Origin of the sequence: Paenibacillus radicis (ex Gao et al. 2016) (genome assembly GCF_014641555.1) — a bacterium.
GTDB classification, from domain to species: Bacteria; Bacillota; Bacilli; order Paenibacillales; family Paenibacillaceae; genus Pristimantibacillus; species Pristimantibacillus radicis.
On the sequence record NZ_BMHY01000022.1, the window covers coordinates 616 to 58286 of the forward strand.

The 57671-nt window shown below is 51.2% G+C and carries 52 protein-coding genes (1 of these 52 running past the window's edge); 11 read left to right on the forward strand and 41 right to left on the reverse strand.

What is annotated here, in order from left to right:
- Positions 1-515: 515 nt before the first annotated feature.
- The 13 genes from IEX98_RS27550 to IEX98_RS27605 form a co-directional block, all read right to left on the reverse strand.
- Positions 516-1229 carry a FadR/GntR family transcriptional regulator gene (locus IEX98_RS27550; RefSeq protein WP_188892906.1) on the reverse strand — a complete coding sequence of 238 codons (714 nt, stop codon included), beginning with the start codon at positions 1227-1229 and terminating at the stop codon, positions 516-518.
- Positions 1230-1278: 49 nt separating this feature from the next.
- Positions 1279-2007, reverse strand: a complete 729-nt coding sequence (locus IEX98_RS27555) for a LutC/YkgG family protein (protein WP_188892907.1) — start codon at positions 2005-2007, stop codon at positions 1279-1281.
- Entirely contained in the window at positions 2000-3529 is a 1530-nt protein-coding gene (locus IEX98_RS27560) for a LutB/LldF family L-lactate oxidation iron-sulfur protein (RefSeq protein ID WP_188892908.1), read from the reverse strand. The genes IEX98_RS27555 and IEX98_RS27560 overlap by 8 nt, the downstream gene beginning before the upstream one ends.
- Entirely contained in the window at positions 3526-4254 is a 729-nt protein-coding gene (locus IEX98_RS27565) for a (Fe-S)-binding protein (protein ID WP_188892909.1), read from the reverse strand. Before IEX98_RS27565 ends, IEX98_RS27560 begins: the two co-directional genes overlap by 4 nt.
- A gap of 157 nt (positions 4255-4411) precedes the next feature.
- The gene (locus IEX98_RS27570; RefSeq protein WP_188892910.1) at positions 4412-5170 is read right to left on the reverse strand and encodes a DeoR/GlpR family DNA-binding transcription regulator; all 759 of its coding nucleotides are present in this window, start codon (positions 5168-5170) and stop codon (positions 4412-4414) included.
- Between the two features lie 222 nt (positions 5171-5392).
- Positions 5393-7462 (reverse strand): bifunctional aldolase/short-chain dehydrogenase, encoded by a 2070-nt coding sequence (locus tag IEX98_RS27575; RefSeq protein WP_188892911.1) that lies wholly within the window; start codon positions 7460-7462, stop codon positions 5393-5395.
- Positions 7463-7809: 347 nt separating this feature from the next.
- Positions 7810-7893, reverse strand: coding sequence for a putative holin-like toxin (locus IEX98_RS29590; protein ID WP_374705391.1), 84 nt, complete (start codon positions 7891-7893; stop codon positions 7810-7812).
- A 765-nt stretch (positions 7894-8658) separates the two neighbouring features.
- Entirely contained in the window at positions 8659-8859 is a 201-nt protein-coding gene (gene rpoZ / locus IEX98_RS27580) for a DNA-directed RNA polymerase subunit omega (RefSeq protein ID WP_188892912.1), read from the reverse strand.
- Positions 8860-8875: 16 nt separating this feature from the next.
- Positions 8876-9493 carry a guanylate kinase gene (gmk, locus tag IEX98_RS27585; RefSeq protein WP_188892913.1) on the reverse strand — a complete coding sequence of 206 codons (618 nt, stop codon included), beginning with the start codon at positions 9491-9493 and terminating at the stop codon, positions 8876-8878.
- A 13-nt stretch (positions 9494-9506) separates the two neighbouring features.
- A complete protein-coding gene (gene remA / locus IEX98_RS27590; protein ID WP_005548256.1) occupies positions 9507-9767 on the reverse strand; it encodes an extracellular matrix/biofilm regulator RemA in 261 nt (86 codons plus the stop codon).
- Positions 9768-10089: 322 nt separating this feature from the next.
- Positions 10090-12012 carry a bifunctional homocysteine S-methyltransferase/methylenetetrahydrofolate reductase gene (locus IEX98_RS27595; protein WP_188892914.1) on the reverse strand — a complete coding sequence of 641 codons (1923 nt, stop codon included), beginning with the start codon at positions 12010-12012 and terminating at the stop codon, positions 10090-10092.
- Positions 12013-12024: 12 nt separating this feature from the next.
- Positions 12025-12855: a diaminopimelate epimerase gene (gene dapF / locus IEX98_RS27600; RefSeq protein ID WP_188892915.1), complete on the reverse strand. Its 831-nt coding sequence runs from the start codon at positions 12853-12855 to the stop codon at positions 12025-12027.
- Between the two features lie 129 nt (positions 12856-12984).
- Positions 12985-15780, reverse strand: coding sequence for a calcium-translocating P-type ATPase, SERCA-type (locus IEX98_RS27605; protein ID WP_188892916.1), 2796 nt, complete (start codon positions 15778-15780; stop codon positions 12985-12987).
- A gap of 154 nt (positions 15781-15934) precedes the next feature.
- Between IEX98_RS27605 and IEX98_RS27610 the strand changes: the two genes are divergently transcribed.
- Entirely contained in the window at positions 15935-17743 is a 1809-nt protein-coding gene (locus IEX98_RS27610) for an Rqc2 family fibronectin-binding protein (RefSeq protein ID WP_188892917.1), read from the forward strand.
- 330 nt (positions 17744-18073) lie between these two features.
- Here the strand turns inward: IEX98_RS27610 and IEX98_RS27615 are convergent, their stop codons facing one another.
- The 9 genes from IEX98_RS27615 to IEX98_RS27655 form a co-directional block, all read right to left on the reverse strand.
- Positions 18074-18964 carry a PHP domain-containing protein gene (locus IEX98_RS27615; protein WP_188892918.1) on the reverse strand — a complete coding sequence of 297 codons (891 nt, stop codon included), beginning with the start codon at positions 18962-18964 and terminating at the stop codon, positions 18074-18076.
- Complete coding sequence (locus IEX98_RS27620; RefSeq protein ID WP_188892919.1) at positions 18955-19866, reverse strand: selenium metabolism-associated LysR family transcriptional regulator; 912 nt, start codon at positions 19864-19866, stop codon at positions 18955-18957. The genes IEX98_RS27615 and IEX98_RS27620 overlap by 10 nt, the downstream gene beginning before the upstream one ends.
- A 122-nt stretch (positions 19867-19988) precedes the next feature.
- Complete coding sequence (locus tag IEX98_RS27625) at positions 19989-20426, reverse strand: hypothetical protein (RefSeq protein ID WP_188892920.1); 438 nt, start codon at positions 20424-20426, stop codon at positions 19989-19991.
- 198 nt (positions 20427-20624) lie between these two features.
- Positions 20625-20888 (reverse strand): YlbG family protein, encoded by a 264-nt coding sequence (locus tag IEX98_RS27630; RefSeq protein ID WP_188892960.1) that lies wholly within the window; start codon positions 20886-20888, stop codon positions 20625-20627.
- Between the two features lie 56 nt (positions 20889-20944).
- Entirely contained in the window at positions 20945-21433 is a 489-nt protein-coding gene (locus IEX98_RS27635) for a YlbF family regulator (RefSeq protein ID WP_188892961.1), read from the reverse strand.
- Positions 21434-21516: 83 nt separating this feature from the next.
- Positions 21517-23370: a helicase-associated domain-containing protein gene (locus IEX98_RS27640; protein ID WP_188892921.1), complete on the reverse strand. Its 1854-nt coding sequence runs from the start codon at positions 23368-23370 to the stop codon at positions 21517-21519.
- A gap of 24 nt (positions 23371-23394) precedes the next feature.
- Positions 23395-25059, reverse strand: a complete 1665-nt coding sequence (locus IEX98_RS27645) for a DNA repair helicase XPB (RefSeq protein WP_188892922.1) — start codon at positions 25057-25059, stop codon at positions 23395-23397.
- A 180-nt stretch (positions 25060-25239) separates the two neighbouring features.
- Complete coding sequence (locus IEX98_RS27650) at positions 25240-25662, reverse strand: CBS domain-containing protein (RefSeq protein ID WP_188892962.1); 423 nt, start codon at positions 25660-25662, stop codon at positions 25240-25242.
- An 80-nt stretch (positions 25663-25742) separates the two neighbouring features.
- Positions 25743-26939 (reverse strand): amidohydrolase, encoded by a 1197-nt coding sequence (locus IEX98_RS27655; protein WP_188892923.1) that lies wholly within the window; start codon positions 26937-26939, stop codon positions 25743-25745.
- Positions 26940-27169: 230 nt separating this feature from the next.
- On the opposite strand from IEX98_RS27655, the gene IEX98_RS27660 reads away from it, so the two are divergent.
- Positions 27170-27514 carry a YugN family protein gene (locus IEX98_RS27660; protein ID WP_188892924.1) on the forward strand — a complete coding sequence of 115 codons (345 nt, stop codon included), beginning with the start codon at positions 27170-27172 and terminating at the stop codon, positions 27512-27514.
- A gap of 1 nt (position 27515) precedes the next feature.
- On the forward strand, positions 27516-28703 hold the full coding sequence (gene ftsW / locus IEX98_RS27665) for a putative lipid II flippase FtsW (protein WP_188892925.1): 1188 nt from the start codon (positions 27516-27518) through the stop codon (positions 28701-28703).
- Positions 28704-28816: 113 nt separating this feature from the next.
- On the opposite strand, the gene IEX98_RS27670 is transcribed toward ftsW, so the two are convergent.
- The gene (locus IEX98_RS27670) at positions 28817-29197 is read right to left on the reverse strand and encodes an Asp23/Gls24 family envelope stress response protein (RefSeq protein ID WP_188892926.1); all 381 of its coding nucleotides are present in this window, start codon (positions 29195-29197) and stop codon (positions 28817-28819) included.
- Between the two features lie 171 nt (positions 29198-29368).
- Here IEX98_RS27670 and cax point away from each other — a divergent pair, with 171 nt between their 5' ends.
- Entirely contained in the window at positions 29369-30427 is a 1059-nt protein-coding gene (cax, locus tag IEX98_RS27675) for a calcium/proton exchanger (RefSeq protein ID WP_188892927.1), read from the forward strand.
- 40 nt (positions 30428-30467) lie between these two features.
- On the opposite strand, the gene IEX98_RS27680 is transcribed toward cax, so the two are convergent.
- The 5 genes from IEX98_RS27680 to IEX98_RS27700 form a co-directional block, all read right to left on the reverse strand.
- Positions 30468-30755 carry a YlaN family protein gene (locus IEX98_RS27680; RefSeq protein WP_042160078.1) on the reverse strand — a complete coding sequence of 96 codons (288 nt, stop codon included), beginning with the start codon at positions 30753-30755 and terminating at the stop codon, positions 30468-30470.
- A gap of 179 nt (positions 30756-30934) precedes the next feature.
- Complete coding sequence (locus IEX98_RS27685; RefSeq protein ID WP_188892928.1) at positions 30935-31177, reverse strand: HPr family phosphocarrier protein; 243 nt, start codon at positions 31175-31177, stop codon at positions 30935-30937.
- Positions 31178-31280: 103 nt separating this feature from the next.
- Positions 31281-32396 (reverse strand): aminopeptidase, encoded by a 1116-nt coding sequence (locus IEX98_RS27690; RefSeq protein ID WP_188892929.1) that lies wholly within the window; start codon positions 32394-32396, stop codon positions 31281-31283.
- Positions 32397-32492: 96 nt separating this feature from the next.
- On the reverse strand, positions 32493-33239 hold the full coding sequence (locus IEX98_RS27695; protein ID WP_188892930.1) for a hypothetical protein: 747 nt from the start codon (positions 33237-33239) through the stop codon (positions 32493-32495).
- A 160-nt stretch (positions 33240-33399) separates the two neighbouring features.
- Positions 33400-35376, reverse strand: coding sequence for a sensor domain-containing diguanylate cyclase (locus IEX98_RS27700; RefSeq protein WP_229692427.1), 1977 nt, complete (start codon positions 35374-35376; stop codon positions 33400-33402).
- 341 nt (positions 35377-35717) lie between these two features.
- Between IEX98_RS27700 and rpsD the strand changes: the two genes are divergently transcribed.
- Both rpsD and IEX98_RS27710 read left to right on the forward strand, forming a co-directional pair.
- Positions 35718-36317 (forward strand): 30S ribosomal protein S4, encoded by a 600-nt coding sequence (rpsD, locus tag IEX98_RS27705; RefSeq protein WP_188892931.1) that lies wholly within the window; start codon positions 35718-35720, stop codon positions 36315-36317.
- Positions 36318-36481: 164 nt separating this feature from the next.
- Positions 36482-37258 (forward strand): class I SAM-dependent methyltransferase, encoded by a 777-nt coding sequence (locus IEX98_RS27710; RefSeq protein ID WP_188892932.1) that lies wholly within the window; start codon positions 36482-36484, stop codon positions 37256-37258.
- Positions 37259-37327: 69 nt separating this feature from the next.
- On the opposite strand, the gene IEX98_RS27715 is transcribed toward IEX98_RS27710, so the two are convergent.
- Complete coding sequence (locus tag IEX98_RS27715) at positions 37328-38875, reverse strand: flotillin family protein (RefSeq protein WP_188892933.1); 1548 nt, start codon at positions 38873-38875, stop codon at positions 37328-37330.
- Positions 38876-38932: 57 nt separating this feature from the next.
- Entirely contained in the window at positions 38933-39466 is a 534-nt protein-coding gene (locus IEX98_RS27720; protein ID WP_188892934.1) for an NfeD family protein, read from the reverse strand.
- A 301-nt stretch (positions 39467-39767) separates the two neighbouring features.
- Between IEX98_RS27720 and IEX98_RS27725 the strand changes: the two genes are divergently transcribed.
- Positions 39768-42908 carry a penicillin-binding protein 1A gene (locus IEX98_RS27725; protein WP_188892935.1) on the forward strand — a complete coding sequence of 1047 codons (3141 nt, stop codon included), beginning with the start codon at positions 39768-39770 and terminating at the stop codon, positions 42906-42908.
- A gap of 52 nt (positions 42909-42960) precedes the next feature.
- Here IEX98_RS27725 and acsA read toward each other — a convergent pair whose 3' ends face one another.
- A complete protein-coding gene (gene acsA / locus IEX98_RS27730; RefSeq protein WP_188892936.1) occupies positions 42961-44685 on the reverse strand; it encodes an acetate--CoA ligase in 1725 nt (574 codons plus the stop codon).
- 249 nt (positions 44686-44934) lie between these two features.
- On the opposite strand from acsA, the gene IEX98_RS27735 reads away from it, so the two are divergent.
- Positions 44935-45570, forward strand: coding sequence for a GNAT family N-acetyltransferase (locus IEX98_RS27735; protein WP_188892937.1), 636 nt, complete (start codon positions 44935-44937; stop codon positions 45568-45570).
- 87 nt (positions 45571-45657) lie between these two features.
- Positions 45658-46842 carry an acetoin utilization protein AcuC gene (locus IEX98_RS27740; RefSeq protein WP_188892938.1) on the forward strand — a complete coding sequence of 395 codons (1185 nt, stop codon included), beginning with the start codon at positions 45658-45660 and terminating at the stop codon, positions 46840-46842.
- 61 nt (positions 46843-46903) lie between these two features.
- Here the strand turns inward: IEX98_RS27740 and IEX98_RS27745 are convergent, their stop codons facing one another.
- The 4 genes from IEX98_RS27745 to IEX98_RS27760 form a co-directional block, all read right to left on the reverse strand.
- Positions 46904-47602, reverse strand: coding sequence for a 5'-methylthioadenosine/adenosylhomocysteine nucleosidase (locus IEX98_RS27745; protein WP_188892939.1), 699 nt, complete (start codon positions 47600-47602; stop codon positions 46904-46906).
- Positions 47602-48612: a catabolite control protein A gene (gene ccpA, locus IEX98_RS27750; protein WP_188892940.1), complete on the reverse strand. Its 1011-nt coding sequence runs from the start codon at positions 48610-48612 to the stop codon at positions 47602-47604. The genes IEX98_RS27745 and ccpA overlap by 1 nt, the downstream gene beginning before the upstream one ends.
- A 163-nt stretch (positions 48613-48775) precedes the next feature.
- Entirely contained in the window at positions 48776-49189 is a 414-nt protein-coding gene (locus IEX98_RS27755) for a hypothetical protein (RefSeq protein WP_188892941.1), read from the reverse strand.
- A gap of 126 nt (positions 49190-49315) precedes the next feature.
- Entirely contained in the window at positions 49316-49735 is a 420-nt protein-coding gene (locus IEX98_RS27760) for a VanZ family protein (protein ID WP_188892942.1), read from the reverse strand.
- A 65-nt stretch (positions 49736-49800) separates the two neighbouring features.
- Between IEX98_RS27760 and IEX98_RS27765 the strand changes: the two genes are divergently transcribed.
- Positions 49801-50328 carry a type 1 glutamine amidotransferase domain-containing protein gene (locus IEX98_RS27765; protein ID WP_188892943.1) on the forward strand — a complete coding sequence of 176 codons (528 nt, stop codon included), beginning with the start codon at positions 49801-49803 and terminating at the stop codon, positions 50326-50328.
- Between the two features lie 18 nt (positions 50329-50346).
- On the opposite strand, the gene ptsP is transcribed toward IEX98_RS27765, so the two are convergent.
- The 5 genes from ptsP to IEX98_RS27790 all read right to left on the reverse strand — a co-directional run bounded on the left by ptsP (position 50347) and on the right by IEX98_RS27790 (position 56535).
- Positions 50347-52101 carry a phosphoenolpyruvate--protein phosphotransferase gene (gene ptsP, locus IEX98_RS27770; RefSeq protein ID WP_188892944.1) on the reverse strand — a complete coding sequence of 585 codons (1755 nt, stop codon included), beginning with the start codon at positions 52099-52101 and terminating at the stop codon, positions 50347-50349.
- Complete coding sequence (locus tag IEX98_RS27775) at positions 52098-53984, reverse strand: glucose PTS transporter subunit IIA (protein WP_188892945.1); 1887 nt, start codon at positions 53982-53984, stop codon at positions 52098-52100. Before IEX98_RS27775 ends, ptsP begins: the two co-directional genes overlap by 4 nt.
- A 183-nt stretch (positions 53985-54167) precedes the next feature.
- Positions 54168-54602, reverse strand: coding sequence for a CoA-binding protein (locus IEX98_RS27780; protein WP_188892946.1), 435 nt, complete (start codon positions 54600-54602; stop codon positions 54168-54170).
- Positions 54603-54645: 43 nt separating this feature from the next.
- The gene (aroA, locus tag IEX98_RS27785; RefSeq protein ID WP_188892947.1) at positions 54646-55938 is read right to left on the reverse strand and encodes a 3-phosphoshikimate 1-carboxyvinyltransferase; all 1293 of its coding nucleotides are present in this window, start codon (positions 55936-55938) and stop codon (positions 54646-54648) included.
- Between the two features lie 63 nt (positions 55939-56001).
- Complete coding sequence (locus tag IEX98_RS27790; protein WP_268237847.1) at positions 56002-56535, reverse strand: shikimate kinase; 534 nt, start codon at positions 56533-56535, stop codon at positions 56002-56004.
- 167 nt (positions 56536-56702) lie between these two features.
- On the opposite strand from IEX98_RS27790, the gene IEX98_RS27795 reads away from it, so the two are divergent.
- A complete protein-coding gene (locus IEX98_RS27795; protein WP_188892949.1) occupies positions 56703-57047 on the forward strand; it encodes a hypothetical protein in 345 nt (114 codons plus the stop codon).
- Here IEX98_RS27795 and gndA read toward each other — a convergent pair.
- Positions 57044-57671 carry the final stretch of an NADP-dependent phosphogluconate dehydrogenase gene (gene gndA / locus IEX98_RS27800; RefSeq protein ID WP_188892950.1) on the reverse strand. It continues 785 nt past the right edge of the window, so 628 of the gene's 1413 nt are visible here — the last part of the coding sequence; its start codon lies off the right edge, out of view — the gene reads right to left on this strand; its stop codon occupies positions 57044-57046. The genes IEX98_RS27795 and gndA overlap by 4 nt on opposite strands.

The window sequence follows — 57671 nt, forward strand, 5'->3', positions numbered from 1 at the left end:
GATTTCGCTACTCGTGAACCTAAGTTCACCAATTGCGAAGCTAACTTCGCTATTTCTCAGCAGCAAGCAACTTCTCCCCGAAAACGGTCGTTTACAGCGAATGAAGGTTCTCTATTTTGCGAATCTGCTTCGCTACTCGGCTCAGCGACGTCCGCCAAATTACCTGTTCGCATACAGCCAGAGAAGCTGATTTGCTGCTGTGCACAACGACAATGAATTCCCTGTTTACTCGCCACCCTGTCTCCCTCTGCCATCAGATGTCCGTTTGCTCAATTGTAACCTTACGACAAAGTAACTACCGCTATCAGTTAGTACAACCAATTAATTCTGGCTGCTCATAATTCTGGCGCCTTCCCATAATTTCAGTGCCAATACAGATCTAACCGATGGCTTACTAAGGTTCATCCTCCTGCTCCCCACCAAGATGCTTCATTTGCTACTCCCCCACTCAAAAAAACCGCCTCATGACCAGGCGCAGTAAACTAGCGCCCGCCCATGAGGCGGTCTCCCATCCATTACACGTATTTCGTCAGCATCCGCTCAACATGATCCAGATGCTGCTTCATGCAGCGTGCGGCAGTGTCCGCATCCTGCGCAGCTACCGCTTCAAAGATCGCCAAATGCTCTTCATAGAGCCTTTCGGCTACAGAGCGGTTGGCGTAAAGCTCGACGCGCCGAATCTCGTGAATGGCCGTCTCCATCTGGCTCGTAATGGACTCGAATAGCCGTACCATAATGGAATTGCCTGTTGCTCTAGCCAATGCCGCATGAAAGAGCAGATCAGTTCGCTCGCCCTCTACATCATCGCCCACCGACAGCTTCATGTCGTTCACAATGACGCGAAGAGTGGACAAATCGTCCTCGGAACGCTTAACCGCAGCGATCGAGGCGTTGGAAACCTCAAGCGATTGCCGCGCTTCCAGCAGCTCCAGCAGCGTCTCGCGGTTCATCCTCAGCGAACGAAGCTCCGGCAGCTCGATCTCCGACAGCACAGGCAAGCTGCCGATAACGGTGCAGCCTCCGCCCTGCTTAATTTCGATCAGCCCCATCGCCTTCAGAGCGCTGAGCGCTTCCCGTGTCGTCGAACGGCCGACGCCGAAACGCTCCGACATTTCTTTTGTCGAAGGCAGCTTGTCTCCAACCCTTAAATTTCCGTCTATAATAAGCTGTTTAATTTGCTCGGTTATTTCTTCATAGTGATTTCTCTTCGTCAGCCTCGTTACCTGCATAGCGTCCCTCCCTCCTTACTCTAACATGCAGCATAGCAGCTTTACTATATTACGAACCGACGATCAGTGCGTAGACGACACCCGGGCCGTGAACGCCGATAGTCAGGTCATTCTCAATATCAGCGGAACGGCTTGGCCCGGAGATGAAGTGAATGCCCGCCGGCAGCTGCTCGCGCCCCGCCTCGTCGAAGCCGACCAGCACTTCACCCAGCCGCGTCTTCAGCCGCTCTAGCGGGATTATTACAAACAGCACGGTTGGCAGCAGGCTGACCGAACGGCCCTTGTCCTTGGAGGACAGCACCGTAACCGAACCTGTATAAGCCACAGCGTAGTCTGCCACAACGATGCCAAAATCCGCTTCCGCCGCACGAGCCTTCCAATATTGCTCGAAATCGCTGTTCCATACCGAAACTTCAGCATTCGGCAGCGCCGCTTCCAATCCAAGCTCATTCAGCTCCGGCTGATTTTGCCGGATGACATAATGCGCTCCCAGTTCCTCTGCCTTCGCTGCAATGAACCGTTTAGCCGATTCCATATCAGCCAAACGCTCCACATGCCCGCCTGCGCTCTTGAAATTGCTGGAGAACCGCTCTACGCGCTCCTCCAACGGCCATTCATACGCTTTCCAAAAATCAGGTGCGCCGCGAAAAGGATGTGCGGGCTTTTCCATCACCCGTGGCCTTCTCAATTTGCTTGCAATATCATTCATGAAAGCTTCCTGCTTCGCGCGGGATTCCGCCGCACGCTGCTCCAGCCATTGTTGATGTGTATCAGCCATGATGTCCGTGACCTCCCCCGGTTCCGTTCTTTCTTTCCCTCGCAATTGCTTCCATCCGGTTTTGCATAGCCGGATCCATCTCCCGCAGCCCATGTCGAAGCTCTTCCTCCAGCGTCCCCCACTGCTCGCGGAAAGACCGCTTCGGCAAGCTAGGCGTCACACGATAGCTGTTCCAGCCTTTCAGCGGGCCGAATTTCGTCCGGATTTCTCCGTTCCGTACGACTAGCTTCTGTCCCAACTTCCCGAGCCGCAATATGCCGCGGAACCGTTTCGCATCTCCAAGAACAGCTGCAAAGCCTTTCATACCGGCAGATTCGACCGCATCGCCATGCCCGCCCTCCTGCTTCCTCCGGCGCAAATAGATGAGCATCTCATGGAGCGGAATTTTGACCGGACAGGCCTCGTAACAGGCGCCGCAAAGGCTCGACGCGTTGGCAATATCATCCCATTCTGCGATGTTTTTCTGCAATGCTGGCGTCAATACCGCACCAATAGGACCGCTATACGTACCCCCGTATGCATGTCCGCCGATATGCCGGTACACGGGACAAGCATTCAGACAAGCGCCGCAGCGGATGCAGTTCAGCAGCTCCTGAAACTCCGAATCGCCAAGCTGCAGCGAACGGCCGTTATCGACAATAATGATATGCATCTCATCAGGTCCGTCAGCATCAACCTCCCGCCGCGGGCCAGTAATGCCAGACATATAAACGGTCAGCTTCTGTCCCGTCGCCGAGCGCGGCAGCAGCGTCGCCATCACTTCCAAGTCGGACCATGAAGGGATAATCCGCTCCATGCCCATAAGCGTAATTTGCGTCTTCGGCACCGTCGTTACCATACGAGCGTTGCCTTCGTTCTCGAACAGCACCATGGACCCTGTCTCCGCAATGGCAAAATTGCAGCCGGTCATGCCGATGTCCGCCTCCAAAAACTTCTCCCGCAGCTTTTTACGTACGAAGCCCGCCAGAATGGAGGTATCCGGCTCCAGCGTCTCTCCAGCTTCTTTGGACAGCAAATCAGCAATCTGATACCGGTTTTTGTGAATAGCCGGGATAATGATATGGGAAGGCGTCTCGCCCGCAAGCTGAATAATATACTCACCCAGGTCAGTCTCAATCGCTTCCACGCCGATCCCTTCCAGCTCATGGTTCAAGTGGAGTTCTTCCGTTACCATCGACTTCGACTTCACGACTGATTTCGCTTGCTTGCGCTGCGCGATTTCAAGCGACAGCTTGACCGCTTCTGCCGAGGTAGAGGCAAAATGGACATGAACGCCATTGGCTCTCGCATTATCGGCGAATAAATTCAAATAGTAATCGAGATGGGCAATCGTATGCAATCGGATCTGACGTCCCCGCTCCCGCCATTCCTCCCAGTTGCCGTGCTCCTCCGCAGCGTTGATTTTACCGTTGCGAAGCCGCTCCGTCGTAAATTTAACCGCTTTGCGCAAAAACTCGTCGTTAAGCGCCAGATCGGCACGTTTCTTAACCGTGGACGGTACTCCCGTTGATGTCGTGCTCATGCCTGCTTCACCCCTTCGTATAAAAGCTCCGCCAAATGCATGACCTTCACCGGCTCGTTCCGGAACCGCAAGTTGCCCGCGATGTTCATCATGCACGCCATATCCAGTCCGACAAGCACTTCTGCCTCAGTCTCTAGTACATGGTCGACTTTCTCCGTCACCATCGCACCGGAAATATCGGCCATCTTCACTGCAAATGTACCGCCAAAGCCGCAGCAATCCTCAGCAAATGGCAGCGGTACAAGCTCAAGTCCCTGTACATTGCGCATCAGCTCCAGCGGTTCTTCTTTCACGCCAAGCAAACGGCTGCCGTGGCAGGATGGATGATACGTTACCTTATGCGGGAAAATTGCACCGACATCCTTCACACCTAGCACTTGAACGAGAAACTGTGTAAATTCGTAGGACTTGCTTTGCAGTTTGCGCGCTCTCTCCAGCATGACAGGATCATCCTCAAAAAGCTTCGGGTAATGATGGATCATTCCCGTGCAGGAGCCCGAAGGAGAAATGACGAAATCGCTGTCTTCGAAAGCATCGAGTATCGTAGCTGCTGTAGCTCTGGCTTCCTTCCAGTATCCGCTGTTGAAGGCCGGCTGGCCGCAGCAGGTTTGTACAGTCGGAAAATCAAGCTTAACGCCGTAACGGGCGAGCAGCCGAACCATCGCTTCCCCAACCCGCGGATAAATCGCATCGCTTAAACAAGTTATAAATAAAGACACTTTCATTACAAACACCCCCGCTTATTATCAGGTTATCAGACAAGTTGAGCAAGTATGATCAAACGCTTACAAATTTATAAAACAGCGTGCGGTCAGACCATCGTCCATCCCCAAGGAAGAACTGCGCGGTTTACCGACCGCCGCACTTTTATTATTTTACCTATTAAACAGCCGTTACTGCAATTTCACGTTCCTTCAATTGCGCCGCAATCGCATCCGGTATTCGCCGGTCGGTAACGATTGCATTCACCTCGCTTAAATCCGCAACGTGAGTAAAAGCCTGAACACCGAACTTGCTTGCATCAGCCAGCAAAATCACTTGATCGGCAATACCGATCATTTTATGCTTGATCCGCGCTTGCAGCTCATTCGATTCGCTGATGCCTTTTTCCAAATGTACGCCTTTGCAGGAGAGAAACAGCTTATTCACGTAATAAGCGTCAAGCGAGCGCTCGGCAAGCGGCCCAACGTAGGACAACGAGCGTGAAGCAAGCAGTCCGCCCGTCGAGATAACCTCGATCTTCTCCTTGCCGCTTAGCTCCACCGCCACTTTAATCGAGTTGGTCAGCACGGTAAGCGGAATGTCAGGCAAATTCGAGGCCATATACCAAGCGGTAGAGCTGGCATCCAGCAAAATGCGGTCATTAGGCTGAATGAACGACAGCGCCTCGCGGGCAATCCGTTTTTTCTCTTCCGCATGAGTGATTTCACGTTCCGCATAAGGCGTCTCCGGCTGCTGCTCCCTGATGCTTACCGCCCCGCCATGCGACCTCCGCAGCCTTCCCGCCTGCTCCAGACGGTCAAGATCGCGCCGGATCGTCTCCTCCGTTACACCGCACAGCTCGCTAAGCTCAGATACCCGGATGCTGCTCCTCTCGTTGACCAACTGAACTATTTTTTCATAACGTTCCGCTACCAGCATCGCAACCTCTTCCTAAACTCATAATGTGAAGGCAGCCGGCACACTGCCAGCCGCACATTAACTTTTCCAATACATACCGATATTTTAATGCCTATCCCTCTTATATACAACGCAAATTGCGCTGAAAGAACAAATTGGCTGTTACACGCCACAATAGCATAAGGAATGCCGATCGGAATCGGCACTCCTTATATAAAGCTATGAATCGGTTTCCTCTATTTCTTAACGCGTAAATGCAGCCGGTACGCCGCCGTCGATCGTCAGCATGCAGCCGGTCGTTTTATCCGACTTGGAGGAAGCAAAGAACGCGATGCCCTCGGCGATGTCCTTCGGATAAATGTTAACGAGCAGCGTCGTACGCTTACGGTAGTATTCTTCTAATTGATCCGGTTCGATGCCGTAAGCGGCAGCCCGCTCATTACGCCAGCTTCCGTTCCAGATCGCAGAGCCTTGCAAAATTGCATCCGGCAAAATCGTGTTGACACGAATGCCGAATTCGCCGCCCTCGGCCGCAATGCAGCGGGCCAGATGCGCTTCCAACGCTTTCACCGAGCTGTAAGCCGATGCATTTTTACCTGCATAAACCGAGTTTTTAGAGCCGATAAACACCATGTTGCCGCCGATTCCCTGCGTTTTCATCAGCTTGAATGCCTCACGGGCAACGAGGAAATAGCCCGTGCCCAGCACGTTCATGTTCAGATTCCATTCTTTCAGTGAGGTTTCGTCGAATGGGCTGGATGTTGCCAGGCCCGCATTGTTGACGATAATGTCTACGCCGCCATAAGCAATTGCCGTTTCCGCATAAGCTGCAGCGACCTGCTCTTCGCTCGTCACATCCATTTTCACTGCAATCGCACGGTTTTCTCCATATTTCTCGTTAATGTCGGCTGCAACTTTTTGCGCACCCTCCAGATTGAGATCCGCCAGCACGACATGCGCGCCTTCGGATACGAGACGGCGTGCCGTTTCGCTGCCGATGCCGCCTGCTCCGCCAGTTATGAACGCTACTTTGCGGGAGAACTCCGCTTCAGCAGGCGCCAGGCTCAGCTTGTAAAGCTCAAGCGGCCAATATTCCACGTTATAGGATTCGTTTTCGGACAAGGAGACGAATTCGCCCAGCGCCGTTGCACCGCGCATAACCGCGATTGCACGGTGGTAGAGCGCGCCGCTTACTTTGGACATTGCCCAGTTTTTGCCCGTATTGATCATGCCGACACCCGGAATAAGAATGACGCGCGGAGCTGCTTCGAACATCACGTCTCCTTCATTCTTATTGCGCTCGAAGTAAGCTTGATACTGCTCTTTATAGGCTTCAACAGCCGATTTCAGCTTCGCTTTCAAGCCTTCGATATCATCTGCGTTTGGCGTCCAGTCGATGAACAATGGCACAACCTTTGTATGAACAAGGTGATCCGGGCAAGCTGCGCCAACTTGGGACAGCTCCAGCGATTTGCTTCCGCCAACGAATTGCAGCACATCCGCCTCGTCGTCGAAAGTCAGAATCATTTTTTTCGCATCGCTTACCGCACCACGAATTGTTGGCATGACTTGAGCAGCAATGCTTCTGCGAACGTCTGCTGGAAGCGATTCATGCTTCACGCCGCCAAACAGCTTCGACTCCTCAACGCGAGCCTCGATATACGCCTCTGCTTCGCTAATGATTTGAATCGTTTTCGCATAGCATTCCTCTTGCGTTTCGCCCCAAGTAACAAGACCGTGCTTCTCCATCAGAACAAGCTCAGCGTTAGGGTTGGCCAGCACGCCCTCTGCAATCATTTTGGAAAGTGTAAAACCTGGACGCACATAAGGAACCCATACGAAACGGTCGCCGAAAATTTCGCGGGCTACCGCTTTACCGTTATCCGCACAACAGAGACTGATAATAGCGTCGGGATGAGTATGATCAACATGCTTGAACGGAAGGAAAGCATGGAGCAGCGTTTCAATCGAAGCGCGCGGATGTTTGGAATCGATCATGCAATTGACCAGGTAAGCAACCATGTCCTCGTCGGACATTTCCGGGCGCTCGAACAAAGGACGGATATCGTCCATGCGCAGACCTGTAAAATTGCCCGCTTTCATCGAAGCCAGATCGGAGCCGCTGCCTTTCACGTACATCACTTCTACATCACGGCCGCGGAAATCTTTCACGACAACTTTGCTGGACGTATTGCCTCCGCCCCAGTTGCATACGCGGCGATCCGCGCCAATGATGTTGGAACGATAGACGAGCTGCTCCAGTCCTGCGTCAAGCTGCGATGCTTTGGATGATTCCCACAAACTTTGTACCATGTTGTTTGTCCTCCGGTTTCATGTTTGATTTTAATTGAATAGAATGATTTCTTTGTTTGTTTATCTTTGAATGTATGATAACACATTTGTTTATGTTTGAATATATGTTTTTCAAAAACAAACGGGCATTCCCTGCCCGAATTTATGGGTAATATTTATGTACGGCGATGAATAAGATACTTTTGTGTGAGTCATTCGTTCAACGAGGCCACCTTCACTCTAGTAAACGTAGGCGGAAAATAAAAAAGGAGCCGGTTACCGCCGGACTCCCTCATCTTCAACAGCCAGCGTGTAGAGGCGGTTGTTTGTTAGAATAAGAAAATAGACCGGTTCATGGCCGGGCGGGTCTATTTCTTATGACGAAAAGCTAACATTGCAACAACCAAGGTGGCGAACGAAATCATTAGCATTAAGGCTTCATTCACGCTCATGTCCTCACCCCCATTCCGCCACCCCTATTAAGCTGTCTATTGTACTAAATCATATGCCCTGTGTGTACAATAAAAGAACCAATTTTTGTAAGCGATTTCAATAGTCGTTTTTTTGCTCTGCTTGTTGCTGGTGCTAGAGTAACTCCGAGGTCGTAACGAAAAGCTATTGAGGGTTATGAGTGACCCCGGGCTCGCTGCGCGTTTTGGTTCATGCTGCCGTTCTTGATTCCATTTCTCCCATTGCCTACACGATGAAAATGGATAGAATCTTCGAGATGTCATCCTGAACTCAAAACGCTCCGCTCCCCTCCTCTCGCAGCCCGCCCGGAACAAAAGACTCAGAGCAAAGAGATTTAGCAAGACCAGAGCAGAGCAAACCATTCAGCAGGGCAAGGGGCTTAGAGCTAAACACTCAAAATGTAAAACTGCAGGTTGTCAGCCGGTTTTTCGGCGATTTATCGCATCAAAATGTAAATGTGCAGGTTGATCGGCTAAAAAGCACCGATTAGAGGGGTTCAGAGCGAATTCAAATGCACTTTTGCATTTTGATCGTTATTTGGGGCCGTTTGCAGCGAATCAAAATGTACTATTAAATTTCAATTACAGTAACCCAATCGCTTAATGCGTTATAAAGCAAAAAACTGTATATCTGCGGTATCTGCCGAGATTAGAGCGTGAACAAAAAAAAGAAACCCCGTGTTTGAAAAAACACAGGGTTTCTCTATTATGGGAATGCCTGCGAGGGCATTCCTCATCTTCTCAATCCTATTCCTCAGTCGATTCCACGACAACGATATCGTGATAAATCTCCTCTAGGGCAACACCGACGAATTTGCGTGATTTTGGATTGCGAAGCTCCGATTTCTCGCCGTTACGCAGCATACGAGCGCGTCTGGAAGCTGCTACGACCAATGAATACTTGCTGTCGACTTTTTTAACCATTTCATCAATAGAAGGGTATAGCATTATATTTCACCTCTTCTCAAGCTTTCTCGATCGGAGTCGGCAGCTCTGCCAAATGGGACAAATAACGGTCCCCGCGGCAATGCTCGGCTACGATAATACTTTGAATCCGGTGGCAAGCAGCGTCGATCTCATCATTAACAACTGCATAGTCATAATGGCCAAGCAGGTTAATCTCCTCAACCGCTACCGTCATCCGGTGATTGATTGTATCCTGCGTTTCTGTTCCCCTGCCCGTAATCCGCTGTTTAAGCTCATCCAGCGAAGGAGGCATAAGAAATACAAACACGCCTTCCGGAAACTTCTCTTTCACCTTCAGCGCGCCCTGTACCTCGATTTCCAGAATAACATCCTTGCCGCTGGCAAGAGTGCGTTCTACGAAATCACGCGGCGTTCCATAGTAGTTCCCGACATATTCGGCATGCTCAAGCAAAGCATCGCGCGCGATCATGTCCTGAAACTGCTCTCTCGATTTGAAAAAATAGTTTACGCCGTCAATTTCCCCTTGTCTTGGCGTCCGTGTTGTAGCCGACACCGAGTACACGAGATCAGGCATCTTCTCGCGCAGGACCGAGCATACCGTTCCTTTGCCTACGCCGGAAGGACCCGACAATACAATTAACAATCCCTTATCCATATGACTCCCCGTACTATTCGTCGTTATCGTCATCCTTGGTCGACAATCGATGCGCTACCGTCTCCGGCTGCACTGCCGACAGGATAACGTGATCGCTGTCCGTAATGATGACAGCTCGCGTGCGTCTGCCGTATGTCGCGTCAATCAACATATGACGGTCACGCGCTTCCTGGATGATTCGTTTGATCGGAGCCGATTCCGGGCTTACGATCGAAATAATTCGATTTGCTGAAACAATATTGCCAAAACCGATATTAATAAGTTTTATAGCCAAGTAAGGTCCCCCTCCGGTCTTCCTCGTGCAACTGCTCGAATGAAATTAAGATGAACATCGGTTTGGACGATGAAGCCGAACCTTTGCCAATATAAGACAGAACCATTGCACTATTGTTGACGAAAAAAGTCCGGAGCATACGCTCCCGGCGCGCTTCTCGCGCTAGCCGATTCCGAGCTGCTGCTATCCTGTAAAGGAATACACGATCGCCTGCAGCCGTCCATTGCTAACTATTTTAATTGATTTTGAGCCTGCGAACAAGAGAAAAAGCGAATTCATGCGAAAAATGGCTGTTTTCTCTCCTTCACGGACAAAAATGCTGCTAGCGGTTCACGCCTGTCTTCTGCCAAACGTATTCGGTCAATTGAACCGCCATGTCGTAAAACATGAACGGCGTCATGAAATAAATGCCTTTAAAATGCTTAACCGCTTCGTCGAGAAGCTCTTGTGAGATACGGACGCCTTCGGCCCGTCCCGCTTCACCTTCCAGACCGGCCATGCGCTGACGAACTTCATCAGACAATTGAATGCCGGGAACCTCGTTATGCAAATATTCGGCGTTGCGGCCGCTGGCGAGCGGCATAATGCCGATAAATACTGGAATGTCCAAATGCTTTGTCGCCTCGCCGATCTGCTCGATCAGCTTCGGATCATAAACCGGCTGCGTCATAATATAATCGGCGCCCGATTTGATCTTGCGCTCCAGACGCTGCACCGCTTTGTCGAGATGCTTCACGTTCGGGTTGAACGCGGCGCCAACGACAAACTTCGCTTTTTGCTTCAGCGGTTTGCCGGAGAAAGCAATACCTTCGTTCAATTGCTTGATCATACGGATCATTTCGAAAGAAGTCAGGTCATATACCGAGCTGGAATCCGGCAGATCGCCAAAGCGAGCCGGATCGCCCGTTACAGCGAGTACGTGATCGATGCCCAGTGCGTCTAATCCCATCATATGCGATTGTGTGCCGATCAAGTTACGGTCGCGGCAAGCGATATGAATGAGCGGGCGCAGGCCGATTTTCTCCTGTACAAGCGCGCCAAGCGCCAAATTGCTCATTCGAGTAACCGCAAGCGAATTGTCAGCCATCGTGATCGCATCTGCTCCGCACGCCTTCAAGGCTGCTGCGCCATCCATAAATTTGCGGATATCGAGATCACGCGGCGGATCAAGCTCCACGATAACGGTATGACGCTCTTTCACCAGATCAACAAGCGACGGCTCTTGTGCTTGTCCGTCTCCTGTATCCGCACCGGATACGACTGCCACTTCCGGTTTTGCAGCTGCAGGCTTCGTAACGATAATCGTCTCGGCTTGTTTTGGTTCAGCAACTGCAGTTGCTTGGCTGCCTCCGGGTGAAGGCACATAGTCCAGTAAAGCGGCGGACATTGCAGCTACATGCTCCGGCGTCGTACCGCAGCAGCCGCCAACGATGCGTGCTCCGCGGTCAGCAAACCGGCGTGCTGTCTCCGCAAAATAATCCGGGCCAGCCGAATACGTATACTTGCCGTCTACGTAATCAGGAATACCGGCGTTCGGGAAAATCGACATCGGCAGCTGTACCGGTCCGGAAATCGCGTCGATAGCACGCATAATGCCATTCGGACCGCTGCGGCAGTTGAAGCCCACAACATCCGCACCAGCGAGCTGCAATTGATCGAACGCTTCCTTCAAGCCGGTGCCGTCCTGCGTGCGGCCAACGTCTTCAACTGCAAATTGACAAATAACCGGCACATCAGCGGACAGCTTGCGGGCAATGCGCAGCGCAAGCAGCATTTCATCATAATCATAAAATGTCTCCAGCATGATACCGTCAACGCCTTCTGTTAGCAGCGCATCCATCTGACGCTCATACGCTTCGCTTACTTTGGCTGTACGGATGTTTTTGAGCTTGCCGGCGCGGATCGAGCCGACTGCCCCAACGACGTAGGCATCGTCACCTGCAGCGGATCTGGCAATTCGAACACCCGCGCGGTTGATGGCCTCCATCTCTGAATCCAAACCATAAATTGCAAGCTTCTCTAAATTGGCAGAGAACGTATTCGTCTCAATGACGCGAGCTCCGGCCTCATAATATCTCCGGTGCACGTTCTCGATGACATCAGGACGCAGCGTATTGAATTCTTCGTATGAAACGCCGACAGGGAACCCCATCTGATATAGATAGGTTCCCATCGCGCCGTCTCCGGTCAAAATGCGCTGCCCGAGCGCTTCTCTTAAATTAAGTTTTTCCGTTATATTCGTCATAGGGCACCCACCTTACAACGAGCCGCGGAATACTTCCGCAGCCGGCCCTGTCATATAGACGTGATTGTCTTCTTCATTCCACTCGATCAGAAGGTCCCCGCCTTTGAGCGACACCGTCGCCGTACGATCCGTCAAGCCGTTCAGAACGGAGGAAACGACGGTGGCGCAAGCGCCTGTTCCGCAAGCGAGGGTCGGGCCTGCACCGCGCTCCCACACGCGCATATCCGTATGCGAGCGGGATTTCACAGTAACAAACTCTACGTTGATTTTGCGCGGGAACAAAGGATGCGTCTCCAGCTTGGGTCCCCAAGTTGCCAGATCGAAGTTGACCGCGTCGTCAACATAAATGACGGCATGCGGGTTGCCCATCGATACAGCCGTAAAGCGGAATTCCCGCCCGTCAACCGTTACCGGATGCTCTATAACCTGCTCGGCATCAACCGTTGTCGGAACCTGCAGGCCACTTAGAATCGGCTCGCCCATGTCGACACGAACGGTTTGCACTTTGCCGCTTTCCACAGTGAGCTGTACCCGCTGTGCACCAGCGCCAAGCGTCTCAATCGTAATCTCTTCTTGATTGGTCAAACCGTTGTCATAAACATATTTCGCAACACAGCGAATCGCATTGCCGCATTGCTCCGCTTCAGAGCCGTCGGAGTTGATGATGCGCATCCGGAAATCAGCGATTTCCGATGGCAAAATATATACGAGACCGTCCGCACCGATGCCGAAAAACCGATTGCAAAGCTCAATTGCAAGCTGAGCTGCGTTTTCCGGAAGCTGCTGCTCACCGGCAACTACGATGAAATCATTGCCTAATCCATGCATTTTAGTAAATTTCAATGAATTCGCACTCCCTTATGCTGCGGCTTTCCAGAGCCGGAAAGCTATCATTTTTTCCTATTAGCATACCGCAAAGCTGGGAGAAACGCTATTCATAATTTACATCATCATTTGCATTTTTAGACAGGATTAACGGCGCAGCAACGGCGAATTTGGCTTCAGCGACATGTTCGCTTGCTTGTTTTTCGGCTTTCTCGAGCCCAACACGCTACCAATTCCCATCAAGAAAGTCGGTATTCCAGCAGCTACAAATACCAGGCACCATTCCCGGAAGCCCAGCGGAACGGTTTTGAAGATTGGCTGCAGCGCTTCAATATAGACAACGCCAAGCATCAGCAGAAGTGACGATAGGACGGCAAACACCAAATATTTATTTTGCAGCGGATTGCGGTGGAAAATCGAACGCGAGCTGCGGCAGTCGAACACATGGATGAGCTGAGCGAGCACTAATGTTGCAAAAGAAACGGTTTGCGCTTTGACCAACTGCTGCGCCCCCGGTGCTTCACGGAGCGTAAGCCAGAACGCACCCAATGTGCATATGCCGATCAGCAAGCCTCGGCTAATAATTTTCCAGCCAAGCCGTCTTGCGAAAATGCTCTCTTTAGCAGAACGAGGCTTCTGCTGCATCAAATCCTTCTCCGCCTGATCGACGCCAAGCGCCATCGCTGGCAAACCGTCCGTGACGAGATTGACCCATAGAATCTGAATCGGCACGAGCGGCAGCGGCAAGCCCGCCAGCATCGCCAAAAACATCGTCAAGATTTCGCCTACGTTCGACGCGAGCAAGTAGCGGATGAACTTACGAATATTTTCGTAAATGTTTCGCCCTTCCTCAATTGCCGAAACGATGGTAGAGAAGTTATCGTCGCTCAGAACGAGCGCTGACGCCTCCTTCGATACATCGGTGCCGGTGATGCCCATCGCAATTCCGATATCGGCTGCTTTGATCGCAGGAGCGTCGTTGACGCCGTCCCCGGTCATCGCGACGACATGCCCTTGCCGCTGAAGCGACTTTACGATACGCAGCTTATGCTCCGGTGATACCCGGGCATAGACGTAGGCGTTGTCGACCTGACGGTCCAACTGCTCGTCTGTCATTTGCTCAATTTGACGCCCGCTGAACGACAAACCGCCGCGAGGCATAATGCCAAGCTGTCCGGCAATTGCTTCGGCCGTCAATTGATGGTCGCCGGTAATCATCACCGTCTTAATACCTGCACGGCGGCACGTCGCAATCGCCTCGCGCGCTTCTTTGCGCGGCGGATCAATCATTCCCGTCATGCCGACGAAGACCAGCTGGCTTTCAGCATCCCGCTCGTTATCGCATGCATCCGTGCTGCGAAGATCGCGGTATGCCATGCCTAGAACGCGAAGCGCAGACTGGGCCATTTCCTCCGCTGCTTCCGCGCATTTGCGCTTCAATGTAGCCGTGAATGGCGTCACTTTACCTTCCCACAACACATAGTTGCAATGATCCAGCAGCACGTCAGACGCGCCTTTCGTATAGACCAGGCGACCGCCTTGATGAGAGACGACGACTGACATCAGCTTGCGTTCGGAATCGAATGGAAATTCTTTTTCCCGTTTATAAAGGCCTTCCAGTGATTTTGCCGAATGACCCAGCTTGGTGGACAGAACGGTCAGTGCACCTTCCGTCGGATCCCCCTTCATCACCCATTCATGCTGCGGCTCCTTGCTTTTTCTTTTCTTTCCATTGGCGTCAGCCGCAACTTCTTCCTTATATAACACCGCATTATTGCAAAGCGCAGAGATATGCAGCAGTCTTCTTAGGCTCGTATCCTGCTTAAGATCAACGGGAGCTCCATCCTCAAAAGCACCTCCGTTAATGTCATACCCCTCGCCCGTTACATTCAGCTTTCTCCCGCCCATCCAAATATGGGTGACGGTCATTTTATTCTGGGTCAGCGTGCCCGTTTTATCGGAGCATATAACGGATGCGCAGCCTAGCGTCTCTACTGATGGCAGCTTGCGCACGATCGCTTTGCGCTTGATCATCCGTTGTACGCCCAGCGCCAAAGCAATAGTGACGATAGCCGGAAGTCCCTCCGGAATGGCTGCAACCGCCAAGCTCACCCCTGCCAGGAACATGCCGTAAGCCGGCTGGCCATGCATGATACCCGCTATTACGACTACGATCGTCAATGCGACTGCTACGACGATTAATATTTTGCCAAGCTGCTCCAACCGGTGCTGCAATGGCGTCTCCATCGACTCAGTCTGATCGATCAGCCCGGCGATTTTCCCCATTTCGGTGTTCATGCCGGTGCGAACAACCATCCCTTTGGCTGTACCACGCGTCACCATCGTTCCCATGAATCCAAGGTTGCGCTGATCGCCAAGCGGCAGCTCATCATCCTGAATCGCTGCTGCATGCTTGCCTACTGGTACAGACTCTCCCGTTAATGCTGACTCTTCAATGTAACAGCTATTGGCCTCCAGCAGCCGGATGTCAGCCGGAATCCGATCCCCGCTTTCCAGCAAGACGATATCACCTGCTACCAGTTCCTTGGCCGCTAAGGCAAGCTGTTGTCCATCACGCAGCACTTTTGCCATCGGGGCAGACAGTTCTTTCAGCGCATGAAGCGACTTTTCCGCACGAAACTCTTGTACGAAGCCGAGAACTGAATTCAGCAGAATAATCAGCACGATCGTAATCGCATCCAGATATTCGCCCAGCAGCCCCGATATAAGAGTTGCGCCCATAAGCACAAGCACCATGAAATCTTTGAACTGATTCAGAAAAAGAAGAATCGGCGAAACCCTTTTGCCCTCGGCAAGCTCATTTCTGCCGTGTGCAGCAAGCCTCTCTGCCGCTTCCGCCGGCGACAATCCCTGCTCGGGCGAGCTGCCCAGCGTTTCCGCCAACTCGCTCTTTCCTAATTGGTGCCATTTCTTTTGTTCCATCGTGACTCCCTCCCGTTAATGCCGAGCGCCCTCGGACAGCCTCTCAAGCCTAAATGTATTCGGACAACCTGCGAAATATCCCAACAGGGCTTAAGTTTTTAGCCCAACTATGGCATGATAGGAGAATACGGCTCACAAAGGAGATACATAAGCCATGGCATTAGACGGTATCGTTATACATGCAATTGTAGAAGAACTGGGACGCAGCATCGGCGCCCGCATTCATAAAATCCATCAGCCGACAGACAATGATCTGGTCTTCGGCATTCGCGGGGGCAGCAATCCCGGCAAGCTGCTTCTATCCGCTAACCCGACTTATCCTCGCGTTCATTGGACGAACGCATCCTATATGAATCCGCTGGAAGCTCCGATGTTCTGCATGCTGCTCCGCAAGCATTGCGAAGGCGCAGTTATTGAAGGGGTCCGCCAAATCGGACGCGAAAGAATCATTCATATCGACGTACGCCATCGGGATGAGCTCGGCGATGTGTCCGCAAAGACAATCATTATCGAAATTATGGGCCGGCACAGCAACGTAATCTTGCTCGATCCGAACACCGGCAATATCCATGACGGCATCCATCATGTAACGCCGGCGATCAGCAGCTTCCGGATCGTTATGCCGGGCAGCCGCTACACGGCACCGCCCGATCAGGGCAAAGTCGATCCGCTGGCAATCGACAGCGAGGAGCAATTTTGGTCCGCGCTGCATGCACGCGAGCTGGCGGATGCGGCTAGTGAAGCTGCTGCTGAACAGATAGAGGCAGAGCGTCCAGAGCGTCCAGCTTCAGCGGGTTCTTCAACTGCCTTGACACCGCAGCAAAAGCTCGTTCAAGCCTTCAGCGGGTTAAGTCCGCTGCTGGCGAAAGAGCTCGTATATCGTTCCGAGCACGAAGGCTTGAGCCTTTGGGAAAGCTTTTCCCGCTTCACGGAGCAAATTCGCACGGGACGCTTTGCGCCAAACATCGTCACCGATGCAAAGGGCAAATCTTTCTTCTCCGTAACGGAGCTGACCCATATTGACGGAGAAGTGGAACGTTTCGAGACGGTAAGCGAATGTCTGGAAGCCTATTACGGCGACAAAGCCGAACGGGATACCGTGAAGCAGCGCGTCTCCGACCTCATCCGTTTCGTCCAAAACGAAAAGGCGAAAAATGCGAAAAAAATCGATAAGCTCCAAGAAACGCTGGAGGAAGCGAAGGACGCAGACAAATACCGTGTACTGGGAGAGCTTGTGACCGCCTACATGCATCAAATCCAGCGCGGTGATAAGTCGGTGGAGCTGGTGAACTTTTATGACGAAGAACAGGCAACTGTCAAAATCGAGCTTGATCCGCAACTGACTCCATCTGACAATGCCCAGCGATATTTCAGGCGCTATACGAAGCACAAGAACAGTATCGCGATCGTAGGCGAACAGATGGAGCTGGCACAATCGGAAATTCAATATTTGGAGTCTTTGCTGCAGCAGCTCGACAATGCCTCCCTCTCCGACATTGAGGAGATTCGCGAGGAGCTGGTGGAGCAAGGCTATTTGAGAGACCGGGCCAAGCGTGGACCGAAAAGGAAAAAGGCAGCACGCCCTACTCTGCTCTGCTACACTTCCTCCGAGGGAGCGCAGATCTATGTGGGCAAAAACAATACGCAAAACGAATATTTAACGAACCGGCTCGCCTCCCCAGCGGATACCTGGCTGCATACGAAAGATATTCCCGGCTCGCATGTTGTCATCCGCGGCGGCGACTTTGGCGACGCTACACTGGAGGAAGCTGCCATGCTTTCCGCTCACTTCAGTCAGGCGCGCTCGTCGAGCCTTGTTCCGGTAGATTATACGTTCATCCGGCATGTCCGTAAGCCAAGCGGTGCCAAGCCCGGCTTTGTCATCTACGACCATCAAAAAACGTTGTTCATCACACCCGATGAACAACGTCTGAAACAACTGCCATCCCGCAGCGTCAACTAACGTTAAAAGGGTCAGCGGCAAGAAGCGAGCATTATCGCTTCTTCACAGCTGACCCTTTTTAAATCAAAATGTAAAACTGCAGTTTGGAGATGCCAATTACCGCTGATTTTCATCCTCAAAATGTAAAAATACAGTTTGAAAAAGCCGAAACGCGTCGTTTCGGCCTTTTTCAGCGATTTCAAATGTATTTTTGCATTTTGAAGCCCATTTTCGGCTAAAATGCAGCTATCAAAATGCACATTTGCATTTTGACGCTGTCCCAGGTCATCAGTTCATCCATTCTAGATAAACCTCCGCCCCCGCCTTTTCTATCAGCAATGCGCGCTTCAGCTAATCCCTGTTCCGCTTATTGAGCTGCCGCAGCACGTCTGCGTTCACCGTCCGGCTGCCAATTGCACCGTGGAACACTTTACCCTGCCGTTCGCCATGATAGTCTGAGCCGCCTGTCACCAGCAGGCCGTGACGCTCAGCCATCTGCACATAGCGCGCTTCCGCTTCAGCATCGTGATCGGAATGGTAGGCTTCTATGCCTTCAATGCCGCGGCGAACGATCTTCTCGACGAGTTCATCGTCGCCATAGAGACCAGGATGGGCAATGACACTCGTTCCGCCCGCCTCCCTGATCCATTCAATGGCTTCAAAGGGATGGAGCCGGGGCGGATTGACGTAAGCCGCAGCGCCTTCAGCCAAATAAAGATCAAATGCTTCTTTCATAGTTGACACGACACCCTTATTCAACAGCACCTCAGCAATGTGGGGACGTCCGATTGTCTTCCCTTTAGCCCGAGCAGAACTCCCATTGCCGTCGCCTGCCGCTTCGCTCGAAGCCGCAGCACGAATCACTTCATCCATCGTGATAGACACACCGAGCTGTACCAGCCGCTCAACGATCATTTCATTGCGCTGGTCTCTCGTGCCGCGCAACCCGGCAAGCCGCTCCTGCCACAACACATCTCGCCAGTCCGTATAATACCCGAGAATGTGAATGTCACGCCCTTCGGCAACGGTGCTTAGCTCTACACCGGGTACGACGGTAATACCAATCCTCTCCCCTTCGGCAATCGCTTCTTCCACGCCCGCCATCGTATCATGATCGGTAATCGCAACCGCCGACAACCCCGCTTCTTTTGCCAGCCGTACATTATCTGCAGGCTGCCGAGTCCCGTCCGAAGCCGTTGTATGCGTATGCAAATCCGCTTTTCCATTGCTTGTTACAGCCATTGTTGCAGATCCCTCTCTCTCAAAAAGGTAAGAAACGTAACCGCAGATATCGGCAGCACAGCCGATTTCAGATAAATGGAGTAAAATTGCCGCCTGAACCTTACGTTATGAATCGGTACGATATGAAGAAGTCCAAGCGCCACCTCATGCTTGACTGAGGATGCCGACAGAAAGGAGACACCCAGTCCCGCTTCAACCGCTGATTTGACAGCGCCAGTGCTTCCAAGCTCCATAACGATCTTCAAATCGGCCGGATCGATATTTTTGCGCTTTAACTGCTCCTCCATCACAAGCCGGGTTCCAGACCCTTGCTCACGAAGAACAAATGGATAATCTGCCACCTCGTCCAGCATAACATCCGTACGTCCCGCAAGCGGATGCCCTTTCGGCACGATCAGCTTCAGCTCGTCGCTCATAACCGCTTCCATATGCATATCCGGATGGTTGACGGGCGCCTCGATCAATCCAAAATTTAATTGATGATTCAAAATGTCTTCCATAATCTGTGCCGTATTTATAACTTTCATGCTTATTGTAATATGCGGAAACTCCATGCCAAAAGGCCCGAGAAGACGCGGCAAAATGTACTCGCCGATCGTCAAGCTCGCACCCAGCTGCAGCTTTCCCTTCAATTGCCTCGTAAACGTAGACATCGCTTGATCCGTATCGCGAATAAGCTCGATACTGCGCCGGGCGTAAGGCATTAGCGCTTTGCCTGCTTCCGTCAAATCGATTCTCTTCGTCGAGCGCTGCAGCAGCTTCGTCCCGAAATAGTCTTCAAGCGACTGCACTTGCATGGTTACGGCAGGCTGAGTCATATGCAGCGCGCCTGCGGCCGCCGAGAAGCTCCCCCGATCCGCAACCGTGTAAAAAATATGCAGCTGATGAAAATTAAGCGCCATCTGTGCGACCACCCTCTCTTATGACGCCTATTATACTACAAGGCCGCGAATAGACGCATCAAAAAGGCGCGGCTCGTCCAATCCGAGCCGCGCCTTTACAATATTTATACAAACTTTAACATTTATTTTCGTTTTCTGCTGTTCTTCACTAATGTCATTCTTCTGGAGTGACGCAGCCATGAGTAGTAAGATTTCAGATCCCGCAATTCAATCGTCTCCGACATTCGTCCGAGGAAGGTAACGATAATCATTTTATGTAGAGGGTTTCCGAGCAGGTCGGTATCATTCTCAGACACGGTAAACTCGGCTACAAACACAAGATCGTCATCGATTAAGTAAACGTCCTGTTCGTTGCGGTAATAAGGCTTGACCCGTTCTTTCTTAAGGCAGTCCCAGAGAAAATCTGCTATATCCTCGTACCCGGTCTTCTCGGTTTCTACGCGATCAGACCAACGGCTCCTCGCGTGGTTCGTGATGACGATGTCCGCTACTTTTTTATCGCCCAAATCGATATAAAATGTTTCGTAGGTGTTCCATCTTTTAGTCACTTTGTCCTTCATTACAAACCACACCCCTTCCAAAGAACCAGGCCTATTTTACTATTATGTACTCATTATTTTACCATGATTGTCCGATTTTTCAACAATAAAATAAAGCCGCACCAATATTGTAATAAAATGTAAATATATGAAAAAAGAAGACGGTTTTCCGGCAATCTTTCACCTTCAAACCGTCTTCCTGTTGTTACTGTACGATTACTACATGCTGTAAAAATGCGATTTGTCATCGTTATCTTTGGTGTACTCGGTCTTAAGCTCGTTACGGTAGGATCGTTCAATCTTTCGGACAAATGGAAGACGTCCGATGCTGCGCACCGCATCCTCTGCCCGCTCTGCATTCATGTACATAACGACATAATGCATTTTGCGCGACATATAATGGACCGTGCCATATTTATCTAGGTTTCTGGCCGCTTTCAGATCGCTGACCCAAATGATATACCCCGTTCGTTCGGCTAACAACATCTCTTCCCTCCGTAAGGTCTTTTCAGCTTCGCTGCCGAGCAGCATTCCTTCGTCTAACCGCAGCCGCCGCTTCCGCAGCCACAGGAACCGCCGCTTCCGCAACCGCCGCCCTTGGACGTGCCTTCGTTGCTCGGAACCTTGATCGTCTCCGACACCGATTCAGCGATAAGCCGTGACACTTCGAAAAGCATCGTGTCGACTTCATGCTCAGCCGCCTTGAACTTGGCAACAGACTCAATCCCGTCCAGCTCGCGCTGGATGGCCTTCACCTTATCCTTCGCGGCGTGATAATCAGGATGGAAACGCCCAAAACGCTGGCATTCCTCAAACAGCTCCCTCGCTTTCGCGAACTCTTTCATCTTCTGCTCCACCTGGACATCACGGTCGACAGCATCTTTCCAATATAAATATTCGGCAACCTCCGCCGATTGATTGATCGAATCGCCTAGCTCATACGCGCTAAGCAGCAGCGACGCCATATCGAGCGAAGAAACGCCGCTTGCATCGTACGATTGTTCTGGCGTGTAGGCAGAAACCCTCATAGCATTGGGCATTTATTCACCTCTTCTCAATTCGCTTACTTCTTTACTATCATATCATAATACTTGCGCGAATAGATACCATTTTACAGAAACCCGTCCATGCCTGGCAGGACGAGCTTCATTTCCTCCCACATGTCGGGAGTCAACGTTACCTGACGCTGCAGCTGTTCCTCCCGGAGCAAGCCAGAAACGGTCCAGCCGCTGGCATCCTGCTCCAGCTTGTCCGGGACGAATGCAAGCAGATCGCCCTCTATCTTTAGTTGAACCGGGGAATGCCAGGACAGCGCCCGTTCCAGCATTTCCCTTTTCGTAGAATGATGATAGGCGCGAAATTGCTTCACCCAGCTTACAGGCACGCGCTCCAGCTCGGGAAATGGCTGCTGCATCCCGTCCTCTTCCAGCAGTTCGAAATGCTGCTCCAGCCAGCCATTATACAGCATCCCTGCAGAGGGTCCCAGCGGAATGCCTTCATGAAATCCCCCTTCCAAGCTCGCGTCCAGAAAAGGAAAACTTCGGAACAATTCTGATTCTGATTCTGATTCTAATTCTTTTCTAACCCTCTCGTTCTGTCCCGAAGCAGAAGACCAATCCTCCAAACACGATCGGACAAGCGGGGGCAGCTCCGTACCAGAAGCCTCCTGCAAAAATAATAAAATAGATTCCAGCGTTCGTCCCTGCTTCAACGCTCTGGCCGTTGCCGCTGCGCTAAGCCGATATACCGTCAGACGGTCAGCGGATGATACGCGCTCCCCGATAAGCTCAAGCTCCCATAACAGCCGGAAATCACTATGGGGAAAAGCGATCACATCACCGTTAGGCTCTACGATAATAGACGCTGAACGAAGCTGTCCGGCGGAAGCTGCAAGTGAAGCAGCAGCCTGGCTGCTTCGCGGCTCGATCCGCCATCGCAGCAGTGATCCTGCCGGAGATTGCGCCCGCTCCAGCCATCCGAAAGCCAGCAGGAGCTCCAGCCATTCCTCCCAGCCGTTTAAGGATATAGGCTTGACCCAACTCTCATGCTGCAGCACATGCAGCATTTCCAATAGATGGTCTGTCAGCTTTCGCTCTTCATACCATTTACCCGCTTCCAAGCTGCTTAAAACGGCTGCCGCATGAGCCGATTGCGGCTTCTGGTAAGCCAAGTGAAGCATGCACCATTCATGAAGCATAGACTCGCGAATAAGCGCAGGCATTGCCAGCCATTCCGATAATGCCTCTGTCTGCCAGACCAGCCGCTTTTGCCCCGGTACGATCAATTCCATACGACTAGCGATTTCAAGCGCCAATGCCAATCCTAGCGGATAGCTGATGCCCGTCTCTCCGCCACGGGAGCCAAGTCTCTCAAGCCAAACGTCTGCAGCAGCCAATGGCTGACTCGCTTTTTGCACGGTTCTTTTAGCCAGCTGTCCTTTAGTCGTCAATTCCAGACCGCATCGGGCTAGCTCCGTCCACGATGCAAGCAATTGTCTGCCTAACGGCACAGCCGGCTCCTCTGCCATCTCCAGCCGGCAATCCTTGTCCGCAATCGGGGAGACCGCACAGGGCAGCAAGCAGTTTCGCCAGACCTTAAAGCTGTCCCACACCGTAAAATAATACCGTTCCCCCCAGCTCCGGCGGGCAGCGAGCAATATTCCTGCCTGCAGCAGTTCATTCATCCCGCAACGGAACTCCGCACGCGACAGCCTCGCGTCAGCAGGACCTTCACGCAGCAGATGTTCTTCCAGGACCGGAACTGGACCGTATCTGGCAAGCAGCGCTCGGAACACGGCTCGAGCTCCATTGCTCAGTAATCCGGCAGCCAACTCCACGTAACGTGCATCCGCAGCCACATTCTGCCATCGGAGCCCCTCTCGGGCAGCCGGCTGCCATGCGCCAGCTTCCATAAATTCCGCTTGTTTGCCGGCCGAAAGCCGTTCCGACAGCTGTCTCACGTTCATTTATGAAGCGACTCCTTTCTGGTCTTACCCTTTTTCCAACTCGTAGTGATAGCCCTGCTCCACCATGAAAAGCTGTCTTCTCAGCGCAAACTCCGTCTCATTTGTGCCATCGCTCACAATCGTATAGAACCAGGCCTCGTTCCTCCCTTGCTTGGGACGAAGAATCCGGCCAATCCGCTGCGCTTCCTCCTGCCTCGAACCGTAGCTTCCGGACACCTGGATCGCAACCGCTGCATCGGGCAAATCAACGGCAAAATTAGCGACCTTCGATACCGCCAGCACCGGAACGTCGCCCGACCGGAAGCGATCGTACAGCTGCTGCCGCTCTTGTATCGGCAATTCGCCCGTTATGACTGGAACGTCCAGCGTTTCCGCTATCCGGTGCAGCTGCTGTAAATATTGACCGATAATTAGCGTCGGAGTGCCTTCATGCCGGTGAAGCAGCCGCTTGATCACATCAAGCTTGCCGGGATTTTCGGCGGCGAGCCGCAGTTTGGATTTTTTTTCAGCGCTATGGTACAGCTCGGTAATGCCCTGGTCGAGAGGGACTCTGATTTCCGTACAGGTAACGGCCGCGATATGACCTTTTGCCTCAACCGATTTCCATAGCAGATCGTACTGCTTGGGTCCAACCAGCGAAAAAACGTCCTCCGCGCAGCCGTCCTCGCGGACCAGCGTTGCCGTTAAACCGAGACGCCTTGTCGCCTGAATCTCCGCCGTCATCCGAAACACGGGAGCCGGCAGCAGATGAACCTCATCATAAATAATGAGTCCCCAGTCCCGCTCCGAAAACAGTTTCATATGACGAAACAGCTCGTCCTTCGATTTGCGGTGAGTCAAAATCTGATAGGTTGCGATCGTTATAGGTCGAACCTGCTTGGTTACCCCTGTATATTCACCCACCTCGGAAGGCTGCAGCGTTGTCTTGTCCAGCAGTTCTTCCTTCCATTGCTTTACGGATGTAGCATTGGAGGTTAGGATAAGCGCTGCGCTCCGATGCTGAACAAGTGCGGCGATACCAACAATCGTCTTCCCAGCCCCGCAGGGCAATACAATAACGCCGCTCCCGCCTTGAACCGTTCCTTCTCTATAAAAGCGCTCGACCGCTTGCTGCTGATAATCCCGCAAGGCGAAAGGCTTTCCCCCCCGGGTTGCAGCTCTTAACTCTACCGTCAAGGATTCACCCGCGTGATAGCCGGCCAGATCGACAACCGGATATCCTAGCCGGGTCAATTCCTGCTTAAGCATCCCCCGGTCCTCGGGACGCACCTCCAGCTCTTCGCTGCCCGATCTCTTCTTGCGCCATGCCTCCAGTTCCTTCTTCTCCAGAAGCTCATCCAGAAGCTCTGAGCTTCCGCATAGCAGAAGCTGTTCGCCGCGATGCTCCATACGGAGCTTGCCGTAGCGGTCCATTAGTCTTCTAATGCTGGATTCCGCGAAAGCAGGCAAGCCGTAGCGCCCGTAACGGGTTAACACTGCAACGGCATCGTTTGCTTGCATACCTCCGGCTGCGGCGTTCCACAACGTTAATGCTGTAATCCGGTAAGTATGCCAGTTGCCGGGTCTCTTCAGCATTTCCGCGAACATACCGAGTTGATCTCGGGCTTTCTCCGACAAAGGATGCATATTATCGAGCAAAACCGTCATATCCGATTGTATGATGAGCGGCCCGTCCTGACTCTCCAGCATGGCGATCCCCCGTTTCGTATTCAATGTTCTAAAGCAGGAAAACTCTCCACTGCTGTCTCACTTCTAATTATGAAGCTATTGGACCGTTTTTATGCCCGGCTGCACATAAAAATAGAAGAACAGGAGCATACCGACCTCCACGTTCGGAATACTCCTGTTCTTCTATTGTATGGCTCTTGCTCAATGATGTGATAATTGCCCGTTATCGGCTGCCGATTCGGATATTTCGCTTAATGCTTCCCCCGCTTCGTGAACGAACAAGTCGCGAACGGCCAAATCTCCAATCGCCACTATGCCGACCAATCGGCCCTCCTCAACAACAGCGAGCCTGCGAATTTTGTTATTCGCCATTAATCTTGCCGCTTCATCTGCGGTTGCTTCGGGGCCAATAGTCTCCACATCTCTGGTCATTACCGTCGCTACATCGGTAGAGCCGGAATGCTTCTCTGCATAGCCTCTGATAACCAGATCACGGTCCGTTACGACCCCGACTAGCTTGGATTCTTCCACAATCGGAACAAAACCGATATCATGATGTTTCATTAATACAGCAAGCTCATACACGTTATCCTTCAGCGTCGCTGTGACGCAATCGGTGGACATAAGCTGCCTGACCGTTCTATCGTTCAACTGGTATCCCTCCTAAGGATGATAAGGTCATATCGACCTGACCTTAACGTACCCTAGCGGCTGCCCAGCCATTCCTCGGCGTAACTTTCCGCCATGCCAATCAGCATCTCAGCAGAATAAATCATCGCACGCTCGTCCAGATCGAATTTCGGATGATGATGTGCATATTTGGCTCCGGTCTCCTCGTTACGGGCTCCAACGAACATAAAGCAGCCGGGCTTTTCTTTCAAATAGTAGGAAAAATCTTCTGCCGCCATTACCGCGTCGGCATGAACGGCTGCAGAGCTGCCAAACAGCTGCTCGGCTACCTCCAAGCAGCGTGCCGCTTCCCGGTCGTCATTCACAACTGGCGGGTAGCCGATACGCAGGTCGAGATCATAATCCGCCCCGTACATTTCACAGGTTGAGTGAATAACCGCTTTCAGACGATTATGAATGAGCATCCTTGTCGTTTCGTCGAACGCCCGAACCGTTCCCTTCATGCGGCAGCGGTCAGCAATGACATTATTCGTCGATCCCGCTTGGAAGGACCCGATCGTTACAACGGCCGGCTCAAGCGGGTTGATGCTACGGCTTACGATAGACTGAACCGCTTGTACGAGAGCAGAGCCTACGATGATTGTATCTACCGTGTGATGCGGCATGCCGCCATGTCCGCCTACACCAAGAATATCAAGGGTGAATTCGTCGGCAGAAGCCATAAACGCGCCTTCTTTGGTCGAAATTTGACCGTACGGGAGCGGAGAACATAGATGAACGCCATATATCGCATCCACCCCTTCTAGAGCGCCGTCTCTAATCATGTTCAAAGCGCCGCCAGGCGTTACTTCTTCAGCCGGTTGAAACAGAAACCGTCTTTCGCCGGCCAAACTGGCTGCCTGCTCTTGATAAAAGCTGGCCGCAGCAAGCAATGCGGCTGTATGGCCGTCATGCCCGCAAGCATGCATGACGCCTGGAATTTTGGACGCATATTCACATTCTTTCTCATCTTGAATCGGCAAGGCGTCTATATCGGCTCGGAGGGCGACAACCGGCCCGGGCAATGCGCCTCTGACCGTAGCAATGAGGCCATATCCTCCGACTTCTTCCCTCACCTCGCAGCCGAAAGCTCGTAATTGCTTGGCAATCCATTTCGATGTTTCTGTCTCTTTATAAGACAGCTCCGGATACTGATGGAGATATCTGCGCCACCGGACCATGTCCGGATAAAGACGCTGCAGCCGTTCATGACGTTCGCCGCTTGTCTTCATTTTCTGCAAACCTCCTTTTCATTCCATTTTACCAGATGCAAGCGCCAAAGAGAAAGCGGATTATCGCATCGCTGTCCAGCTTTGCTACATTTCGTTAATCTGTCACGTACATTGTAGATTATAGGACGGAGTAAGGGTTGCACAGACTGGGGAAACATACTATCATGGGAAAAGAATGTACAAAGTACGTCCAATTCACCCACGCTTACGAATTATAAGGAGGAACTACAATGATTATTAACAATACAGGCCTTGACGGTGTTCAAAGCGAACTCTCGCATTTGGACGATTCCGCGGAGCAGCTTGGCTTCGTTCGTTGGCAATGGGAATATTATCGCGCTACATATGACTTGAAGCTGGAAGATCGCGCGACCAACTCTGAATACTTCGTGCGCATCAACACGCGTGCCGTAGAAGGCAAGCTGGAAAACCCGCATGCCGTATTGGCTATTGAAGCCGTATACATTGGAAAAGCAACGTTTCCGCACGGCATGGAATATGAATCACCAATTCCAGAACCGATTATGAGCATCGCAAATCAGAAGCTGGAACAGCTGAAGCAGCTGCTTGCGTAGTATGGGAAACACGCAGAACGGCAGTCGTGGACGACCAGACTTTCTGCTTCTCATCCTTGCGATACTGCTAGCCGGCTTTGGGCTCGTGATGGTATTCAGCGCGAGCTCCAATGTCGCTTTAGTAGCTCAGAAATTCAACAACGATGCATTTTACTTTCTGAAGAAGCAGCTCCTGTGGGCGCTGCTAGGCGTGTTCACGATGCTGTTTATGATGAATCTGCCCTATAAGTTCTACAAGAAAGGCTTCATCTTCCTGTTTATACCTGTGCTGATCATGCTGCTCATCGTGCCCTTCACCGAACCGATAAACGGCGCGAGCAGCTGGCTGCCGATCGGACCCTTGCGCATACAGCCTACGGAATTGGCCAAGCTGGCGCTTATTTTGTATCTGGGCTCGCTGATTGCTAAGAAGGACGAGAAATTCCGCGACTTCAAAAAAGGTCTTCTCCCTGTCCTTATTATCATCGGCTTGGTCTGCGGCCTCATCATGCTGCAGCCCGATTTAGGCTCATGTATGATATTGGCTGCTACTGCGATCGTAATGATTATTGCAGGCGGAGCTAATTTGAAGCATATTTTTATGGCAGGCTCGATTATCGGCGTTATACTGACTGTTGTCGTCAGTTTATCGATGGCCTTTCAAGCTCCTGAAGTTTGGGCATACCGAATCGCGAGATTTACCGCTTACATGGATCCATTGGCAGATAAGGAAAACACCGGCCTTCAGCTCGTTTCTTCCTTGCAGGCGCTTGGTCATGGCGGATTGACCGGAGCCGGATTCGGAGAAAGCGTTCAGAAGCTTCACTATTTGACCTATCCTTACAATGATTTTATTTTCTCGATCATTGCAGAAGAATTCGGCTTTCTCGGCTCGGCATTATTCATTCTAACTTATCTGTTCTTCTTATGGCGGGGTTTGATCGTTGCGCTTCGCTGCCCCGATCAGTACGGCACGATCGTTGGCGTCGGCATTGTCGCCAGCATTGGCATACAAGCGTTCATCAACATCGGCGGCGTCACCGGTACGATCCCGTTAACGGGCGTAACCTTGCCTTTCATTAGTGCCGGGGGCACTTCGCTGTTCGTCTGCTTGATGAGCGTCGGCGTTCTGCTTAGCATTTCGCGGGAGCATAACAAGCAGGAACGTCCAAAACGTTCTAACCCAACGGTAATGAGAAGCCGAATATAAAAAAGGTATCTTCCGGTTTAAAGACGGAAGATACCTTTTTTTTGCATGACATTTTTAAAAACTAGAGCTTGCTGTACAATTCCTTGTCATACAGCAAGCTCTGCTAGGAAACACTATTTGAGCCGGTTTGTTTCTTCCGTTGTCTCTTCTTCCTTAAAGGCTACGCCTTCCACCTTTACGTTCACTTCGACGACATGGAGGCCGGTCATATTTTCAACGGATTCACGTACATTAAGCTGAAGTTGGCGGCATACCTCTTGAATGGGAATGCCATAATGGACGATAATACGAAGATCAATCGCAGCTTCCAGCTGGCCGACTTCCACCGAAACGCCCTTTTGCACATTTTTCCCGCTCAGTCGTTTAGCCAATCCTTCGGAAATTCCGCCGGACATCGCGGCAATTCCCGGAGTCTCTAGTGCTGCGAGTCCCGCAATCGTTGCAACTACATCGTCTGAAATACGGATAATGCCGGTTTGAAGGTCCTCGGTCATGTTATTCACTCCTCAATTTGCCATATATGTTCATTGTACTGGATGGCAGGCGCGGAAGCAACAAAAGAGCGGCTCCAATCAGCAATGCTTAGGAAAAAGTTTACATGCGACATTTTTTTCGATATATTAATTACAGTTTTCAACATCTATCATGCAAAGGTGGCTTTTTTCGTGAGACAGAAATTGTTTTTCACCGGATTGATCGTTATGTTTGCGCTAAGCGCAATCGGCCATTTCGCCGGATTTGACATGACGCTTCAATTCATTATTTCCGCGATTGCGATCGTGTTCGTTGCCGGTTTTCTAGGCAAGGCGACCGAAAGCGTGGCGCATTATGCCGGCCAAAGGCTTGGAGGCTTTCTTAACGCCACCTTCGGCAATGCGGCAGAGCTCATCATTGCGATTTTCCTCGTTAAAGAAGGATTATTCGACATGGTTAAAGCGAGCATCACCGGTTCGATCATCGGCAATTTGCTTCTCGTCCTTGGTCTTAGCCTTTTCGCCGGCGGACTCAAGTACAAGCAGCAGAAGTTCAACAACCAGCTGGCGGAGCATAATTCGACACTTATGATTATGGCAGTTATCGGACTGTTCGTTCCGGCCGTATTCGTCGGAGCGGAGCATTTCTCGCTTGCCAAGGACCATTTCCTCAGCTTGGCAGTGGCCTGCATTCTCATCGTATCGTACTTGCTCTGGCTCGTCTTCTCCATGATTACCCATAAAGACGTTCTTTCGGATACCGAAATGAACGCCGACCATGGTGAAGAGCCAGCATGGTCAAAGGGCACCTCCATTATTCTACTCATAGTAGCAACGGTAATGGTCGCCTTCACCAGTGAATGGCTTGTACATACGCTGGATACCTTTACCGAAAGATTTGGCTTGTCCCAGTTATTCGTAGGTGCTTTTGTTATTGCCATCGTCGGCAATGCGGCAGAGCACAGCGCAGCGATCATGCTCGCTATGAAGAACAAGATCGGCGCTGCTGTCGAAATCGCCATCGGAAGCAGTCTGCAGATCGCTTTATTCGTTGCACCGGTGCTGATTTTGGTCAGTACGCTGTTTGGCGATACGATGGACATTATCTTTACCCCAATCGAGCTGACCGCAATAGGCGTATCAGTCTTTATCGCCAAATCAGTATCGAGAGACGGCAATACGAACTGGTATGAAGGCTTCCTGCTGCTAATGGTTTATATCATTCTGGGCTTTGCTTTCTACCTCGTCTAATAATCCAGGCAAAAAAAAAGGAGTAGGCTCCAACTGGAGTCTACTCTTTTCTATTCAACGCTTCATACAGCTGCGCCAAGTTGCGCTCAAGCCTGCTCAGCATTTCCTTCCCGCTTGGCTCGGTTATGAGTCCCGCACGCACTGCAAAATCAATCTCGCGCGAGAATCCGTACATTTGCGTATCCAAAACCTCTTCGTACAGCGGACATTGACGGGTCGTCAAGTTCTCCATCTGAACTTCGATCAGTTTCTCGATTTTGCTGGCATCCTCCATAAGGAGACGCAGCGCCTTCTCATGCAATTGGACCGTGACTTCCGGTGAAGACATCGTTTTCCCCCCTGTGCGTGTACCCGCCGTCGTCTATACCTTTTATATTAGACGAAAAAGAGCCAATACACAAGGACAAAACAGAAAAGCGCCTTTTCAATTTGAAAAAGCGCTTCTCTATTTTCGGAAACGGTATCTGCCTGATACTAAGCTTCCAAAACGTATTATTCAGCTGAATCCTAGTCGCCTAAAACTGTAATATTCAGATCATGCTTAGCGAATACAGCAGCCATAGCTGCTTTCGCTTCTTCAGCATCCGGTCCATGTACATGCAGCTCGTACGAATGACCGCCTACCAAAGTTGTAAACAATCCAAGAATACTTTTCACGTCAATATATTTACTGTCGGCTTGCAGGACGATTGAAGAGCGGAATTGGCTAGCCGCTTGCGAAATTTCTACGATAGCTGCGTTGTTAGACATGGGGAATCCCTCCAGAAATTTTAGTAAAGCTTTCCTTAGCAATCATGATAACCTGAAAAATCATATCCGACAAGGGGCAAAATGAAAAACGCTTCTATTTCATTTATTTCAAATTTTCGGAATTTAGTCCTTCAAGCTCAGGAAGCACAAAAACCCCGTCTTTGCGGATTAAAACATTGTCGAAATAGATTTCTCCGCCGCCATAATCGGGACGTTGGATGAGTACCAAATCCCAGTGAATCGACGAGCGGTTGCCGTTATCCGTCTCCTCGTAAGCTTGCCCTGGCGTAAAGTGCAGGCTGCCGGCAATTTTCTCATCGAACAAGATATCGTTCATCGGATGTAAGATGTATGGATTAAAACCGATTGCGAATTCACCAATATAACGGGCGCCTTCATCCGCATCCAATATTTCGTTTAGACGCTTCGTATCATTGCTCGTCGCCTCGACAATTTTGCCGTTCTCGAACGTAAATGAAATGTTCTGAAAAGAAACACCGGAATAGACGCTCGGAGAGTTATAGGTAATTTTACCCTGAACGGAATCCCGTACCGGCGCGGAAAACACTTCGCCATCCGGAATATTTCGGTGCCCCGAGCATTTTTTAGCGCCAATGCCTTTAATGGAGAACGTTAGATCCGTACCTGGCGAAACGATGCGGACGCGGTCCGTCCGTTGCATCAAAGCTTGCAGCGGGTCCATCGCACGATCCATTTTTGAATAGTCCAAATTGCATACGTCAAAGTAGAAATCTTCGAATGCCTCCGTACTCATCTTGGCCAGCTGAGCCATTGATGGATTGGGATAACGGAGGACAACCCATTTCGTCCGTTTGACGCGTTCTTCCATATGTACCGGATTCATATACAACTGATCGTACAACTTCATTTTATCATCAGGCACATCGGCCATTTCATTCGCATTCTCGCCTGCTCGGACCCCGATATACCCTTGCATTTGCTTCATTCGCTCCAGATCGAGCTGCCCCCACAGTTCAAGCTGCTCTTTCGTAGCATGCTTCAACATGGAACGGAGCACGGAACGGTCGCTTGTCTCGACGAACGGTCTGCCTCCCCGTTTTGTCACTTCCTTGATCAAACATTTTGCGAGCTCCCGTTCTGCTCCAATCATATCAATCAGGACATTGTCCCCCGGCTGAACGTCAATGGAATAGCCTGCCAGATTACTGGCCAGTTTTTGCAGTCTTGCATCGCGCATAGCGAATACCTCCTCGTTCTCTTCCTAACTCTTCCGAAACGCTTTGCAGGCGGCTTCAGAATCCGTTCTATCGTATCATGACCTGTCGTCGATCGTCTATTTGCCGCCAGCAGGAACAACCACTCTTCCGTCAAAGGAGCCAAATTGCATGGTCGTCTTCCGCATTTCTTCTTTTTGCTTGTTATCCTTTATATAGGTAAGAACAGTCTGTTCCTCCATCGACAGCGGTATGAGGTTGCTGGCATCAATCAGAATTTGATATTCGGAGTGCACCTGCAGCGTTTTCAGCATCGAGGAGAGCTGCGCACGTGATTTATTCAGCTCGTTTAAATATGCCTTGCGGTATTCCGTTTGCTCGATTGGCGCCCCGCTCTCCAATTGATCCAGCTCACCAGTCAGCTTCTGCTTCCACTTCTCTCTCGCCGCTGCTTCGTCTGTCAGCACACGCAGCTTGACCGTCTTCCCTGCTCCTTTTGCAGCTGCCGTATGCGGCCCAGCATTCTTTACAATTTCAATTTGTTTATGATCGGTTTGTATTTCCTTTAGCAATTCGACAGGATTCCAAGTGACCCCGTCATCTGCCTGTGCTTTAATCGTTTCATGGCCGACCACTTTTCCTTGAAAGGTTTTTGGCGTATGCGACCAGCCCTCGGCAGTAGCTACGACGGTCTGCCCTTTATAGGCGTAATTATCTGTTGCTGCCAGTCCAGCAATGGATAGCGAAAGCCATTCCTCCGGGCTGCGATCGCCCCTCAGTCCCGCACATCCGGCCAACAACAGCATAAGCAGTGCGATTAGTCCTGCTCGAATTACAGCAGCTGTAATCGTTATTCTGGCTGTCATAATGGCACTCCTCCTATCGTTTGATAGCATTAGCGTCTCCTGTACCCGATGTATTTTATTCCCTCCCGGTCTGAAAGCTCATTTTATGGACAAAAAAAGCATGAAACGCTCGTGGCGATTCATGCTCTTCTTTTGGTTATAAGTATCTAATAGGATGCCATTAGTTAGCTTGTCCGACGAATATACAGTTCCGTCCATGATGCTTCGCTTCGTATAGCGCCATGTCTGCTCTGTAGAACAGGGACTCTACGCTTATCTTCTCATTCTCGAAAGTCCACTCCGAGACGCCGCATGAAACGGTCACGACCGGATCCGTCTCCTCCTCCACATGAGAGCGTATGCGTTCAGCAATGCGGAAAGCCTGCTCCGCCTGAATGCCTGGCAGATAGACTGCAAGCTCCTCGCCGCCCCATCTTGCCGCAATGTCGCCTTGGCGAATCGAAGCGCGAATGATGTTGCTCACTTGTACGAGAATGCGGTCACCAACCTGATGGCCAAACGTATCATTAATTCGCTTGAAGTGATCGATATCGACTAATATAAGGGCACCCAGCGGATCTTTGCGCTGCCGGTTCTGAATTTGTTCATTTAAGTAATGACGGGCATGCAGTCCGGTTAAATTGTCGGTGATGACCATCCGGCGCACTTCCGCGTGAAGCGAGGCGTTCGTAATCGCCAGCCCGATATGCGTCGACATGACCTGAAGCAGCTTATAATTGTCGTAGCTGAAGAAGTTCGCGGTCTTATGCGTTACGAATATTACACCGGCTACTTCGCCGTCCACCAGTATCGGAGAAGCGATCAGCGATCTTGAGCCTGTGTTGTCCATCAGCTTGGAAGTAACGACACGGGTATTCCAATAATCCGATATGATGAGCGGCTCCTTCGTCCGATGGACGATACCGCAAAAGCCGTATTCCGGTGAAAAATGCTCGCTCGACATGTCAGGGACGTTGCTCGACATCACGATGAACTGATTCTTCTCCTTGTTCAATTGAAGCACGCAGCAGAAATCCGCTTCGAATATATTGAGAAGCTCTTTCGTTACGAACTGAAAAATTTCCTTCAGCCGCAGCGACTGGTTAAGCCGTTTTGCAAGCTCGTTGATTAGACGCAATTCATTAATAAGCAAGTTGGACTGCTCGTACAGCTTCGCATTCTCGAAAGCCGAGCCTGCGGTATCCGCCACCAAGAGAAACGCCGGCAGATCGGAGACATCCCATCGCTCGGCTTCCATCGTAATGAACAAGACGCCATATGCAGCCTGCTTGCCAGTCATCGGCATTGCGATCCGCATCATCCCGTTGCGATCCAGCTCGTTAACCGGCCGTCCTTCAAGGAAGGCCTTGGCGATGAGATCATGGGCCGTATTTTTAAATACAAGCGGCTTGACTCTCGGATCGCCGTTCAGATGATCCTGGGACAAATAAAGATGCACCTCTGAAGTCGGGTACAGCTTCTCTAGGCTCATCAGCATCTCCGACAAGACAGAGGACACGTCCGTCTGGTCATATAGCTGCTTAGCGACACCGAACAGGGCGTCTCTGCGGTTAAGCTCCTTTTCCGTGCGCTGCTGCTGCAGCAGCAAGTCCTTCACATACAGCTGCTCAAATCTGCGATAGAAGCAGCTGCGGAAATGCACAGCACTGAGCTTGGCTACCGTAAGACTTGATTCGCCCGTGACTGAAAGATGGATAAAAACACAAAATGGGCGTTCTTCCGAACGCTTCATAACGGGAACAGCGCAAGCATACAGTGATCCTAGCGAATCTGTCTCGATAGAGCCAGACCGTTGAACAGCTGCCGCCAGCTTATCAGCCAGCGCATGCGAATCCGCTTCCTCTGATTTATTCAAGCCGCCTGCGATGCCGACACATTTCAAGCTCCAGTCATATAGAGCAAACGAACCTTCCGCAAGAAGCAGCTTGTCCGTTTCTTTATGCCATAACGCGAAGCTGTCGGAAAGTATCGGCGCCAAGTATGGTTCATCAGCGCTAGTCATATCTTCCTCTTCGAACCAGATCGACGGATTCATCTCCACTTCAAGATGAGATGCCGCAGCAGATTCATCTTTAAGAGGATGGTTTTCGTTATAATCTGCCATCAGCAACACCCAGCCCTTCCGTACGTATAACAAGGAGATGAGCATCCAATCATCATTTCATACAATAATTTCATCATACTGTATTTTTAAGAATATTGCACTACTCTTTCCTATAAATAATAGGCCTTTAGACACTATGTCCCAGAGGGCTTGCTGAGGACTGTGCAATCTTGACAAATAGGGGGTATTTCATATAATATTTATTGTTGAATGTATGGGCGTACTGGTTTTGTGTCACCCTCAGAAATACGTTCGCTGATATTCCAGCGGCTGAACTGATTATCAGGCTCCGGACTCGATCGGGCATAGAGCGTATTCGGCGAAACACAACCCCATTCTCAAAAATCCCATTTGATGAAGGAGTAACACTACGTATGTCACGTTATACTGGTCCTAAATTTAAATTGAGCCGCCGCCTCGGCATTTCCCTGAGCGGAACTGGCAAAGAACTGAAACGCCCATTCCCTCCAGGTCAACACGGCCCGAACCAACGTAAAAAAATGAGCGGATACGGCATCCAATTGGCTGAGAAGCAAAAACTTCGCCACATGTACGGCTTGAACGAAAAACAATTCCGCAACCTGTTCGACAAAGCAGCTAAAATCAAAGGTATTTCCGGCGAAAACTTCATGATCCTTCTTGAAAGCCGTCTGGACAACCTGGTTTACCGTCTGGGTCTTTCCAACTCCCGTGCAGGCGCACGTCAGTTGGTTGCTCACGGTCACGTTACGGTTAATGGCAAAAAAGTCGACATCGCTTCGTACACAGTATCGACTGGCGACGTAATCGGCCTGCGCGAGCGCAGCCGCAGCCTGAAAACGATCAAAGAAGCGATCGAAGGCCGTCACCACATTCCTAACTACTTGGAGTTCAACGATCAAGCAATGGAAGGCAAGTTCATCCGCCTGCCAGAGCGCGCTGAGTTGTCCCAAGACATCGACGAAAAACAAATCGTCGAGTTCTACAGCCGTTAATAGCTGCTGTATGACAGAGAACCCCGAGGCCTGCAAAGGTTGCGGGGTTTTCTTTTTGCTTAGTTATAGGTGTTACCTATAAAGTAAATAATCTTTATATATTTCACTTCTTATGTCGCTCTATGCCACAATAAGGGCATCCGAAACAGAAGGAGCGAATAACTATGACATCCGCACAACAAGAATGGAACCCCGACTCCTATGATCAGCATCTCGCTTTTGTATCCAAATTTGGCAAAGGCATTATGGAGTGGCTGGATCCCCAGCCTAGCGAGCGTATTCTTGACTTGGGCTGCGGCACCGGCGACCTCTCAGCCGCACTTGCCGCTAAAGGGGCAAGTGTAAGCGGAATTGACTATTCCGCCGAAATGATCGCCAAGGCGAAAGAGAAATACCCGGCTCTTCCTTTCTCAGTCGAAGATGGACAGAGCTTTACCGTAAATGAGCCATTTGATGCGGTGTTCTCGAACGCTGCCCTCCACTGGATGAAAGCCAATCCTTCCGGCGTTATCAAATCGGTATGGAAAAGCCTTCGCAGCGGCGGCCGGTTTGCCGCTGAGTTTGGCGGAAAAGGCAATGTTGCAGACATTGTGAGAGCGATTAATGAGTTACTGCCGGAATACGGTATTGAAGCCGAGCCTTTGAATCCCTGGTACTTCCCATCCATTGGCGAGTATTGCAGCCTGCTTGAGCGGCAAGGCTTCCATGTCCGCTCCGCAGAGCTGTTCAGCCGGCCAACCGAGCTGCCTGATGGGGAAAAAGGGCTGCTCCACTGGCTTTCACAGTTCGGAGACGCCTTCTTCCACACTCTAAACGAAACAGATAAAGAACAAGCTATGCAGGACATTAATCGCTTGTTCCGGGAGCAGCATCAGCTGCAGCCAGAGGAGAATGCCGTTGCCGATTATTACCGCATCCGGGTTCTGGCATTCAAGCCTTGATCCGTTCACTAGCAGCCGCAGTCTAAACAATAAGAAGCGCGCATCCGGAGGGATACACGCTTCTTATTATTATTCGTTCTTATTCAAATCTTGGTCGAGCAAATCAAGGATTGTCGGTTGAGGCTTTACCTCGATTGCAGCAGCTTGCGGTGCCGGAGCAAGCGCACCGGATACTTTGGAGGTGAGCCCCTTCATCAGCTCATTAACATCGATACCCGATACGCTCTTCAGCATCTCGGGCGCTGTCGCCATAAGCGAAGTCACGTAATTGCTTAGACGCGCCGCGCCTTCGCCATGACCCGTGTCAACAACCGTCAGCTTGTCGATTGCTTTAATTGGCTCTGCCACTTTGCCAGCCAGTTCAGGAAGCATTTTCACAATGATGTCGAGGATGGCCGCTTCGCCGAATTTCTCGAACGCTTCCGCCAGCTTCTCTTTCGCTTCGGCTTCCGCCAGACCGCGAAGACGGATAACCTCAGCCTCAGCCGTACCTTTCGCTTTCTCCGCATCGGCGACAGCCAAACCGTCAAGCCGCTTCTGCTCCGCCATCGCCTTTGCTTCCGCTTCAATCCGATACTGAATTGCATCGGCTTCGCGCAGCTTTTTCGTTTTATCGGCTTCCGCCGCTTGTTCGACAGCGTAACGGTCGGCCTCCGCTTTTTTCTTCACTTCTGCATCATACTGTTTCTCACGACGTAAAATCTCCTTCGTTTCAAGGTCGATCTCACGCTCTTTGCGCACCAGCTCGATCTTCATTTGTTCCTCGACTACATTTTGCTGAGCGCGTGCTTCATGAATCGAATACGCCTGATCCGCTTCCGCTTTCGCCGTATCCTGGTCTCTCTTAAAGGAAGCGACCTTCAGCTCTTTCTCCTTCGCCGCTTCTGCGATGTTCGTATCGCGCAGCAGCTCAGCCTTCTGGCCTTCCTCTTCAGCCAACGCTTTCTTAATCCGCGAATCCCGTACCGCTTCCGCTTCTGCGATATCCGCATCCCGCTTCACAGCTGCGATCCGCGGCTTGCCCAGCGCTTCCAGGTAGCCGTGTTTGTCTCGAACATCCTTTATTGTAAAAGAAACGATCTGCAGCCCCATCTTCTTCAAATCCTTGGCTGCGACCCCCTGAACTTCCTGAGCGAATTTGTCGCGATTCCGGTACACTTCCTCCACCGTCATCGATCCAAGAATGGCACGCAGATGGCCTTCCAGCACTTCCTGCGCTTCGCCTTTCAGCGCCTCGATCGGCTTGCCCATGAACTGCTCGGCTGCCGTTGCTACGTCTTCCACAACGCCGCCGATTTTAATGATTGCTACGCCGTCGGCCAAAACCGGTACGCCCTGCTCCGTATAAACCTCCGGAGTCGATACGTCCAGCTTATGGGACAACAGCGACAAAAATTCGGCTTTCTGAAAAATCGGGAGGATAAATGCGCCTCCTCCGCGTACGATTTTTATCCGGCGGCCCGAGTCGTCTACAAGCACATTGTTGCTGCCCAGGAACGAGCCGGTTACTACCATTGCCTGATCAGGACTAACGGTACGGTAACGCGCCCAAAACGCTAAGCCTAATACTATAACTACCGCAATTACGATCACTGGTATCAAAAAGTTTTCTGGCATGTCCCCATCATTCTCCTCTCTTGTCGGCCTTGCTCTGTTACCTTATCTCTTTCTTTACTAGGATTGAAGATCTACTTTCGCGACGTACAAGGTGCTGTCTTTCACCTCGACAACGACAACCCGCATCCCCTCGGGAATCGGCTCCCCGTCGAAACTCGCCGCAATTTGATTCGTATGACCCGCTCCCGCCTTGAGCATCACTTCGCCGTACCCTTTCGACGGAATCGATACAAGCACCTCCGCCAGCTTGCCCGTGAATTCCTGCTCGGACACCGCTAGCGAATTTTCGCTCCGTTCCATCGGTTTGACGTAAACAAAATACACGCCTCCGGCTATAACGATTGCGATCAGCAGAGCAACTATTGTCACCAGCCAATTGTTCATAGAGGTATTGTCGGTCAAAAGCAATCCCGCACCGCCAAAGGCGGTAATGCCGCCAATTAGCGACATTGGCTGCATCCAGGGATAACCGTCAAGAGATAAAAAATCAAGCACGCCATCCAGCGCCAAACTGATCCAATCGCCAAATATGACGCTAATGATGGCAAACAGCACCCCGAATACGAGACAGCCCCAAAATATAGCCTCCATTTCCTCCTCCTCTCTCTACATCCAAATGTTGTTACCTCTATAGTAAGTATTACGCGTATAGAGCCTATTATGTTTCGTGCCGGCATGAAAAAATGCAAATTATCAGCTTATACAACATTATTTTCAACCTTCGACCACAACATTTCCTGCTCTTGCCTCGTCTAACGATAAGGATGCCAGATTTTCAAATTCATATTCGCCATTTGTCGATGCGTCTCGGGTAACAGCATTCTCTATGCTTCCTCTGATGGTGTTTTATGTTATAATAGTTTTTGGTTATTTGGAGGAGGAGTTTATTTATATGCAGGAAGACCGCAAATCCACGCCATCCCGAAGCGCTTGGCGCACCTTCGGAATCGTATCTTTTCTTACCGTAAAGTGGATGATCTACTTCGCCATCTTCATCGCTTTATTGGCAGGTGGAGCCGTGACCGGATATGTGTCCGCCCTTGTCAAAGACGAAGTGGTTCGGCCGCGCACACTTATTGAAGAAAAGGTGAACGAGAATTCCGCTACAGGCTTCGTTTACTTCAACGACGAAACGCTGGTAGGCCAGCTTCGGACGGAAGAAGACCGGATTCTCATCGAATACAAAGATCTTCCCGAGCAAGTGATTAAAGCTGTGCTCGCGATTGAGGATAATAACTTCGAAACGCATCATGGCGTCGACATTAACGGGATCGGCCGGGCCGTTAAGCAGAAACTGCTTAATGAAGATACCCAAACCGGAGGCAGTACGCTTACTCAGCAGCTTGCCCGCCGTGTATTTCTCAGCCTGGACAAAACGGACAGCCGTAAAATCAAAGAAATTTTCCTTGCCATCCGGATGGAACGTTATTTGACGAAAGATGAAATTCTGGCTGCCTACTTGAACAAAGTGCCTTTCGGCAACGGCTCGAGCGGCTATAACTTATACGGCATTAAAGCAGCTTCAAAGGGCATCTTCAACATTACCGACCTAAATCAGCTGAATATTGCTCAATCCGCTTATCTTGCCGGCTTGCCGCAGCGTCCTTCTGCTTATACGGCATTCAACGGGAAAGGCCAGTTTAGTGAAAAAGGCTTCCAGCTCGCAATGGAGCGTCAAAGCACAGTGCTGATGCGCATGCTGCAAACCGGACGCATCACTCAGCAGCAATATGACGAAGCAAAGGCGTTCGACATTCGCAAAACACTCGCTGAGCCAAGCGAGAAGGCTTACACAACTTATCCTTATTTAATGTTGGAAGCTGAACGCCAGGCGGCGGAAGTGCTGCTGATGATGGAGGATCCGAAACTCACGAAAGCCGATCTCCGCAAAAAAGAAAACGCGGCACGGATCGAAGAAGCGCGGGAACATTTGCTTCGCGGCGGATACCATATCTATACGACGATTGATAAAGACGTCTATCAGATTATGCGCGATATCGGCTCTAATGAGAAAAACTTCTCTCCAGTAAGCAAGGAGAAAGGCATCGAACAGATTGCAGCCGTCATGCTTGACCATAAGACAGGCGCTATTCTCGGTATGCTGGAGGGCCGTGACTTTTACGAGGAGCAAATGAACTTTGCCACTCAAATGACTCGTCAGCCAGGTTCGACCATGAAGACGATCGCTGCTTATCTGCCTGCAATTGAAAAAGGCGTAATACAGCCTGCCAGCATCTTGGACGATGCCCCGATTGTATTGAAAGATGGACAAAAAGGATTCCATATCCCGAAAAACGCCAACAACAAATATGCCGGGCTCGTAACAGCGCGTGAAGCGCTTAACCGTTCATTGAACTTGCCAGCGCTCAAAATCTTCTTGGACGACGTGCAAATAAAGAATGCCTGGCAGTTCTCCCGAGATCTTGGCATTACGACGCTTCAGCCGCAGGACGATGGCGCCCAAACCGGCGTAATCGGCGGTCTCAGCATCGGCGTGTCAGTCGAGGAACTGACCAATGCTTACGGAACCATTCCGAACAAAGGCGTTTTCAACGACGCTTATATGATTGAACGCATTACGGATGCATCCGGCAAACCTGTCTACGAGCATAAAGCAGCGCCAAAGCAGGTTTACTCGGAACAAACAGCATTCCTCGTTACCGATATGCTTCGCACTGTCATTTCGAGCGGATCCGGTACAGCTCATGCGCTGACATCGCAGTTCAAAAACTATGGTAAAATCCCGGTTGCCGGTAAAACAGGCTCGACGCAAAGCTATGGAGACGTATGGTTCATGGGCTTCTCGCCTGACATCACTTTGGGTGTATGGGCCGGCTATGAGAAGCAAATCTACACACTCTCCAATGATGGCAAAAAACGTGCCCGTTCTATTTGGGCGCTGATGATGAATCAGGTTACGGAGAAAAAGCCGGAGCTGTTCCCGACGAAGGAATTCACCCGTCCGGACGGCATCGTCAAAGCGACCGTATCCAGTGCCAGCGGCAAACGGCCGAGCCAATTGACCAATGAAGCCGGCATGCTCGTTACCGACTGGTTCAACAAAAAGTTTTTACCGAAGGAAACAGACGATGCACTTGTCAAAATGGCCTATATTCCTTATCAAGGCGTTAACTATGTACCAAAACCGGAAACACCTGCGGACATGCAGCGTCAACAAATCGTTATTAAACGAAAACGACCGCTTGATGTTCTAATGGATGAAATTTCAGCAGCGCAATCGAAGCTGCCGGGGAGCAGCAGAAGACCGCTGTCCTTCTACTTGCCAGCGGATGCCGGCAAAGACGCGCCATCCAAGGTCGACCCTCGCGTGGATGACGGCAGTGCGCCATCAGCACCGGGCAACGTCCAGCTTCAGTCAATAAGCTCAGGTGTCGTTATGATCACTTTCGGCGCGAACAGTGAGAAAGATGTTGTCGGCTACCGTCTGTACCAGGCGATTAACCAGGAGCCATTCAAAAAAGTAGGCGACTCCCTGCTCGTTGGGGACGAATTGAAGTTTAAAGTGAATGTTTCTGGCGGACAGGGTTACAGATTCTATGTAACCGCCGTAGACGTCGCAGGCAAAGAATCGGTGCAAAGCGCGATGATGCTGTTCGGCAATACAGCCGGCATTCCAGGTCTGCCTGGAGACGGCGAGCCGGATGGAAACGGTAATAACGGTAATGGCAATGGAAGCGGTAATGGCAACGGCAACGGTAACCAAGGCGGAGGCAATAATCCAGAAGGCACTCCGAAGCCTGAGCTTGCCGTTCCTGCTGCGCCAATCGGACTTTCGGGGGAGAAGACGGATCTGAGTGTCCGGCTCTCCTGGACGCCAAATCCGGTCTCTGATCAAGTATTCACTTACCACATTTATTACAGTGCAAATAATGACGGCAATTTCGTCGAAGTTGGAACCACCTCGGAGACTTCATTCGAATATCCGATCACGATTGTATCGGGCACCTTCTATATTGCCGCAGAGAATGACACAGGCAAGTCATCGGCTTCCAATCATGTTAAAGTGCAGTAAGCTGCCAGCTTGATATAAAAAATCCCCCGGGTTATAACCCGGGGGATTTTTTTTAATCTTCAATTGTCGACAGATCGCCTGTCGGCAAATTCAATTCCCAAGCTTTCAGTACACGGCGCATGATTTTGCCGCTGCGTGTTTTTGGCAGCTTATCCTTGAATTCAATTTCACGCGGCGCCGCATGCGCGGACAAGCCGACTTTTACGAACTGCGCGATTTCCTGCTTCAGTTCATCGGTAGCCTCATATCCTTCGCGAAGAGCAATAAACGCTTTAATAATTTCCCCCCGCATCGGGTCCGGCTTGCCGATTACGCCCGCTTCCGCTACAGCCGGATGCTCCACTAGCTTGCTTTCCACTTCGAACGGGCCTACCCGCTCCCCTGCCGTATTAATGACATCATCAATTCGGCCCTGGAACCAGAAATAGCCGTCTTCGTCTGTATAAGCGGAATCTCCGGATACATACCAGCCTTCCAAACGGAAGTACTCCTCGTATTTGGCCGGATTGTTCCATACTTTGCGCATCATGGACGGCCAAGGTGTACGAATCGCTAAATTGCCCATCCGGTATGGAGGCAATACATTGCCTTGGTCATCGATAATAGCCGCTTGAACACCCGGAACCGGTTTACCCATTGAACCCGGTTTAATCTCCATGGACGGATAATTGCAGATGAGCTGGCCGCCCGTCTCCGTCATCCACCAAGTGTCATGAATGCGCTGGTTGTATACTTTCAATCCCCAGCGTACGACTTCCGGATTCAAAGGCTCGCCCACGCTCAGTACGTGGCGGAGGCTGGACAAATCGTATTGCTTCACGGTATCGTCCCCCGCCCCCATCAGCATACGGAAAGCAGTTGGCGCGCTATACCAGACGGTTACACCGTACTTTTGAATCGTGCTGTACCAATCCGCTGGACTGAAACGTCCGCCGCGAATGACGTTCGTTGCACCGTTCAGCCATGGACCAAATATGCCGTAGGAGGTTCCTGTTACCCAACCCGGATCGGCCGTACACCAGTAGATGTCGTCCTCCTTCAGATCGAGTACGATTTTCCCCGTGTAATAATGCTGGATCATAGCGTTCTGAACGTGAAATACGCCTTTCGGCTTGCCGGTAGATCCGGAAGTATAATGAAGAATAAGTCCATCCTCGCGATCCAGCCATTCCGTTTCCGCTTCTTCCGAAGCCTTCGCCATCTCGGCTCCAAAATCTACAACGGTGTCATCCGTCTCTACGCCTTCGCCATATACAAAAATATGTTTGAGCGCAGGCAGCTCATCGCGTTTGATTCTTCCCAGCAAGGAAGGCGTCGTAACGATTGCGACGGCTTCGCTATCCTGCAGCCGGTCCTTGACCGCCGTCTCCATGAACGCTTCGAACAACGGCCCAACGACCGCGCCAACCTTCAATGCGCCAAGCACGCTGAAATAAAGCTCAGGCGTTCTCGGCATGAAAATAAATACCCGCTCGCCCTTCGCGATGCCGCGGCTTCGCAGCACATTCGCGAAACGATTGGATTGCTTGCTAAGTTGTTCGTATGTGTATGATTCGTCTCTTGCATTGTCGCTGTAATGCAAAGCTATCTTCGATCCTTTGCCAGACTGCACATGACGATCGATAGCTTCGTGTGCCATGTTGACCTTGCCGGTCTCATACCAGCTGAATTGACGCTCGATGTCTTCCCATTTGAATGCGGCGGCCGCCTCATCATAATTAACCAGGTTTGGATTCAATGCAACTGCCGGAATACGCTCTTGATGCAAGTTGGACATTCTATCATCTCCCATCAAATCTGTTAAAAAACGAACCAAGAAAGAATACGCTTACATATAATAGCCGGTACTTGCAGGCAAACAAGCCGTCATTCATTAAGGATTCCATTGGTTCTTCAACCGCCAAAACCAATTATAGCATAATCGCTTTCCGTTCGACTATGCTTTTCATTTGCTCTGAACTCTGCTATAACCAATTTATAGATAATTGTGCAACCGCTATCGCAGCACAGAAAGGGGCACATGCTTTTGGAGCATCGAAAAATTTTACAGCATACGACAATCGCAACCTCGGGGGAACGCGAGCTAATCGTATCGGGACCGATTACCCCGGACGAACTGCGCACCTTCTCGATGCATCCTGATCTCGACGCATTCCGCAGACCCAAGGATCAGCATGCGGCATTAATCGAAATCGCCGAATTGGAAGAAGGACGAATTATTGCGGCCAGAGATGGCGACGTCATCGTCGGTTACGTAACCTTTCACTACCCCGACGAGCTTGAACGATGGTCCGAGGGCGGCATGGAGGATCTTATCGAGCTAGGGGCCATCGAAGTCGCTGACGCCTATCGCGGATACAGCCTCGGAAAAAAAATGATCGAGCTCTCCTTCGCTGATGAGCAGCTTGAGAACTTTATCGTCTATACGACAGAATATTATTGGCATTGGGACTTGGAAGGCACCAAGCTGAACGTCTGGGAGTACCGCGCCATGATGGAGAAGCTGATGAAGTCGGTTGGCATGGTCTGGTTCGCCACGGACGATCCGGAGATATGCTCCCACCCCGCCAATTGCTTAATGGTTAAAATCGGCAAAGAGGTGCCGCTTCGATCGGTGGAGCAATTCGATCGGGTCCGCTTTCGCCAACGATTTATGTACTGATGCTCCCGTTCTTTAAAGGAGCCAAATTGCAAGCCATTTCGCGGCTGCAAGTCATGCCGCTAAACGCCAAGGGAGGACCTCCGAGCAATGTCTTCTAACGCTGTATTCATTCGACACCCGGATTCGGCATTATATAAATTCGGAGAGGAGCATCCGTTCAATCCGATTCGCTTAACCTTAGCGGGAGAGCTTCTGCAGTCCGTTGACGCCTTGCAGGATGAAGACATCGTCATTCCTGCCTATACGGCTGATTCCAGCCTGCTGACACTTGTGCACCGGCCTGATTACGTAGACATCGTTCAAAAACTAAGCGAAGACCTACCCTCGCCAGACGATATCGGTATAGCCGCCAAATACGGGCTCGATACGGAGGACACGCCTTTCTTTCCCGGCATGCATGCAGCAGCCGCAGCCATCGTCGCAGGCTCTGTAGAAGCGGCAGATCAAGTAATGAGCGGTAAAGCGCTTCACGCTTATCATATGGCAGGCGGGCTCCATCATGCGTTTCCAGATCGCGGAGCCGGTTTTTGCGTCTATAACGATGCAGCAGTCGCCATTCGTCATCTTAGACAAACCTATAACGCCCGAGTACTTTATATCGATACAGATGTTCATCATGGCGATGGCGTGCAGTGGGTTTTTTACGATGATCCGCAGGTTTGTACGTACTCCATTCACGAAACGGGAAAGTTTTTGTTTCCAGGAACCGGATTTGTCCACGAGAAAGGAACAGATGCCGGATTTGGCACCTGCTTCAACGTGCCGGTTGAGCCTTATACCGAGGACGACTCCTGGCTGGAAAGCTTCCGCGAATCTGTAGAGAAAGTAGCAGCCGCTTTCAAGCCGGACATCATTATCAGCCAGCACGGCTGCGACGCCCATGCGTATGATCCGCTCTCGCACATTCATTGCAGCATGCGGATTTATAAGGAAATGCCCGCCATTATTCATCAATTAGCCCATCGTTACGCAGGCGGCAGATGGACGGCTCTCGGCGGAGGCGGCTATGATATTTGGCGGGTTGTGCCGCGGGCATGGTCGCTTGTATGGCTTGCCATGACTGACCATTCGATTGCGGCTGCACTTGCAGAAGAAGGTAGCAACGCTCCACTGCCTCAGCCCTGGCTGGACAAATGGAAATCGTTAAGCCCGGAGGAGCTTCCGGAGTGGTGGCTGGATGATTGGAGCGAGGTTCCTGCTATTCCGCGCCGCGAAGAGATTGCGAACAAAAACCGTGCAATCCGGCTTATTGCCGTGCAGGACCTGGCTTGAACGCGGACAAATCAAAAAAAAGAGCTGTACGGAATAGTCAGACTCCCGTACAGCTCTTTGCTTATATGTTTTTCATCATTTCATCGATAATTTGATAGGAATGATTGGACGCCTTGACCGTAAACTCCGGGAAGTTGACATGAGCAGATCCATCAGCCTTGTCCGACATGGAACGGATGATAACGAACGGTACTTCATTGAGGTCGCATACTTGAGCGACCGAAGCCCCTTCCATTTCCGCACATGCCCCTTGGAAAATCTCATGCAGCTGCTGTACAGCCTCACGGCTTGCAATAAATTGGTCGCCGGACAATACTTTGCCTGTCAGGCTGCGTCCGGAGAACAGCTTAGACGCCGCATCGGAAGCCAGCTTCACAAGTCTTTCATCCGCTATGAACTCGGAACGCTCATGGTAGGGAATAACCCCTCTCGCAAATCCAAGAGGCGTACAATCCATATCATGCTGAATGCAGCTGGAAGATACGACGATATCGCCAATCTCGAGCTTCGGATCAACTGCGCCAGCTACGCCGGTAAACAGCACGCAATCCGCACCCAAATCGAGTAAAATTTGCGTACAAACCGCAGCATTCACCTTGCCGACGCCCGATTTGCAATAAATGACGGGCTTGCCGTGAAGGCTGCCTTCATAATACGTAATGCCTGCTTTGACGAACTGATTCGATGCTTCCACATGCTGATGCAGGAGCTCGATTTCTTCCGCCATCGCCCCAATGATGCCAATCTTGCTGAAACTCATTATTTCGATAAACCTCCAACAGATTGCCGGACAATAATTTCATGCGGCAAAACGACCTTTGATTGTTCAACGCTTTCCTTCTTCATCAGCTTCGTGAGCAGACGCATCGACACGGCGCCGATATCGTACATCGGCTGGGCAACCGCAGTGAGCTGCGGACGGACCATCGATGCCATGCGGCTGTTGTCTACGCTGATAACCGATATATCTTCCGGAACTTTAAGTCCGTTATCTTGAATGCTATGGATGGCTCCGATCGCCATCTCATCCGTTGCTGAGAATACAGCTGTTGGACGCTCGCTCAATTCGATGAAATACTTCATCGCATCAGCGCCGGATTCGTACCGGTAATTGCCGATTCGTACAAGCGATTCATCATATGGAATGCCCGCTTCTTCAAGCGCGCGCTTATAGCCCTGGAATCTGGAATAGCCGTTAGCCGGATCCTGCAGCGTGCCGCTAATCATAGCGATACGCGTATGGCCAAGCTCAATCAGCTTGCGAACAGCATCATAAGCCGCTTCCTCATGGTTAATGTCGACGGACGGAATATCACCGTTCTCATCGGTCGTCGCGCAAAGCACGATCGGTACATTAGCTGTCTTGAATGCTTGCATATGCTCGTCCGTTACGGCGCCGCCCATAAACAGCAAACCGTCAACCTGCTTCTCCAGCAATGTATTGATAACGCGAATCTCTTTGTCTTTGCGCTTATCAGCATTGCATAGAATGATATTATAATGATACATATTCGCAATGTCCTCAATTCCGCGTGCCACTTCCGCGAAAATCGCGTTGGAAATGTCGGGAATAACGACTCCTACCGTTGTAGTCTTCTTGCTTGCCAAGCCTCTCGCTACAGCATTCGGACGATACCCGAGCCGTTCAATAGCCTCGTACACCTTCTTGCGAGTCGCCGGTTTCACATTCGGATTGTTGTTGACAACCCTGGAAACCGTAGCCATCGATACTCCTGCTTCTCTTGCTACATCATAAATGGTTACCGTCACGGTGCTTCTCTCCATTATCTCAAATTTTTTTACTTTTACCCATTTTGTGTAAATCGTTCACGGCATATTAAGGTAATCATACGACAAAATACGGCTTTTCGCAATGTTCGCACCTGTTCGGCCCCACGCATGGCAAGTAATGGATAATGGTTCGTACATTTTCTTATGTATGCATCGAGCGGCGGCTGATTTGCGACAATCTTTTACTAATGTCAGCTATCCAGTCCTGGTCGTCCAGCGATTGGGCCAGCAGCATCAGATCAAGCAGCGAGTTGACCCGCTCCCCAATAAGCCGCTCTATGGCGCTGGTATCCGGTTGTTTCCGGTCTCCGCTTGCCTCTACTAGCAAATCTGCCCATTCATTGCATTCGTTAAACAAAAACGTCTGCTTGGATGGGGTTGCGCCCAATTGGGCGATCAATCCGGTTAAATCCGGTTTCACTTCAGGGAATACTTCGCTGCGGCTGCATGACGAACAGGAATAGATCGGTACATTGTCAATTTCGACCTTGCCCGAATAGATAACTGTCCGAAGCTTCATCTTCATGATGTCACCGCAATGACACCTTTTCTGCAAGTTGGTCCACTCCTTCACGCTGACGGCATGCCGTCATTCCTCACGATCCGTAATCGCATAATGAGATGCGTAAATTATTCGACCTTTTTTGCAGAAATTCCTGCTGCAAGCGCTATGCAATTTTTACTAGAATTTACGCCAGAGCTTTCGAAGGGGCCGGATGCTTATAAGAAGCACCCACACGGCAGCGCCGATCATATCGTTGCGGATATCCATGATATCCGGTGTTCTCCCGTCAACAAAGGATTGATGATACTCGTCCGTCACGCCGTACAAGCCGCATAGCAAGACGATCGCGATTTTCCATACGAGACGGTCCGCCCGTTTGCCGATACCAAAATCGATAGCAGCGGCGAGCACGAAATACGAAACATAATGGCCCCAATCAAAGCTTTCCATAGAGGGGAAAAATTGCTGAAAAAAAGGAAGCAGCGTACCTACTTCATTTCCGGTTCGCGAGGATAACGTAAATATGACCGCCATCCATATTACAGCCGGAATGAATCTCAGCACGCCGACAAGTCTGGTTCTACCGGTTTGCTTCATCCGTTCTCCTTCGATACAATGTAATGGAAATGCCAGCATGCACTCATTGAAGGAGGTACATACTTTTGTCATTGCACAATAAAACGGTCATCTGTCTGCTCGATGACGAATTTGAAGACTTGGAGCTGTGGTACCCTGTCTACCGCGCACGCGAGGCCGGGGCAACCGTCCTCTATGCAGGACCGGTAAAGGGAAAACAGCATATCGGCAAATACGGCGTTCCGGCAACAGCCGACGTTAGCTTCGATGAAGTAAATGCCGATGAAATCGCCGGACTTCTCGTGCCAGGCGGCTGGGCTCCGGACAAGCTCCGCCGCTACCCGAAGGTGCTTCAGCTTGTTCAAGAGCTGAATGCCGCGGGCAAGCCGATCGGCCAAATCTGCCACGCCGGCTGGGTACTCGTATCCGCCAAAATACTGCAAGGCCGCAAAGTGACTTCAACACCGGGCATCCGTGACGATATGGAAAATGCGGGAGCGGAATGGTTTGACGAAGCGGTCGTCGTAGACGGCAACCTCATATCAGCCAGACGACCGCCCGATCTTCCTCCTTATGCCAAAGCCTTTGTCGACGCCTTGGAAAAACAAGCGTAAACGGCAGCTCAGCTGCTGCTACCTTTCCAATTCAGATGCTGTTCTGCCTATGGCGACACCATCAGCAAATTGCTTCAGCTTCTCGTGAATGTCGGCACTCGTCCGGCATTCCAGCAGCTGCGGCAGCAAGACGCGGCTGTCCTTCTGACTTGTAGAGAGCAGCCGCTCTTTCACTTGCAAGATAGAGTGCGATGACATGCTAAGTTCATCCACATCCAGGCTGAGCCAGATCGGCAGCGCCCGCAAATCCCCGGCAAGCTCCCCGCATACGCCCACCTTAATGCCGTTCCGCTTCGCCGCCTCTGCCGTCAGCTTCAGCATCCGGAGCACAGCAGGATGGAAGGGTTCATACAGATGCGAAATTTCCTCATTCATCCGGTCAACCGCAAGCGTAAATTGCACAAGATCATTCGTTCCAATACTGAAGAAATCGACTTCCTGAGCAAGCAAATCAGCGATAATGACCGCTGCTGGCACTTCAATCATAATGCCAACCTTCAAGCCTTTATCGAAAGGTATACCTTCCGCTTCAAGCTCCCGTTTCGCCTCCGCCAGCACCGCATTGGCCGCTCTGACCTCTTCCACTGATGAAATAAGCGGATACATAAGCTTGACCTGACCATAAAAGCTGGCTCTCAGCACGGCCCGAAGCTGGGTTTTGAACAAATCCTTGCGATGCAAAGAAATTCGGATCGCCCGGTAGCCGAGGAACGGATTATCCTCTTCCGTCATATTGAAGTAATCCAGCTGCTTGTCGCCGCCGATATCGAGCGTCCGAATAATAAGCGGCTCGCCCTCCAGACGTTCCGCCACGCTGCGGTAGACTTCAAACTGCTCTTCCTCTCTCGGGAAACGGTTCCGATCCATATAAAGAAATTCGGTACGGAATAACCCAACGCCGTGCGCACCGCTCGACAAGGCAATTTCAAGCTCTTTATACGAGCTGATATTTGCGGCCAGCTCCAACATTTTACCGTCCGGAGTAACCGGTCTATGTCCTGCAATGCTGTTCAATTGCTTTCTCGCTTCCTTCTGTATGCTCTGGAGCTCGGAATACTTGTCGATCAACGGCTGCTCGGGTTCCAAATACAATGCGCCCGTCGAACCGTCGATAATTAGCGTCTGACCGGTTTGAATCGGCTCCTCCAGCTTCGCCTCCACGCCTACGACGAGCGGAACGCCAAGCGCCCGCGCCATAATGGCGGAGTGGGAAGTAGCGCTGCCAACCAGCGTCACAATGCCAAGCACGTTCTGAGGATTGATATGGGCCAGCTGGGAAGGCGACAGCTCCTTGGCAATCAGGATGAAGGGAAGCGTGTCCGATGGAAGCGTAATTTCAGGCGCGCCAAGCAGATGCTTCAGAAGCCGGTTGCCGACATCCTTAATGTCTAGCGCACGCTCCTTCATATAGTCGTCATCCAGCAAATCGAACATCGTTACAAAATGGTCGATTGCTTCCTTAACCGCAACCTCCGCAGCCTTGTATTGACGCTGAATGATACCTTGGATCTCATTCATGAAGACCGGATCGTCCAAAATCGCGATATGCGCATCGAAAATATTCGTCTCATCCACGCCGACGACTTCACGAAGCTCATCCTTCATCTGCTCAATCTCATGCTTCGATGTGCGGATTCCCTCATAGACCCGTTCGAACTCGCGGGCAAAATCAGCGACGTCGACGCGCTGCTCCGGAAATTCCCACTCCCAGCTCGGCAAGACGAAGGACTTGCCGATCGCAATGCCTGACGACGCTCCAATTCCTTGTATCATTTGCCTTCCCCTCCACTGTTTCTCTCTTTAAGTACAACGGACATTACCGAAGACTGCCCCTTCTTGACTGCCTTAAACGGAGCAAACCGCCACGAACGGACTAAATCCGAATTCGTAATTACCATAGGCGTAGCGATTGACTTGCTTTCTTTGCGGATGCGCTGCAAATCAAACTTCACCAGGAGCGCTCCCGGCAGCACCTCGTCGCCTTCCTTCACGACGGCGTTGAAATATCCCTTGCCGCCCAATTGAGACGTATCGATGCCGATATGAAGCAGTACATCCAGCCCTTCCGGCGTACGGATGCCCACAGCATGCATCGTTGGGTACACATGAATAATTTCACCTTTCACCGGCGATACCAGCTCACCCTTGTCCGGAATAAAAGCGACCCCTTCTCCGACAAGCTTGCCTGAGAATATCGGGTCCGGCACCTCTTCCAGCGGAATCATCCGTCCTTGCATTGGGGAACTGAACAATACCTGCGCCTGATCGCGCTGAATCGATTTGATCATCTCGCCGCGAATCAATTCCGAGTACGTGCCGAAGACGACCTGCACATTTCCTCCGCCCAAGCGGATGACGCCGGCTGCCCCGAGATTGCGCAAAGCGTTAATATCGAGCAATCGCTCATTCGCGACCTTGAGCCGGAGTCTCGTTATGCAGGATTCCATCTGAATGATGTTGTCTTTGCCCCCGATTGCTTGCAAAATAAGCGGAGCGCGGTACGGAATATCTCCTGCCCACTCATCCAGCTGCGAGCCTTCCTCCCTGCCGGGAGTCGGAATGCGGAAGCGGTTAATGGCCCACCGGAACAGAACATAATAGACGATGCCTACTATGATGCCTATGGGAATCAGCAGCCAGCCTTTCGTGGCCAGATGCAAATTGATAAAATAATCGATCGCGCCTCCGGAAAATGAGAAGCCGTGACGGATGCCAAGCTCATAGGTCACCCACATAATGACGCCGGACAGCAAAGCATGTACGACGAATAAATAAGGCGCGACGAAGAGGAATGCAAATTCGACCGGCTCCGTTACCCCTGTCAGGAATGACGCGAGCGCCGCAGACAGAAACGTTTTACGGATTTTCGGCTTCAAATCTTCCCTTGCCTCATGAATAATCGCAAACGCGATTGCAGGCAAAGCGAACATCATCGTCGGATACATGCCGCCCATGAAATAGCCAGCCGTCGGGTCACCCGCAAAGAAGCGCGGCAGATCGCCGTATACCATCGAGCCGTCTGCCGTCTCAAAGCCGCCGATCTGGAACCAGAAAACATGGCTGACGAGATGATGCAGGCCGAATACGACCAGTATCCGATGCACAAAGCCATATAGAAACACGCCAAAGCCGCCGCCCGAGGCGACAATTTCACCCAGTTCAACGAGCATCCTCTCGATATAAGGCGCAATGCCCACCATGGCGATCGAGAAGAGCACCGAGACAGCGCTTACGAATAGCGGTACAAAGCGCGGTCCTCCGAAAAACTGAATATATTCTGGCAATCGCAAGTTTTTAAATCGTTCATAGCTAAAACCGGAAATCATTCCGATTAGCGAGCCGATAAACACGGTAGGTTCAATCTTCAAATCCGCCGACCCGGTAATGCTGACGTAAATGACCATACCGGCCAATGCAGCCATTCCGGCAGCGAGTGCATTGCCCGTTAACCCCAATGAGATGCCAATGGCAAAGAAATACGGCAAAAAGGTAAATATCGCTTCGCTTGCAGTCTGCAAATAACCCGACATCGCGGGCAATCCAATCATTCCCCAAGGAAGCTGACCGAGAAATAAAAATATCGCCGCACCCGGAAGCACGATCATCGGCAGCATAAACGCTCTGCCCAGCTGCTGAAAGCTTCCCAAGAAATTCAATTCCGCACCTCCTTGCCTTTCACTTGTCTATTAACGATGGTAAGGGTTCCCCGCGTTTTTGTCAAAGCATGAGGAGAACGCTTCTTCTTCGCCTGCGCAACAAGAAAAGGCGGGCCTCGCAGGCCAATGTCATTAAGTTAAAACTAAACTTAATGGCATTGCCTCGCAGGCCCGCCCTTTTCGTTATCCGTTCGCTTTGCCCTGCGGCAGCAGAATGGAATCCTCTACCTTGATGCAGCGGTCCATGATGACGTTCAAGCCGCCTTCACCGGCGATGCGAGCCGCTTCATCATTGGCGATGCCAAGCTGGAGCCACAGCGTTTTCGCTCCGATAGCAACAGCTTCCTCGGCAACCGGAGGCGTATGCTCCGGACGGCGGAAGACGTTGACGATATCGACCTTTTCCGGAATATCGCGGAGGGAAGGATAGCTTTTCTCGCCCAGAATCGTCTCGGCATTGGGATTAACCGGAATGATCCGGTATCCCTTCGCCTGCATCGCTTCCGACACCATGTAGGATACGCGATCCGGTTTTTCGGATAAGCCCACTACAGCGACAACATTGCTTTCCTGCAGCAATTCCTTAATTCGATCACGGGATGGATTCTCAAAAGCCATACGTAAACCCTCCTTTATCATAAACAGCATCAGCTTGCAGTCGTTATTCTACCCATTCTACATTCGCGCCGAGCGCTTTGAGATGGTCGAAATAGATGGGATACGATTTGGCGACATGATGCGCGTCGCGGATACGCAGCGGCTGCTTAGCCCGCAGGCCGACAACCGTGAGCGCCATAATGACCCGATGGTCATAATGAGCATTGATCTCCACGCCGCCTTCTACACCCTCTGGACGGCCATGCACGATAATTTCGCTTTGGCGTTCTTCCACGTTGGCTCCCGCTTTGCGAAGCTCATTCAAGTAATCGGTAATCCGGTCGCATTCCTTGTAGCGCAAGTTCTCCACATCATAGAAACGCGAAGTCCCCTCTGCGAAGACAGCCGCAGCTACCATAGCCAGTACCGCGTCCGTTGCCTGGTCGCCGTCGAATTCAACAGCTTTCAGCTTGCCGTTGCCTTTAACGTGGACGATACCGCCTTCATGCGTCATCGGCACTTCCATCATTCTCAGTACGTCTACAACAGCGCGCTCGCCTTGCTTGCTTTTCTCTTCCAGACGGTGAACGATAACGTCGGAATTGGTGACAGCCGCAGCCGCAAGAATTGCTGCCGAGCCCGGGTAGTCGCCTTGTACAGAATAGGTTTTCGCCTGATAGCTTTGGTTGCCCGGAACGCGGTAATGCATCAAGTCCTCGCTGGCATGAATAACGATACCCGCTTGCTCAAGCACCTCAAGCGTCTGGCCTACGACAACCTTCGATTTCAGATCATGCAGCACTTCGATTTCGCTGTCCTCTTTCAACAGCGGAGTCAGGAACAGCAAGGCGCTCAAAAACTGCGAGCTTACGTTGCCGGATACTTGGATTTTGCCGCCAACCGGCTGGCCGCCGCGAATACGGATCGGCAGCTTGCCTTCGTTATGCTCCACCGATACGCCGATTTGACCAAGCGCATCGATCAGATCATTATGAGGTCTTTTGCCCAGCGAATCCGGGTAGGTATTGACGAAGGTTACGTCCGGACAAAGCGCAGCAATTGCCATCAGGAAACGGAGAACTGCTCCCGCATTGCCGACATCCAGCGTATCTACAGCTTTCGGATTTCTGCCAAACCCTGTAATGACGATTTTCTCGTCGTCTTCCTCTACGATGGCACCCAGATCACGAATACAACGGCGCATCGCATCGCTGTCTTCGCTGTGCGCGGGATAATAGATCGTGCTCGTTCCTTCTGCCAATGCTGCAACGAGCAGGTAGCGAGTCGTATAGTTTTTCGAGGAAAGCGCCTGAATTTCGCCCTTCAGTTCGGGCGTAGGAGTAACAATAACGTCCATAGTGCTGCAAGTCTCCCTTATCTATATAGTAGTATGCGGGCAATGCCCGGAGTTAAACAATGGCTATGCCTGACTGCTGCGGCTATGTAGATGAAGCAGTATCGCTTCAGCCGCCTCGCTCGCCGTCAAAGCTGTCGTATCCAGCTGCAAATGAGCGAAATCATAAGCATGCTTGCGCGCTTCCATAATCCGGTTCACATTCGCCGCAACGTCGCCTTGCAACAAGGGACGTGACGTATCCGATTTGACCCGCGAAATGATATGCTCGGCGTCGGCTTTCAGCGCTACAACGAAGCTGTTATCGAGCATAGCGCTGCGATTGCCTTCAAGCAGTACGGCTCCGCCGCCCGTCGCAATGATTGCATTGCCGCTCTCTTCCAGCAGCGAAATGAGCGTATTGCTTTCGATGGTACGGAAGCCCGCTTCGCCCTCGCTTGCGAAAATATCGGAGACTTTCCTGCCTTCCAGACGCTCGATCTCTTCATCCGAATCATAGCGTGCCCAGCCCAGCTTGTCCGCCAGCAAGCGGCTCACTGTCGACTTACCGGTTCCCATGAAACCGACTAATACAATTTTGCCGTTAGCTTCTTGTCCCAAGTTAGAGCGCCCCACTTTTATGAATAATTCCGACTTTGTCCCAAATATCATATCATTTTTTACAGCGAATAGGGTATAAAAAAGTTGCATATGCCGTAATGATGATAATGATGCTTAACAAGCATAAAGTTATAATCCTATAAAAAATCGATAGGAGTGACGACGGCATGACTCCAAACCGCAATTTACCTCCGCCTCATCCGGCCGATTCCCGCTTAAGCCGAATTCTGCATCCTGATCACCCGTTATGCCGCGAGGATGTCGTATGGATGCTGGAGTATATTAAAAAAAAGGTGGCTGACGAAGATCCCGCCTTAACGGAACTTTCGCAGCCACGCTTATTGAAAAACTTTCATTGCTTCGCCGAAGCAGCGATGTCGCTCGTCCACAGGAGGCATTGCTCCGCTCAGGAAGCCGGCCGCCTCCGTGCCTGGCTGATCGAAGCCGCGTACGGCTTAACGACGCCGGGTACGAACGAGCCTCACCGCAAAGGCAAAGCGAATGCCGATTAGTTTTGCAGCCAGTTGAAGTGGAAGCTGCCTTCTTTGTCCACACGTTTGAACGTGTGTGCGCCGAAGTAATCGCGTTGTGCTTGCAGCAGGTTAGCAGGCAGACGCTCGGAACGGTAGCTATCGAAGTAAGCCAGCGCGCTTGCGAAAGCAGGAACCGGAACGCCATTCGTTACAGCTGCAGCTACAACCTCACGCCATGCGCCTTGGTACGACTCGACGATGTTTTTGAAGTAAGGGTCAAGCAGCAGGTTTTTCAGGCTTGGATCGTTGTCGTAAGCATCTTTGATGTTTTGCAGGAAGCCAGCGCGGATAATGCAGCCGCCGCGGAAAATCATCGCGATGTCGCCGTAGCGAAGGTTCCAGTCATATTCTTCCGAAGCTGCGCGCATTTGAGCGAAGCCTTGTGCATACGAGCAAATTTTACTTGCAAACAGCGCTTTGCGGACCGCTTCGATGAATGCCGCTTTGTCGCCTTGGAATGGAGCTTTTGCCGGGCCGCTCAGCACTTTGCTTGCTGCTACGCGCTCTTCTTTCATAGCGGACAGGAAACGTGTGAATACGGATTCCGTAATGATCGACAAAGGTACGCCCAGGTCGAGGGAGCTTTGGCTTGTCCATTTGCCT

Coding starts and splice junctions, on each gene's coding strand:
- IEX98_RS27550 (WP_188892906.1), bottom strand. CDS start 1,229: ATGCAGGTAACGAGGCTGACGAAGAGAAATCACTATGAAGAAATAACC.
- IEX98_RS27555 (WP_188892907.1), bottom strand. CDS start 2,007: ATGGCTGATACACATCAACAATGGCTGGAGCAGCGTGCGGCGGAATCC.
- IEX98_RS27560 (WP_188892908.1), bottom strand. CDS start 3,529: ATGAGCACGACATCAACGGGAGTACCGTCCACGGTTAAGAAACGTGCC.
- IEX98_RS27565 (WP_188892909.1), bottom strand. CDS start 4,254: ATGAAAGTGTCTTTATTTATAACTTGTTTAAGCGATGCGATTTATCCG.
- IEX98_RS27570 (WP_188892910.1), bottom strand. CDS start 5,170: ATGCTGGTAGCGGAACGTTATGAAAAAATAGTTCAGTTGGTCAACGAG.
- IEX98_RS27575 (WP_188892911.1), bottom strand. CDS start 7,462: ATGGTACAAAGTTTGTGGGAATCATCCAAAGCATCGCAGCTTGACGCA.
- IEX98_RS29590 (WP_374705391.1), bottom strand. CDS start 7,893: ATGAGCGTGAATGAAGCCTTAATGCTAATGATTTCGTTCGCCACCTTG.
- rpoZ (WP_188892912.1), bottom strand. CDS start 8,859: ATGCTATACCCTTCTATTGATGAAATGGTTAAAAAAGTCGACAGCAAG.
- gmk (WP_188892913.1), bottom strand. CDS start 9,493: ATGGATAAGGGATTGTTAATTGTATTGTCGGGTCCTTCCGGCGTAGGC.
- IEX98_RS27595 (WP_188892914.1), bottom strand. CDS start 12,012: ATGACGAATATAACGGAAAAACTTAATTTAAGAGAAGCGCTCGGGCAG.
- IEX98_RS27605 (WP_188892916.1), bottom strand. CDS start 15,780: ATGGAACAAAAGAAATGGCACCAATTAGGAAAGAGCGAGTTGGCGGAA.
- IEX98_RS27610 (WP_188892917.1), top strand. CDS start 15,935: ATGGCATTAGACGGTATCGTTATACATGCAATTGTAGAAGAACTGGGA.
- IEX98_RS27615 (WP_188892918.1), bottom strand. CDS start 18,964: ATGGCTGTAACAAGCAATGGAAAAGCGGATTTGCATACGCATACAACG.
- IEX98_RS27620 (WP_188892919.1), bottom strand. CDS start 19,866: ATGGCGCTTAATTTTCATCAGCTGCATATTTTTTACACGGTTGCGGAT.
- IEX98_RS27625 (WP_188892920.1), bottom strand. CDS start 20,426: ATGAAGGACAAAGTGACTAAAAGATGGAACACCTACGAAACATTTTAT.
- IEX98_RS27635 (WP_188892961.1), bottom strand. CDS start 21,433: ATGAGGGTTTCTGCCTACACGCCAGAACAATCGTACGATGCAAGCGGC.
- IEX98_RS27640 (WP_188892921.1), bottom strand. CDS start 23,370: ATGAACGTGAGACAGCTGTCGGAACGGCTTTCGGCCGGCAAACAAGCG.
- IEX98_RS27645 (WP_188892922.1), bottom strand. CDS start 25,059: ATGCTGGAGAGTCAGGACGGGCCGCTCATCATACAATCGGATATGACG.
- IEX98_RS27650 (WP_188892962.1), bottom strand. CDS start 25,662: ATGTCCACCGATTGCGTCACAGCGACGCTGAAGGATAACGTGTATGAG.
- IEX98_RS27655 (WP_188892923.1), bottom strand. CDS start 26,939: ATGAAGACAAGCGGCGAACGTCATGAACGGCTGCAGCGTCTTTATCCG.
- IEX98_RS27660 (WP_188892924.1), top strand. CDS start 27,170: ATGATTATTAACAATACAGGCCTTGACGGTGTTCAAAGCGAACTCTCG.
- ftsW (WP_188892925.1), top strand. CDS start 27,516: ATGGGAAACACGCAGAACGGCAGTCGTGGACGACCAGACTTTCTGCTT.
- IEX98_RS27670 (WP_188892926.1), bottom strand. CDS start 29,197: ATGACCGAGGACCTTCAAACCGGCATTATCCGTATTTCAGACGATGTA.
- IEX98_RS27680 (WP_042160078.1), bottom strand. CDS start 30,755: ATGTCTTCACCGGAAGTCACGGTCCAATTGCATGAGAAGGCGCTGCGT.
- IEX98_RS27685 (WP_188892928.1), bottom strand. CDS start 31,177: ATGTCTAACAACGCAGCTATCGTAGAAATTTCGCAAGCGGCTAGCCAA.
- IEX98_RS27690 (WP_188892929.1), bottom strand. CDS start 32,396: ATGCGCGATGCAAGACTGCAAAAACTGGCCAGTAATCTGGCAGGCTAT.
- IEX98_RS27695 (WP_188892930.1), bottom strand. CDS start 33,239: ATGACAGCCAGAATAACGATTACAGCTGCTGTAATTCGAGCAGGACTA.
- rpsD (WP_188892931.1), top strand. CDS start 35,718: ATGTCACGTTATACTGGTCCTAAATTTAAATTGAGCCGCCGCCTCGGC.
- IEX98_RS27710 (WP_188892932.1), top strand. CDS start 36,482: ATGACATCCGCACAACAAGAATGGAACCCCGACTCCTATGATCAGCAT.
- IEX98_RS27715 (WP_188892933.1), bottom strand. CDS start 38,875: ATGCCAGAAAACTTTTTGATACCAGTGATCGTAATTGCGGTAGTTATA.
- IEX98_RS27720 (WP_188892934.1), bottom strand. CDS start 39,466: ATGGAGGCTATATTTTGGGGCTGTCTCGTATTCGGGGTGCTGTTTGCC.
- IEX98_RS27725 (WP_188892935.1), top strand. CDS start 39,768: ATGCAGGAAGACCGCAAATCCACGCCATCCCGAAGCGCTTGGCGCACC.
- acsA (WP_188892936.1), bottom strand. CDS start 44,685: ATGTCCAACTTGCATCAAGAGCGTATTCCGGCAGTTGCATTGAATCCA.
- IEX98_RS27740 (WP_188892938.1), top strand. CDS start 45,658: ATGTCTTCTAACGCTGTATTCATTCGACACCCGGATTCGGCATTATAT.
- IEX98_RS27745 (WP_188892939.1), bottom strand. CDS start 47,602: ATGAGTTTCAGCAAGATTGGCATCATTGGGGCGATGGCGGAAGAAATC.
- IEX98_RS27760 (WP_188892942.1), bottom strand. CDS start 49,735: ATGAAGCAAACCGGTAGAACCAGACTTGTCGGCGTGCTGAGATTCATT.
- ptsP (WP_188892944.1), bottom strand. CDS start 52,101: ATGATACAAGGAATTGGAGCGTCGTCAGGCATTGCGATCGGCAAGTCC.
- IEX98_RS27780 (WP_188892946.1), bottom strand. CDS start 54,602: ATGGCTTTTGAGAATCCATCCCGTGATCGAATTAAGGAATTGCTGCAG.
- aroA (WP_188892947.1), bottom strand. CDS start 55,938: ATGGACGTTATTGTTACTCCTACGCCCGAACTGAAGGGCGAAATTCAG.
- IEX98_RS27795 (WP_188892949.1), top strand. CDS start 56,703: ATGACTCCAAACCGCAATTTACCTCCGCCTCATCCGGCCGATTCCCGC.